This window comes from Mycolicibacterium austroafricanum (assembly GCF_902705885.1).
Classification (GTDB): Bacteria; Actinomycetota; Actinomycetes; order Mycobacteriales; family Mycobacteriaceae; genus Mycobacterium; species Mycobacterium vanbaalenii_A.
This window is the reverse complement of sequence record NZ_CACSIP010000033.1, coordinates 1-57,671: the sequence shown is the minus strand read 5'-3', so window position 1 is coordinate 57,671 and position 57,671 is coordinate 1. Positions and strand designations below refer to the sequence as shown.

The following is a 57,671-nucleotide window of genomic DNA, read 5'->3' as shown; positions in this document are numbered from 1 at the left end:
TGGAGATCGCGATCAGCGGCGCGCTGAAGTTCGCGACCCGGCCGTTGAAACTGGCCAGCGTGGTGCCGATGACGGTCTCGACGGTGATCGATACGGCCAAGCGGGCACGCAACGGCAGCTCGATGGCCTCACCCTTCGCGGCGCCGAAGACCGCGTTCAACGCCAACGTCACTGCACATCGCAACATCGCATTCGCCCAACTGGATCTCGACGACATCAAGAAGGTGAAGAGCCACTTCGGGGTCAAGGTCAACGATGTGGTGATGGCGTTGGTCGCCGGGGTGCTCCGCAAGTTCCTGCTCGGCCGCGGCGAGCTGCCGGAGAACTCTCTGGTCGCCATGGTCCCGGTGTCGGTGCACGACAAATCCGACCGGCCCGGGCGCAACCAGGTGTCGGGGATGTTTTCCCGGCTGGAGACGAGCATCGAGGACCCCGCTGAGCGAATCAAGGCGATCGCGGATGCGAATTCGGTTTCCAAACAACACAGTTCGGCGATCGGCGCCACCCTGCTGCAGGACTGGACCCAGTTCGCCGCACCCGCGGTGTTCGGTGTCGCGATGCGGGTCTACGCCAGCAGCAGGCTCAGCGGTGCGAGGCCGGTGCACAACCTGGTGCTGTCCAACGTCCCCGGCCCGCAGATGCCGCTGTACATGCTCGGGTGTGAGGTCAAGGCGATGTATCCGCTCGGGCCGGTCTTCCATGGTTCCGGCCTGAACATCACCGTGATGTCGCTGAACGGCAAGCTCGATGTGGGGATCGTGTCGTGCCCGGAACTACTGCCCGACCTGTGGGACATGGCCGATGATTTCCAGGCCGCACTCGACGAACTCCTCAGCGCCGTGAGGTGACCGCGCGAGCCGAATGATAGCTGCCTCGCCAGCGACGATGCCGCTCCATGGCAGCATGTGGTCCCATGAAGCTCAAGACGGGCGCGGTGCGGTCCGCCCTACTGCTCACCTGCGCGCTGTCTCTGGTCGCCGGGTGCAGCAAGGTGGTCGAGGGAAACGCACTGATCGCGGTGCCGGGGCCCGGCGCCCCCATCGAGTGGGCCCCCTGCGAGGCCGGTGGTTCTGAGCTGCCCCGGGCGCTGGTCGGTGCCGAATGCGGAATGCTGTCGGTTCCGGTCAACTGGGACAACGCCGACAGCCCTGCGGGTGGGGTCGCCCAGATTGCGATGATCCGGTTCAAGGCCACCGGCGACAAGATCGGCTCGCTGATCATCAACCCGGGCGGGCCCGGTGAGTCGGGTGTCCAGGCGGCGGCGTCCATGGCGACGACGCTGCCCGAGGAGGTGCGGCAACGATTCGACCTCGTCGGCTTCGACCCTCGCGGCGTGGCGAACTCCTCCCCGGCGCTGTGGTGCAACAGCGACGCCGACAACGACCGGCTACGCGCCGACAACGTCGTGGAGTACACCCCCGAAGGGGTGGCCCACATCGAGAAGGAGACCAAGGAGTTCGTCCAGCGCTGCGTCGACAAGATGGGCAAGGAGTTCCTCGCCAACGTCGGAACCGCCAGTGTGGTCCGGGATCTCGACGCGATGCGCGAGGCTCTCGGCGACGAGAAGCTGACCTACCTGGGGTACTCGTACGGCACCCGGATCGGCGCAGGTTATGCCGAGGCCTATCCCGAGCGGGTACGGGCGATGATCCTCGACGGAGCCATCGACCCCAACGCGGATCCGGTCGAGGCCGACGTGCGGCAGGCGGCTGCCTTCCAGCAGGCGTTCGACGACTATGCCGCCGACTGCGCCAAGGACGATGAATGCCCGCTGGGCACCGACCCGGCCAAGGCGGTCGACGTGTACCAATCTCTGGTGAATCCGCTGGTGGACGACCCCGCCGAGACCAACGACCCGCGGGGACTGAGCTACAACGACGCGATCGTCGGAACCATCCTGCCGCTGTATTCGCCCAACCTGTGGCGCCACCTGACCGAGGCGCTCAGTGAGCTCGAGGAGGGCAGGGGAGACACCATGCTCATGCTGTCCGACCTGTACATGGGCCGCAACTCGGAAGGTGAGTACACCAACGCGACCGACGCGCGGGTCGCCGTGAACTGTGTCGACAAGCCGGCGATCACCGACCGCGAGACTCTCGTCGAGCAGGATCGTCGCATCCGTGAGGCCGCGCCGTTCATGAGCTACGGCGAGTTCACCGGGTACGCGCCGATGCCGACGTGCGGCTTCTGGCCGGTCCCGCCCACCAGCACGCCGCACGAACTCGACGTCGCCGGACTCCCGCCGACCCTGGTGGTGTCGACCACCAACGACCCGGCCACCCCGTACCAGGCCGGCGTCGATCTCGCCGAGCAGCTCGGCGGCACGCTGGTCACCTACGAAGGAACCCAGCACACCGTCGTGTTCAGCGGTGACGCCTGCGTCGACGACATCGCGGCCCGTTACCTGATCGATGTCACCGTCCCGCCCGAAGGCACGCGGTGCTGACCATCTCGACGGTCGGGGAGGCCGACCTGGCCGAGTTGCTTCCGATGCTGCGCAGTTACTGCGATTTCTACCGGGTCGATCCCTCTGATGAGAAGCTCGAGACGCTGTCGCGGGCGCTGATCGTCAACGACGACGAGGGTGTCCAACTCATCGCCCGCGATTCGAACCGCACCCCAGTGGGTTTCGCGACGATCTACTGGACATGGCAGACCCTGCACGCCGCGCGTGTCGGTGTCCTCAACGATCTGTACGTCACGCCCGAGGGGCGTAACAGTGGCACAGGGCGAGCGCTGATCGCGCACAGCCTTGCGCTGTGCCATGACCGGGGCGCCGAGAAGCTGGTCTGGGAGACCGCCCCGGACAACGAGGCGGCGCAACGTCTCTACGACGGCATCGGCGCGGAGAAGTCGACCTGGCTGACCTACGAGCTCGACGCCTGATAACGGCCTGATCACCTTTGGGTTCCCGGGGCGCCCGGTGGCCCGCCCGCGTGCAACCATGACTGCCATGCGGCGGCTGGGACGAGTGCTTGCGGTGCTGACCGCCGCGGTGGTGGTGTCGTGCCCGGCGGCGGCCGCGTCGCCCGAGACCCCGCAGGACCCACAGGGCCCGACGTACTCCGCTGCGCCCGTGTGGAGTTCGTGCGCGAACTTCCTCGACGACGTCTCGCGGCTGCCGACCGCGCAGTGCGGCACCGTCGCGGTGCCGGTCGATTACACGAAACCGCAAGGCGCGGCGGCGCAACTGGCGGTCATCAGGGTGCCCGCCAGCGGTCCGCGCATCGGAATGCTCGTCGTCAACCCGGGCGGGCCGGGTGCGTCGGCAGTCGACGTCGTCGCCGGCATGGGCGCCGCGCTGGCGGGAACCGAGATCCTGGACCAATTCGACCTTGTCGGCATCGACCCACGCGGCGTGGGGCACTCGACGCCGGAACTGCGGTGCCGCACCGACGCCGAATTCGACGCCTACCGGGCAGAGCCGATGGCCGACCAGAGCCCCGCGGGGGTGGCCCACATCGAAGAACTGCGCCGCGAGTTCGCCGCGCAGTGCTTGCAACGGATGGGCGCCGAGTTCCTGGCGAACATCGGGACGGCGTCGGCGGCACGCGACATGGATGTGGTGCGGGCGGCACTGGGTGAAGAACAGATCAACTATCTCGGCTTCTCTTACGGCACCCAACTCGGCGCGGCCTACGCCGAGCGTTACCCCGACCGGGTACGGGCCATGGTCCTCGACGGTGCGGTGGACCCCAGCCTGGATCCGATCACCGAGAGCATCAATCAGCTGGGGAGCTTCCAGCGGGCGTTTGACAGGTACGCCACCGATTGCGCGAAGTCGGCCGGATGCCCGCTGGGCACCGACCCCGCACAATTCGTCAGCCGCTACCACGAACTGATCGATCCGCTGGTCACCCAACCGGCCGCGGCGTCGGACCCGCGCGGCCTGGGTTATCAAGACGCCATCACCGGGACCGTCAGTGCGCTCTACTCGCCCCGCTACTGGACCTACCTGACCAGCGGCCTGCTCGGGTTGCAGCGCGGCACCGACCCGATCGACTTGCTGCTGCTCGCCGACGACTACCAGCAGCGCGACCGCGACGGGCACTACAAGAACCGCCGGGACGCGTTCACCGCCATCCGGTGCCTCGACGCGGTGTACCCGACCGACCCCGCGGCGTGGGCCGACGCCGACCGGCGGGCGCGGGAGGCGGCGCCGTTCCTGTCCTACGGCGCGTTCACCGGTTTCGCCCCGCGCGACGTCTGCGCGTTGTGGCCGGTGCCGGCCACCTCGACGGCGCAGCCCGCGACCTCACCGGGCCCGGGCAAGGTCGTCGTCGTGTCCACGACCGGTGACCCGGCGACGCCCTATCAGGCCGGCGTCGACCTGGCCGCGCAGATGGACGCGTCGCTGATCACCTTTGACGGCGGCCAGCACACGGTGGTGTTCAACGGCGACGCCTGCGTGGACACCGCCGTCGTCGAATTCCTCGTGGACCGGGTTCAGCCCCCGGCCGGATTGCGCTGCTAGCAGCGCCGTAACACAGAATTAACAGCCGGAACCTAGGCTTCGGGCATGGATCGGCAGAAGGAATTCGTGCTTCGCACGCTGGAAGAACGCGATATCCGCTTCGTCCGGCTGTGGTTCACCGACGTCCTCGGTTACCTCAAGTCGGTGGCCATCGCCCCCGCCGAGCTGGAGGGCGCGTTCGAGGAGGGCATCGGCTTCGACGGATCCTCCATCGAGGGATTCGCGCGCGTGTCGGAAGCCGACATGGTCGCTCGTCCGGACCCGTCGACGTTCCAGGTGCTGCCATGGACCACCAGCGGCGGCGATCACCACTCGGCGAGGATGTTCTGCGACATCACGATGCCCGACGGCTCGCCGTCGTGGGCCGACTCACGCCACGTGCTGCGCCGCCAGCTGTCGAAGGCCAGCGATCTGGGCTTCTCCTGCTACGTCCATCCCGAGATCGAGTTCTTCCTGCTCAAACCGGGGCCCTACGACGGGAGTGAGCCCGTCCCTGCTGACAACGGTGGCTACTTCGACCAGGCCGTGCACGACTCGGCTCCGAACTTCCGCCGCCACGCCATCGACGCGCTCGAGCAGATGGGTATCTCGGTGGAGTTCAGTCACCACGAGGGCGCACCCGGTCAGCAGGAGATCGACCTGCGCTACGCCGACGCCCTGTCGATGGCCGACAACGTGATGACGTTCCGCTATGTCGTCAAGGAGGTCGCCCTGGGTGAGGGTGTGCGTGCGTCGTTCATGCCCAAGCCGTTCTCCGAACATCCCGGCTCGGCGATGCACACCCATATGAGCCTGTTCGAGGGCGACAACAACGCCTTCCACAGTGCCGACGATCCGCAGCAGCTCTCCGATGTCGGAAAGTCCTTCATCGCGGGCATTCTGGAGCACGCCACCGAGATCAGCGCCGTCACCAATCAGTGGGTGAACTCGTACAAAAGGCTGGTGCACGGCGGTGAGGCCCCGACGGCGGCGTCCTGGGGTGCGGCCAACCGTTCGGCGCTGGTGCGGGTGCCGATGTACACCCCGCACAAGTCGTCGTCGCGGCGGGTCGAGGTGCGCAGCCCTGACTCGGCGTGCAACCCGTACCTGACGTTCGCGGTGCTGCTCGCGGCGGGCCTGCGCGGCATCGAGAAGGGCTATGTCCTCGGTCCGCAGGCCGAGGACGACGTGTGGAGCCTGACGCCGGAGGAACGCCGCGCCATGGGCTACAAGGAGCTGCCCGGCAGCCTCGGTGTCGCGCTGGGCGAAATGGAGGGCTCGGAACTGGTCGCCGAGGCCCTCGGGGAACACGTCTTCGACTTCTTCCTCCGCAACAAACACACGGAGTGGGAGAACTACCGCAGTCACGTCACGCCGTTCGAGCTGAAGACCTACCTGTCGTTGTAGCGGTTTCGGACTGGGCTGCAGGCAGCCCCCGCCGTCCGCACCAGATGCCTCCGTTAGATTTCACGTGTGGCCAAACCCGCGACGCAGCGTCCGAAGCTGCCTGGCGTCGGTCGGCTGGGGCTGGTCGAACCGCAGGCGCAAGCCGATCTGAACGGCCTCGGGTGGAACACCGACGCCCATGTGGAATTGCTGTGGTCGCTGTCGCGCGCGCCCGACGCCGATACCGCGCTGCGCGCCGTGGTCCGGCTGTCCGAGGCGCTGGGTGACGACTGGCACGAACTGGACAGTGCGCTTCTCAAGGACCGCAGTCTGCGCGGTCGGTTGTTCGCGGTGCTCGGGTCGTCGCTGGCGCTGGGGGACCACCTGATCGCCAACCCGGACTCCTGGCACCTGCTGGCCGGCAACATCTCCCTGCCGTCGCCGCGGGAGCTGGCGGAGATTTTCACCGAGGAGGCCGAAAAGGCAACGGGCGCAGCGCTGGCCGTCCCGCCGCTGCGCACCCTGTACCGCAACCGGGTGATGGTGCTGGCCGCTCTTGACCTCGCCTCCACGGTGGAGAACGAACCGGTGCTGCCGTTCACGATCGTCGGGGAACACCTGTCCGACCTCGCCGACGCCGCTCTGGGTGCGGCGCTGAACGTGGTGTCGCGGTCGGTGTGCGGCGACGGGCCGGTGCCCGCGCTGAGCGTCATCGCGATGGGCAAGTGCGGTGCGCGCGAACTCAACTACGTCAGCGACGTCGACGTCATCTTCGTTGCCGACGACGGCTCGCACGCCGGCCTGGGCACCGCGACCAGGATCGCCGGCGAGATGATGAGGCTGGCCGCCGACGCGTTCTTCGAGGTGGACGCCGCGCTGCGGCCGGAGGGCAAGCAAGGTCAGCTGGTGCGCACCCTGGACTCGCACATCGCCTACTACGAGCGCTGGGCGAAAACCTGGGAGTTCCAGGCGCTGATGAAGGCGCGGCCCGCCGCCGGGGACGAGGAACTGGGCGCGCGCTACATCGAGGCGCTGATGCCGATGGTGTGGACCGCCTGCGAGCGTGACGACTTCGTTCCCGAAGTGCAGGCGATGCGCAGGCGCGTGGAGGAACTGGTGCCGGCTGGCGTCCGGACCCGGGAGCTCAAACTCGGCAGCGGCGGGCTGCGCGACGTGGAGTTCGCTGTGCAGCTCCTGCAGTTGGTGCACGGCCGCAACGATGACGAGTTGCACGTCGCATCGACCGTCAACGCGCTGGCGGCGCTGGGAACCGGTGGCTACATCGGCCGCGATGACGCGGCCAACCTGACGGCGTCCTACGAATTCCTCCGGTTGCTCGAACACCGGCTGCAGCTGCAACGCCTCAAACGCACCCACATGCTGCCCGAGGCCGACGACGAGGAGGCGATGCGCTGGCTCGCGCGGGCGGCGCACATGCGTCCCGACGGCCGCCACGACGCGCTCGGCGTGCTGCGGGAGGAACTCAAACGGCAGAGCCGCCGGGTGTCGCGGCTGCACGCCAAGCTGTTCTACCAACCCCTTCTGGAGTCGGTCGGCCAAGCGACGCTGGGGCTTTCGGACGGAATGAGCACCGCGTCGGCCGAGCGTCAGCTCGCCGCCCTCGGGTACGAAGGGCCGCAGAGCGCACTGACCCACCTGGCCGCGCTGACCGGCGGCACCGCCCGCCGCGGCCGCGTGCAGCAGGTACTGCTGCCGACCCTGCTGGATTGGCTGTCCGACACCCCCGACCCGGACGCCGGGCTACTGGCCTACCGCAGGCTCAGCGACGAGCTGGCCGACCAGCGGTGGTTCCTGGCGGCGCTGCGTGACGAGGGTGCGGTGGCCAAACGGCTGATGCACGTCCTGGGCACCTCGGCGTATGTGCCGGACCTGCTGATGCACGCCCCCGAGGTGATCCAGCTCTACGCCGACGGCCCCAACGGGCCCAAACTGTGTGATGTCGACACCGAGGGGGTGGCCCGGTCGCTGGTGGCCTCGGCTGCCCGGCACGGCGACCCACTGCGCGCCATTGCCGCGGCCCGGTCGCTGCGCCGCAGGGAGCTGGCGAGGATCGCGTCGGCCGACCTGCTCGGGATGCTCGACGTGACCGCGGTGTGCAAGCAGCTGACCTCGATGTGGGTGGCGGTGCTGCAGGCGGCCCTGGACGCGGTGATCCGCGCCAACACCCCGCAAGCCGGTCCGCCCGCGCGGATTGCCGTCATCGGGATGGGCCGCCTCGGCGGCGGGGAGCTCGGGTACGGCTCGGACGCCGACGTGCTGTTCGTCTGCGAACCCCACGCGGGCGTCGAGGAGTCGGCGGCGGTGAAATGGTCGCAGACGGTGGCCGAGCAGGTCCGGTCTCGACTGGGCACTCCGGGCGCCGACCCCCCGCTGGACGTCGACGCCAACCTGCGTCCGGAGGGCCGCTCCGGTCCGCTGGTACGCACCCTGGCGTCGTATGCGGCCTACTACGAACAGTGGGCGCAGCCATGGGAGGTCCAGGCGCTGCTGCGGGCACACCGGGTGGCGGGTGATCTCGAACTCGGTGAGCGGTTCCTGCTGATGGCGGACAAGACGCGCTATCCGGAAGGTGGCGTGTCGGCGGAGACCGTACAGGAGATCCGGCGCATCAAGGCACGGGTCGATGCCGAGAGGCTGCCCCGCGGCGCCGATCCGAACACCCACACCAAGCTGGGCCGCGGCGGCCTCACCGACATCGAGTGGACCGTGCAGTTGCTGCAACTTCGCTACGCGCACAAGATGCCTGCGCTGCACACCACGTCGACGTTGGACACTCTCGACGCCATCGGTGCCGCCGAGCTGATCGCCGAAGGTGACATCGAACTGCTGCGCGACGCCTGGTTGACGGCGACGCGGGCGCGTAACGCGCTGGTGCTGGTGCGCGGAAAACCCACCGATCAACTGCCCGGACCGGGCCGGCTACTCAACGCGGTCGCGGTGGCTGCCGGTTGGCGTGATGGCGACGGCGGTGAGTTCCTCGACAACTATCTGAGGATCACGCGGAGGGCAAAAGCGGTGGTACTCAGAATTTTCGGAGGCTGAGCCGACCTATGGATGTAGAGGCTGAGCCGACCTATGGATGTAGAGGCTGAGCCGACCTATGGATGTAGAGGCTGAGCCGACTGATGGATGTGGAGGGTAGGCGTGGAGTTCGCGTTCGACGTGATCAGTTCCGAGGACTACGACCGGCAGCGAGCGAGCTATGACCCGCTGACCGATGCGTTGCGCAGGCTCATCGACGTCGGGATCCATACCGCTGTCGAGGATGCCACGGTGCAGGAAGCCCTGCGACATCTCGAGGCCGCCACCGAGTTGCTCGAACGTGAACAGCTAAGCGTGACCTCGACGCTGCGGCACGCCGACACCGGCAAGCCGGTCGCCTGGGCGAATCCCGCTGTCGGACTTCGCAATGCCATCGCCCCACCGATGATCATCCAGCACGAGCCCGACGGGAGTTGTTGGAGTGAGTTCACGTTGGGGCGCGCCTATGAGGGACCGCCGGGTTGGGTGCACGGCGGCATCTGCGCACTGCTGCTCGACCACATCCTCGGAGAGGTGGCCAGCGAAGGGCTGAGCCTGCCCAAGTTCACCGGCACGATCAGTGTGAAATATCTGCGCGGCACACATCTGGGGCCGGTGCGCGCCGAGGCGTTCGTCGAACGTTCGGAGGGGTTCAAGACCTACGCGCGGGGATACCTCAAGGACGCCGAAGGAGTCACCGTGGAAGCCGAGGGCGTGTTCATCATGCCTGCCTGGGCGCGTGACGCCGGATGAAGTTCTACGTCAGCACAGCGTTCCTCGACACCCGCGAGGCCATCGAGATCGCCAAAGCCGCAGATGATCTCGGCTATCACGGGATGGCGATTCCCGATCATGTGATCAACCTGGAGACGCTGCAGACGCCCTACCCCTACACCAAGGACGGCGCCAGGCGCTGGGAGGCGTTCACCGACTGGCCCGACCCCTGGGTGATGATCGGCGCGATCGCGCTGGCCACCACCCGGCTGCGGTTCGTGACGACGGTGTACCTGCCGGCGATGCGCGATCCGTACTCGGCGGCGAAATCGATCGGTACGGCCGCGGTTCTGGCCGACGGACGGTTGGAATTGGGCATCGGTGTGGGGTGGTGCCGCGAGGAGTTCGAGTTGCTGGGACAGCAGTTCGAGCGTCGCGGCAAGCGCACCGACGAGGTGCTGGAGTTGATGAAGGCTCTGTGGTCGCCGGGGTGGACCGAGTTCAGCGGTGATTTTTACACGGCGCCGCGGATGGAAATGGAGCCGACGCCGCCACCGATCCCGGTTTACGTCGGCGGGCTGTCGGATATCGCGCTGCGCCGCGCGGCACGCCACGACGGGTGGATCGGTGACCTGATCACCACCGAGAAGGCGCTGGAGCGGATCTCGGTGCTGCGCGAGCTGCGTGCCGAAAAGGGGCTGTCGATGGACGGTTTCGAGGTGATCACACCGTTGACCGATGCCTTCACCCCCGAGCACTATGCGGCCGCGGAGGCCAGCGGGATCACTGGCATCATCACGATGCCGTGGATGTTCTACAGCGCTCCCGATGCATCCGTGGCCGACAAGATCGACGGGATGCGGCGGTTCCGAAAGGATCTGGGGTTGGACTGACACGGATCCAAAATCCAGTAGTGCCGTTCGCCGGGTATGATCTCGGTCTCATGGGGGCAAACCACAACGGGGTCGGCGTCGACTTCCCTGCACCTGCCGAGCCGCCGAATGCTGTCGGCGACGATTTGCGGCGTCTGGCGGGGCAGCGTGCTCAAGGCTATCAATCCCTCGGTTCGAGGGTTTACGAGATCCTGCGCGAAGCGATACTCGACGGGACCCTGAAGCCGGGCCAGAAGTTGCGGCAGGAGGTGCTCGCCGAGAGCATCGGCGTGTCGCGGGTGCCCGTCCGCTCGGCGCTCATCCAGCTCGAGGCTGACGGCCTGGTCGAATTGCGGGATCGCCGGGGAGCCGTGGTCCGCGCCCTGACCGGCGCCCAGGTGCGCGAGATCTACAGCATCCGTGCGGTGCTCGAGACACACGCGCTGCGGTTGTCGATGGCTTCGATGACCGGCGAACGCATTGCACGGCTGCGGCGGCTGGCACAGGTTGTCGACTCGCAACAGGAGGGCGGGGGCTTCCTCGATGCGCGCTCACAGTTCTATGCCGAACTGTATGGCGCCGAGGATCAGCCCATGTTGTGGGGCCTCATCGAGCAGCTACGGCTCAAGGTCGGGCGATACGTGCTGGGCTGGCGACTGGTCGGGGGCACCAGCCATTCCCATGAAGAGCTGCTGGACGCGGTGACCCGCGGCGATGTCGAGGGTGCGGTGGAGGGAATCTGCGGGCACCTCGAGCAGGTGCGTGACGGCGTACTGGCCAAGCTCGAAGTCGAGGTCGGCTAAGCCCTTCGCTCCGGCGGAGGGCGGAACCGGCCGGAGTCATGTTAAATTCTTGATTCTGTATCCAGAATCTTGGACACAAAGCCGTGTCAGTCGATAGCATCCTCCGCATGGCCACTTCTACCGCGGCGCCATTGCTCTCCGTCCGCAATCTGTCGAAGACATTCACCGTCCGCCGCGGACGCTCCGAGGTGTCCACCCACGCTCTGGCCGACATCAGCCTCGAGGTCGAGGAGGGTGAGTTCGTCGCCGTGATCGGGGCCAGCGGTTCGGGAAAGTCGACGTTGCTGCGGCTCGTCGACGGCCTGGACACGCCCACCGGCGGCGAGATCCTGCTTCGCGGAGAACCGGTCATCGGACCCGGCCCTGATCGCGGAGTGGTCTTCCAGCACCCGCGCTTGCTGCCTTGGCGCACCGTCCGGCGCAACGTCGAGTTCGGGCTGGAGTGCATCGGAGTGGGACGGAAAGAGCGCGCCGCGCAAGCGGCCGAAGTGCTCGATTTGGTCGGTCTGACAGGGTTCGAGAACCACTACCCGGCCCAACTGTCCGGGGGCATGCAGCAGCGGGTGGGAATCGCGCGGGCCTATGCGGTCAGCCCGAGCATGTTGTTGCTCGACGAACCCTTCGGGGCGCTGGACGCGCAGACGCGCGTTGTCCTGCAGCAGGACCTCGAGCAACTATGGCAGTCGCAGCGCAAGACCACCATCCTGATCACCCACGACATGGAAGAAGCTGTATATCTGGCCGGCCGGGTGGTGGTGATGGGCAACAGGCCCGGCCGGGTGGTCGACGTCATCGATGTCCCCTTCGCCCGGCCCCGCAACTATGACCTGCGGGGCACTTCCGAATTCGGGGCGATCAAGACGCGGCTGTGGCATGCGCTGCAACAGGGGATGACCAGTGACGTTACGTGAGCACGCGGGCGGCCCCTTGCCGGTCGTCGAAGCGGCGCAACCCGCCCCGAAACTGCCGTTGCGGCATCGCGCCTGGTTCCAGCGCACGCTGGTGTGGGGTGGGCTCATCGTCGCCTCGCAGATCTTCGCGATGCAGGTTGGGCCGTTCTTCTGGCCGTCGGTCCCCGACATCGTCTCCGGCGCGGTCGCTTCCTTTGTCGACGGCACCTACGTCATGGTGTTGGGCAGTTTCGCGCAAATGCTTGTCGGGTTCGGGCTGGCTGTGCTGGTGGGGGTCCCGCTCGGACTCTTGATGGGGCAGTTCAGGATCGTCGATTTTGTCGTCGGCCCGTTCGTCAACGCGTTGTTCGTGACCTCGCTGGTGGCGCTGCTGCCGTTCATCATCCTGGTGTTCGGCACCGACTTCGAGTTCCGCGTCGCGGTGGTGTTCCTGTTCGCGGTGTTCTACCTGATCATCACGCCGGCCGCCGGCGTCCGGGCCATCGACCGCGAAATCAACGAGATGGGCACGGCGTTCGGCGTCAGCCCGGCACGACGCCTGCTGTCCATCACACTGCCCGGCACGCTGCCCTACATCATCACCGGACTGCGGTTGGGCATCGGCCAAGCGGTGCAGGGGATGGTGGTGGCCGAGCTGTGGGTCACCCTGGGCACCGGGCGCAGGTTGCTCAACCTCGGCTACGCGCGTGAGCTCGGCCAGTTCTTCGCCACCGCCGCCGCGGTGGTGATCGTCGGCGCCGCGCTGACCGGTCTGCTGCTTGTCGCCCAGAGGCGATTCACACCGTGGGCTGAAGACGTCGAATCCGCAGTTTCGGGGGCACGATGAGCGAGCTAGAGAGCGCGCCAGGCGCGGTCACCACCGACGTCCGGCGCCTGGGCGCGCCGCAGCCGTGGAAGGTCTGGGGCTGGGCGGCCCGTGTCACCTTGATCCTCGCGCTCATCGGCGCATGGCAGCTGTACGGAAGCGCCGGAAGCAACTTCGCCATCCCGGCGTTCACCGAGGTCCTGGAAGCCTTCTGGGAGGGCATCTCCAGCGGGGACTTCCTGGTCGCAGCCATGGGCACGCTCGTGACGATGGCGCTCGGTTACGGGATCGCCGTGTCGATCGCCGTGCCGATGGGTGTGTGGATCGGCAGTTCCCGATTTGCCAGAAATGTGTTCGAACCGCTGGTGCATGCGGCGTACGCCACCCCCGTCTCGCTGTTCATCCCCATCATCGGCATCTACACCGGGCTCGAACTCAGTGGCCGCGTCGCGCTGACCGCGCTGTGGTGCGTCTTCGAGATCATGGTCAGCACGGTCTCCGGTGTTCGCTCGACCCCGGTCACGTTGATCGAGATGAGCCGCGCCTATGGGGCTAAACGGTCGAAGATCTACTCCAGCATCGTCATTCCCGCGGCGCTGCCGCTGGTGGTGGTCGGGCTGCGCATCGGCGTCGGCCGGGCGATGCGTGGCGCGGTGACCGCGGAACTGCTGCTGTCGGCGGCCAACCTCGGACAGGTTGTGCTGTTCGCCGGGTCGGTTCTGGATATCCCACGGCTGCTTGCGGCGATCGTCTTCGTGATGCTGCTCGGCCTGGTGCTGATGCGTATCGCGGGCGTGATTGAACGCCGCGCGACCAGTCATCTGCATCTGTGAACTGAGGATTCAACGAATGTTCGGCCAACCAACCAGGAGAAAGAAGGAGAACGATGTCTTACCAAAGTTGTCGTGGCCGCCGTGTCACGACGTTCATCGCTGCCGGTGCGGTCGGCGCACTCACCCTCGCGGCGTGCGGGTCGGATTCCAGCGAGACGCCCGAGGCTGCCACAGCTGAGTCCTTGCAAATCGCGCTGTCCGCTCAACCCCAGGCCTCGCTGGTGCCGCTGGTCTACGGCGTCGACAACTTCGGCGGCGCTTTCGATTTGGATGTCAGCGTCGCCGACAACGTCACGATATTCGATTCGCATGCGACGGCGGCCCAGACCGTGCTCGGTGGTCGGGCCCAGGTCATGGGCTCGTCGATCTCCTCCATCCTGGCCGCTCGGGAACAGGGGGAGGACTTCAAGATCTTCTGCCCCTACGTCAGCATGGACGACTTCGTGCTGACGGGCGCCAACGGCGTCAACACGGTGGGCCAGCTCTTCGATCCATCAACCCGGGTTGCCATCGACAGCCCCGGCGGCGCGGGAGCAATCATCCTCAACGCATTGCTGACGGGCACCGGCGAAAGCCGCAGCATCCAGGACATCCCCAACCAGCAGATCATCGAGAGTTCGAGCCTGCGCACCGCGGCCTGGGCCGCCGGTGACGTCGATGCCACGGTGATCCACGAGGACCAGTACGAGTCAGCGGAGGCCAATGTCAACGAGCCGGTGCGCATCGCCACGCTCTACGAGAACGTCGACACTTTCATCAAGGAAGCCCAGGCCGCCGATGGCGAATGGCTGGAACAGAACCGGGAACTCGCGGCCAAGTACTGCGCCACCACACTGAGAGCGATGAAGACGCTGAAGTCCGACTTCGCGCTGTTCCAGACCGCGGTCAACGAGTATGTCGAAGAACCGCCCGCGGAGGAGGAACTGCGAGTGCTGTTCGATCTGATCGAGCAGTACCCATTCTGGACCGACGATGGTGGGCTCAGCGAGGACAGCATGGCGTTCATGATCGAGGTGGCGACCGAATCAGGTGTCCTCACCGAGCCGATGAACGCCGCCGATGTTGTCGATCGCGAAACCCTGAACCGGGCAGTCGAACTCGCCAACCAGCCAGAGGCGCAGTAACTGACCTCGATTAGTCCGAAGGGCCGGCCCGGTGCGCCGGGCTGACACCGCCGCCACCCTGGCCTCGGTGGTCGTGCTCACCGGGGTGCAGGGCATCGCGCCGGCTCTTCCGCAGATCCGCGATCAGTTCGGTCTCGACGATGCCGAGACATCGCTGCTGACGCTTGGCTATTTGATCGCCGCGGCGTGTGTAGCCGCACCGATCGCGGCGCTGGCCGACCGGTTGGGGGAGCGGCGCGTCCTGGTGACGTCGTTGGTGGTGTTCGGGTTGTCCGGCGCGGTGGTGGCGGTCACGGCTGATTTCGCTGTGTTGGTCATCGTGCGCACCGTCCAGGGCGCGGCTTTCGGTGTGGTGCTGGCGTTGACCGTCGGCCTCACCGGCAAAGGTCTGGACACGGCCCTGCTGGCACGTGCACAGAGTGTGCGAGTGATGGCGATGGCGCTGGCCGAGGTGGTGTTGCCGATCGCGGCCGGAGCGCTGCTGGGCGTCGCGAGCTGGCGCCTCGCCGCGGCCCTGCAGTTGGCCGCCATACCGGTCGCCGTGGTCTGTGCCGTCGCTCTACCTGGTCGCCCGCCGCGAACTGCGGGCGCATCGGCCGGCGAACATGGTCTGCGCCCGGCAGTGGCGGCTCTGCGGACACCGTTCGGCGCCGCAGTGCAGGTGCCCGGCTACGCCCGCTTCCTGATCAAATTCACCTTGCTCACGTATGTGCCGCTGTTGGCGGCCGACGCCTTCGGGATGTCGCCGTGGTCGATCGGCGTGGTGCTCAGCGTCACCGCGGTCGCCAGCATCCTTGCCGCCTGGCTGGCCGCAGCTGCCCTCGCCCGACACAGCACGGCGCGGGTCACCTTGATCGGCTTGCTCTTGGCCGCAATGCCTTTCGTGGTGTTGCCGGCGGCCCCCGCTGCCGGCTACCTGGCGGTGCTGGTGGTGATCACCGGGCTCGGCGACGGGATCCTCGGTGTCGCGAACAACGTTTCGGCGAGCATGGCGGCGCCGGATGTCGGCCGTTCGGCGTTCTTCGGATTGACCGGATCGATCCGCAATCTCGGAAAGTTCTCCGCATTGGCGGTGGTCGGCGGGACCACCTTGGTGGCCCCGCTCGGCGGTGCGCTGGTCCTCGTGGGCGTGCTCGGTGTCGCGTCGACGGCGGCAGTGCCGGCAATCGCCCGGGGGCAGAGTAGGCCGCCGCCGGAACCCACGCCAGAGCGCAGCATCGAGTGACAAAGACGCACACATTGGACCCGGATATTCGCAGAGGAGCGAGGATGACAGTGGAACTCAACGGCGTCGACGCCGAGTACCAGCGGTGGACGCGGGTGGTCGCAGACGCGACCTGGCGTCTGCGGCTCGGCGCGGAGCTGCGGAAGGGCAGCGGCGCTGCGGCGCCGGTGCTCAACCCCGCCAACGGTGAGCTGCTGTGCGACATCGAGCAAGCCAGCGGCGCCGATGTGGATCTCGCGGTGGAACGCGGCCTGGCCGCAGCCCAGGCCTGGGGGAACCTGACTCCCCGTGACCGTGGAGGTGCGGTGCGCGAGTTCGCCGACATCCTCGAGCAGCACCAAGACGAGCTGGCCTGGCTCGACACCCTCGACGCCGGCCTGCCGCTGTGGATGATGCGCAAGGACGCGGCGACCGGCATCGAACGGATGCGGATGTTCGCCGATCTGGGTTTGACGTTGTCCGGCCTGACCATCCCGGCCAGCGCGGGCAACCTGCACCTGACCTTCCTCGAGCCCTTCGGGGTGGTCGCGCGGATCATCCCCTTCAATCATCCGTTCATGTTCGCCGCGTCGAAGGTGGCCGCGCCGTTGGTGGCCGGCAACGCGGTGGTGCTCAAACCTTCGGAACTGACCCCGTTGTCGGCGTTGCGGATGGCCGAGCTCGCCCAGGACGTGCTGCCCGACGGCGTGCTCTCCGTCGTGCACGGCGATGCGGACATCGGCGATGCGCTGGTGCGGCACCGCGGCATCCGACGGATCGCGTTCACCGGCAGCCATCATGTCGGCCGCGCGATCCAGCGCTCGGCGGCCGAGGTCGGCGTCAAGCACGTGTCCCTGGAACTCGGCGGCAAGAACGCGATGATCGTCTTTCCGGACGCCGACGTCGATTCCGCGCTGCAAGCCGCGGTGAAGGGAATGAACTTCGCCTTCGCTGGACAATCCTGCGGTTCGACGTCGCGAATCTTGTTGCCCGAGTCCCTGTTCGCATCGTTCACCGAGCGCTATGTCAGTGCCGTGACCGCGGTCAACCAAGGTCTGCCGTGGACGCCCGGCGTGCAGATGGGGCCGATGGTGTCGGCGGCGCAGCGCGACCGGGCGATCGGGTTCATCGACCGGGCCCGCGACGCGGGGGCGCGGGTGCTCGCCGGTGGCGGCGTGCCCGCCGACGCCGGCGCCGGATTCTTCGTCGCGCCCACCGTGCTCGACGGCGTGTCCACGGATATGGAGATCGCCAGGGAGGAGGTGTTCGGCCCGGTGGTCAGCCTGGTGCCATTCTCCGACGAGGATCATGCGGTGCGGATCGCCAATGACGTCGACTACGGCCTCACCGCAAGCGTCTGGACCCGCGAACTAGCACGCGCACATCGGGTCTCGCGCCGTCTACAGGCCGGATACATCTGGGTCAACGACACGTCGACGCACTTTCCCGGGGTGCCGTTCGGTGGGGTCAAGTTGTCCGGAATCGGCCGCGAGGAGTCGGTGGACGAACTGGTCAGCTACACCGAGACCAAGGCCGTCAACGTGGTGCTGTCATGACGGTGTACGGATCCGACGCGATCGTCGATCTGCTGGTCGATCTGGGTGTCGACATCATCCCGTTCGCTCCGGGGGCGACATTCCGCGGTTTGCACGACTCTCTGGTACATCACCGCACGGACGCGCCGGAGATCATCGAATGCCTGCACGAGGAGATCTCGGTCGCGGTGGCGCACGGCTACGCCAAGGCCACCGGAAAGCTGGCAGCCGCCGCCCTGCACGACATCGTCGGTTTGCAGCATGCGGCCATGGCGATCTACAACGCATGGTGCGACCGGGCGCCAGTGCTGTTGCTGGGCGGATCGGGCCCGGCCGACGCTCAGCTGAGGCGGCCCTGGATCGACTGGATCCACACCGCCAACGTGCAGGCGACTCAGATCCGGGACTACACCAAGTGGGACGACCAACCGGCGTCGCTGCCCGCGGCGATGGAGTCGCTGGTGCGGGCGCGTCAACTGGCGTTGAGCGCCCCCTGCGGCCCGGTGTACATCGCACTGGACTCCGAGATCCAGGAGCAGCCGGTGCCCACCGATTGGGCGCCGCCCGCCGCGAACCGGTTTCCGGTCACCGAACCGCTGGCCCCGAGCGCCGATGCGATTCGCCGCATCGCCGCCCGACTGGCCGCCGCCCGGGCGCCGGTGATCGCCGTGGAATCCGTCGACCGCGACCAGGGCGCCCTGCTGCGGCTCGTCGAGCTGGCCGAACTCATCGGCGCACCCGTGGTGGAGGTGCAGCGCGACTACAACCGCACCGAGCTGTGTATGCCGACCCGGCATCCGCTCAACCACACCGGGATGCCGCTGTCCGCGCCGCCCGATGTGGTGCTGGCACTGGAAGTGCGCGACACCGACGTCATTCCGGGATGCGCCGGAGTTCCGGTGATCCAGGTGTCCACAGCGGGTCTGGCGGTCAAGGCGTGGGCCGCTGATCTGCAGCGGGTGCAGGCCGCCGAGATGGTGGTCGCCGCGCAGGTCCGGCCCACCCTCGACGCGCTGGTCATCGAGCTCAAGGGGCTGATAGACCCAAGCGACACCTCAGCGCGGGTGGCCCGGCTGGCCACCCACTCCGAGCAGTATCGCGCGGTGTGGGCGGCCACCGCGGCTGGGGCGCAGGGGATCACCCCGGCGCTTCTCGCCGATCGGCTAGGGGTCGCGACCGGGAACGCCGAACGCGTGCTCGCCAACGGCAGTCTGCACAACTGGGTGCACCGGCTGTGGTCTATCGATCACGTCGGTGCGTATCTGGGTTCCAGTGGTGGCGCGGGTCTGGGTTACGGTCTTGGCGCCTCCATCGGCGCGGCCCTGGCTCACCGTGGCTCCGGGCGGTTGGTCGTTGACATCCAATCCGACGGCGACGCCCTGATGACGCCCGGGGCGTTGTGGACCGCCGCCCGGCACCGCGTTCCGCTGCTCATCGTGATGGAGAACAACCGCATGTGGGGCAACTCCTTTGTGCACGCACAGAAAATGGCACGGGCCCGCGGTCGGAGCAATCCTCGGCCGGAGGTCGGCACGGTGATCGACGATCCAGCCGTGGATTTCGCGGGACTTGCACGAGCACAAGGCGTTTCGGCGACCTGGACGGTCGCCGAGGCGGCGGGTCTGGACGGGGCATTGGCCGCGGCTGTCGACCATGTGCTGAGCAGGCGCGCGCCCGCGCTGGTCGACGTCGTGACCACTGCCGACTGACCCGCTATCGGAGTTTGCGAAGCCGCGGTTCGAGGTCTCGGCCGAAGAGTTCCAGGAAGCGGCGCTGGTCGTGACCGGGGGCGTGGAAGACAAGGTGGTTGAACCCGTAGCCGACGTAGTCGGCGACCTTTTCGACGGCTTCGTCAGGGTCCGAGGCCACGATCCAGCGCTTGGCCACCTGCTCGATGGGCAACGCGTCGGCGGCCTTCTCCATCTCGATGGGGTCGTCGATGCTGTGCTTCTGTTCGGCGGTCAGCGACAGCGGTGCCCAGAACCGGGTGTTCTCCAGCGCCAGTTCAGGATCGGTGTCGTAGGAGATCTTGATCTCGATCATCCGGTCGACGTCGTCGGGGTTCATTCCGGCGGCCTCGGCGCCCTCTCGCACGGCCGGGATGAGCTTGTCCTTGTACAGCTCTTCGCCCTTGCCCGAGGTGCAGATGAACCCGTCGCCGGCCCGCCCGGCGTACTTGGCCACCTGCGGCCCGCCCGCGGCGATGTAGATGGGCACGCCACCGTCGGGCACGTCGTAGATGGAGGCGCCCTTGAGGTAGTAGTAGTCGCCATCGAAATCGACGCGGTCGCCCAGCCACAGCTCGCGCATCAACCGCACCGACTCGCGCAGCCGCGCGTAGCGTTCCTTGAACTCGGGCCAGTCGCCCGTGAACCCGGTGGCGATCTCGTTGAGCGCCTCACCGGTGCCCACACCCAGGAAGATCCGGTCCGGATACAGGCACGCCATCGTGGCGAAGGCCTGCGCGATGACGGCCGGGTTGTAGCGGAACGTCGGGGTCAGCACCGAGGTGCCCAGGAGCAGACGTTGGGTGCGCTCGCCGACCGCGGTCATCCAGGCCAGCGAGAACGGCGCGTGCCCGCCCTGGTGCCGCCAGGGCTGGAAGTGATCACTGACCGTCGCGCTGTTCATGCCGTGGGACTCGGCCAGCACCGCCAACTCGACGAGCTCGCGGGGGGCGAACTGCTCCGCAGACGCCTTGTATCCCAACTTCAGTTCTGCCACTGGGTTCTCCTCACTGGTTGCTGGTGGTGGCGTAGGTGGTGGTGCGTTGGCGGGCGGGTCGGCCGATGCCCTCGGCGATCGCCACGAGCTCATCGACGGTCTTGGCCGAGCCGTGCTCAGAGCCAGCCATTCTGGAGATGGTCTCCTCCATCAGGGTGCCGCCGAGGTCGTCGGCGCCACCGCCGAGCATCACCTGGGCGCGAGCGACACCCAACTTGACCCAGCTGGTTTGGACGTGGGAGATCCTGCCGTGCAGCATGATCCGAGCCAGTGCGTGGACGGCGCGGTTGTCTCGGTGGGTGGGCCCGGGGCGTGCGGCGCCGGCCAGGTAGAGCGGCGAGTTCTGGTGTATGAACGGCAGCGGCACGAACTCGGTGAAACCGCCGGTCTGGTCCTGGATCTTGCGCAGCACGTTCAGATGCCCCACCCAATGCCGAGGGGTGTCGACATGGCCGTACATCATCGTCGAGCTCGAACGCAGGCCGACCTGATGCGCGGTGGTCACTACCTCGATCCACATCGAGGTCGGCAGTTTGCCTTTGGTGAGGACCCAGCGGACCTCGTCGTCGAGGATCTCGGCGGCGGTGCCGGGTATGGAGTCCAAGCCGGCCTCGCGCAGGCTGGTCAGCCATTCGCGGATCGACAACCCGCTGCGGCTCACGCCGTGAGCGATCTCCATGGGGGAGAACGCGTGCACGTGCATCGACGGCACGCGCTTCTTGATCGCACGGATCAGGTCGGCGTAACCGGTGACGGGCAGTTCGGGATCGATGCCACCCTGCATGCACACCTCGGTGGCCCCGGCCAGGCGCGCCTCGGCAGCACGGGCAGCCACTTCGGCGGTCGACAGAGAGAACGCGTCCGCGTCGCCTTTGCGTTGTGCGAACGCGCAGAACCGGCAGCCGGTATAGCAGATGTTGGTGAAGTTGATGTTGCGATTCACCACGAAGGTGACGTCGTCACCGACGGCATCGGCACGCAGGGCGTCGGCCAGCGCGGTGACCGCGTCCAGCGCCGCGCCGTCGGCCGCGGCCAGTGCCAGATACTCGTCATCTGTGCAGCCTGCGGGATCTCGGTCGGCGGACCGCAGCGCGGCCAGCACATCGGTGGCGATGCGTTCGGGGGCGCGAGCGGCCAGTTCCCCGACCTTGCCGCGAATGGAATCCCAGTCACCGAAGGCGTTGTCGAGGTCTGAGCGGGTCTGGGTGCGGCGCCCATCGCCATCGATGGCGGTGTGCAGATCGGTGCGGCCCAGCGACTCGGCCGCCTCGTCGGGCTCCTGCCACGGCAGCCCCGCGGGGTTGATGTCGAGTGCCCAGCCGGTGTCCGGATCGGTCAGCGCGGCCACATGGGCACGCACGCGGGGGTCGATCCAGGCGGCATCGGCCAGCACATAGCGTGGCTGCGCGGTTAGCCGCTCAACCAGGTCGTAACCAGCCTCGGCGGTCACCGACGCCAGTTCGTCGAGGGCAGGCCACGGCCGCTCGGGATTCACGTGATCGTGGGTGAGCGGTGAGAGCCCGCCCCAGTCGTCGGCACCGGCGCCGACCAGCGCCAGGCACTCGGCCCGCGAGACCAGGTTCGGCGGCGTCTGTACCCGCATCGTGGGTCCCAGCACCAGCCGGGTGACCGCGACGGTGGCAAGGAAGTCGTCGATGGCGGCATCCGGCGTTGCGGCCATCGCGGTGTGGTCTTTGGCCAGGAAATTCTGCACGATGACTTCCTGAATGTGCCCGAACTCCTTGTGCGAGCGCCGTACCGCGTGAATCGTGTCCGCCCGCTCGGTCAGCGTCTCCCCGATCCCGACGAGCAGACCCGTGGTGAAGGGTATGGACAGCCGGCCGGCGTCGGCCAGGGTGCGCAGCCGGACCTCGGGGTCCTTGTCCACGCTGCCGTAGTGCGCCTCACCCCTGGTCTGGAACAATCGCCGCGACGTGGTCTCCAGCATCATGCCCATCGAAGGCGCCACCGGCTTGAGCTGCGACAGCTCCGCCCAGCTCAGCACGCCGGGGTTCAGGTGGGGGAGCAGGCCCGTCTCCTCCAGCACCCGGATCGCCATGGCGCGCACATACTCCAGGGTGGAGTCGTAGCCGCGCTCATTGAGCCATTGCTGTGCCTGCGGCCACCGGGTCTCCGGTCGATCCCCGAGTGTGAAAAGCGCTTCCTTGCAGCCCAGCTCGCCGCCGCGCCGCGCGAGCGCGACGATCTCGTCGGGCTCGAGGTACAGGCTTTTGCCCTGGGCCTGGAGCCGGCCGGGCGCGGTCACGAAAGTGCAGTAGTGGCATTTGTCCCGGCACAGCCGGGTGATCGGGATGAAGACCTTGCGCGAATAGCTGATCGGTAGCCGGCCAGTCGCGCCGCGGCGGTCATTCGAGGTCAGCCCAGCGTCACGCACCCGTGCCGCAGAGGAGCACAGATCGGCCAGATCGCCGCCGCGCGCCGTCATCGCGGTCGCGGCCTCCTGGACGTTGAGCGCCACCCCGTCCCGGGCGCGCCGCAACACCCGGCGCAAAGCCGCCGAAGTCGGTTGACGGGCGAGTGGTGGAACGGACCTCACTGGCAGTGCCGCGCCTTCCCACGTCGCAGTCGAGTGCAGGCATCGTTGCGCCCAGCCTATTTGGCATCAGCCGGTGGCGGAGCCCTCGGACACTCGCACTTTGGATATTAAATCATAACCGTGCCACCAAGGCTTCAGGTCGGTTGGGGCAAGTGTGGTTGACTCGCATATGGGCCGGTTGCGCTCCCTGGCCTGCCGTCCTAAGTTGTATCAAAAATTCATGCTTGTCAGCGTAATTGTAGGCCGCCCCATGCCGCGGACGGAATTTCATCGTGACTTGTCAGTCAAGGCCGCCCCTGTCGATGCCTGGACTGCGCTTGTCGACGTCCTCCGCCTGGTCGGCTGGGTCTCGGTGGTGGAGGACGCCGTCGAGTTGGAGCCGCTGAGCAAGTACACCGCGGTGTTGATGGACCGGCTCGGACCGTTCAAACTGCGCGCCAACCTCGACGTGACCGTCAGCGACGTAGTCTCGGGGCAGTCGCTGAAGGTCAAAGCGATCGGTGAGGACCGCCAGGTCGGATCGCGGCTGCTGGTCGTGGCCACCATGCAGGAGCGCCCCGAGCAGGACGGTTCGACGATCGTCGTCGACGGCGTGTGGGCGTGGCCGTCGAAATCGACCCGAAACCGGATACGTCACGGTGGACCAGTTGGTCACCTGTGCCGACCTCGGCTTTTGCCATCAACCCCCAAGCGGTGGAGGGGCAGGACCTCGGCGCGGCGACTTAGGGTCTGGGGGCGGCGCTGTTCGAGGAGCTGGTGTACGACGGTCCCCAGCTCGCCAACGCCAACGTGGTCGACTGCCGGGTGCCGCGGACCGGCGACGTGGCCAGGCGAATCGACCTGATGATCGCCGAACGCCGAGACGGTGTCGGGCCCTACGGCGCCAAAGGGCGCGGGCGAAGGACAGCTCAACCCCATCGGCGGCGCGGTGGCGTCGGCGGTGGCGCAGGCCACCGGGCGGTGGCCGACTCGGTTGCCGCTGACCCCGGAGCGGGTGTGGCGGCTGATGAACGACCTTCCCGAGTCGGATTGAACCCGTCCTGCGCAGACTTCCGAGGTACTTGATCTAAAATGCAATATTGAAGTCTCGCCCGGGTTCCAGCTCTTGGTGCGACACAGGCGAGCAACGGTGCGAGGGAGGAAAGATGGCGCGCAGCGCCGATAGTGCGCTTTCTGAGGCGGAGACTCAGAATCTCAGTCGGATCGCGGAGTCGGTCCGGGGGACGTTCCAGTCTGTCGAGGACATGACGCAGGCATTCATCCGTGAGGCCATCCTCCAGGGCATCTTCCCGCCGGGGCAGCGGCTCAACCTCGACACCATCGCCGAGTCGCTCGGCGTCAGCCGCATGCCGGTGCGGGCCAGCCTGCGGCAGTTGGAAAACGAAGGGCTGGTGCGAATTAACCATCACAGGGGCGCGTCGGTCTCGGTTTTGCTGCCGGAAGAGATCAACGAGATCTACGAATTGCGCATCTTGCTGGAGTCCTACCTGCTGAAACTTGCGATGGCCGATCTCGATGACGCCCTGGTCGACCGGCTGGAGTCGATCGCCCATGAACTGGAGGAGACTTCAGAGCTCGGCAAGCGGCTGGAGCTGCGGTTTCGGCTCTACGAGGAGCTCTACCGTCGCGCCAATCGGCCGCGGGCGCTGGCGCAAGTGAATATGTTGCGCGGTTCGGTGGGGCGGTACCTGCTGCTGCAGCGCGTCGATGAGCACCACAGCCACGAAGAGCTGATCGCCCAGTTGCGCGCGCACGACGTCGAATCGGCGACTGCGTGGCTGGTGATCCACCTTCGGAAGGTGTCGCAGAAGCTGCAGGGGATCGTCGCCGCCGAGGAGAAGGCCCCGGCCTAGTCGTCGCCTGACCTCTCACGATGCGCCTTCGGATTTTCCGGGGGCGCTTCGTCGTTGGCGCTAGGTCGGCAGCCCGGGATTTCTTTTACCTGAGTGATACCGAGTCGGTCCCGTTGATCTTAAATTTTGGATACTATCTGGTTGGCGCCTGGCAAATCAGATCAAGGAGTTTTAATGTCGAACGTCGCTTTCGGGGTGCGAGTGCCCAACTCGGGCCCGCTCTCATCCGTCGCGAACATCACCCGTGCGGCGGTCGAAGCCGAAGGGATGGGGTTCGATTCGATATTCCTCCACGACCACGTCGTGTGGAGCAACGAGATGCACCGCCACCACATCTCCTCAGGTGGGCACGAGGCGCTCGACGACAGCCAATCCGCGGATTTCTACGAAGCGCTCACTACCATCGGCTACCTTGCGGCCAAAACCGAGCGGGTAAGAATCGGTGTGGCCTGTTTGGTGATGCCGACCCGCAACCTGATCTACGCCGCCAAACAGTTGGCGACTCTCGACCATCTGTCGGGCGGGCGATTGATCGCCGGCGTCGGCCTCGGCTCCAAGGCCTCCAAGGAGTCGAGCGAGTTCGACGTATTCGGTGTGCCCTTCTCGGCACGCGCCCAGATGACCGATGAGTTCGTCGAGGCGATGCGCGCCATCTGGACTTCGGGATACCGAGTAGTTCGGACTGGGCGTCATCATGGGCGCCATGGTGATCCATGGGTTGACACCTGGACCGAACTTGATCCGGGAATTCGGGCGCCCCCGCTGCCATGGCGGCTGTCGACAGCGGGCCCCTGCCACTCGCCGAAGCAGCCCCTCAACTGGTCGAGGGACCGGTCGATGACCGTGCTGCTAGGAATCGAGTTCGCGGTCCCACTCGCCCTTCTCGCGCTTCTGCGACTGGTCACCGCAGAGAGTTGGAGGACGACGCTGATAACGACCGTATTAGCTTCGGCCACCGTGTGTTTGGTGTTTCACACTCTCCGCGGCGTGCCACTCCAGGGCGCGATGCTGCTGTCGTACTGAGGGAGTTGCAGAAGGTTTGGCGATGAGAATAGGTGGGAGAGGGATTGATGACACAGTCGACGACGCGTGCGCAGCGGCCGTGGGCGGTCATCTGGGTCGCTAGTCTGACCGCCGGCTTCCTCACGTCGGGGATGCAGGGCATCGTCCCGGCGATCCCGGCCATTCGTGATCACTTCGGCTTGGACAATTTCGAGATCGGCCTCATCGCCGGGGTCTATCTGCTGCCGGGTGTGTTCTCGGCATTCGCCGCCGGAGTCCTGACCCAACGGATCGGCGCGCGCAAAGTCGTGGTGGCCGGTCTGGTGATATTCGGCCTGGGTGGCGGCCTGCTCCTGTTCGCCCATGACCTGCCGACGCTGCTGGCGGTGCGGTTTGTCCAGGGCATCGTGTTCGGGGCGTTGTTGTCGGTGACCGTCGGCATCATCGGTTCGGTGGTGCCGTCGGGACCGGCCGCCCATCGGGGGCAGAGTCGGCGGATAGTGGCGATGGCGGCCTCGGAGGCGCTGTTCCCGGTCGCCGGCGGATTTCTGCTGGCCCTCGCCTGGTACGCGCCTTTCGGTCTGCAGCTGTTCACGCTGCCATTGGCCGTTGTCGCGTGGTTCGTGCTGCCTGATATACGGAATAGCAAGAGCGCCAAAGGCGCCGACGTTCCTGCGGAGTCGGTGTGGAAGGCTCCGGCGATCGTCGGAGTCCAGATTCTGGCTGCGGCGAGGTTCATCTTCAAGTTCTCGGTGTTGACCTACACACCCGTGCTCGCGGTGGACCAGGTCGGGATGTCGGCGGCACTGCTCGGACAGCTCATCGGGGTGTCCAGCGCGCTTGCGGCCATCACGGCGTTGTTGTCGGAACGGCTGGCGTCGCGGCTGCGCTCCTCGGAGATGATCCTGGCCTGCATGCTACTGATCGCGATCAGCCTGGTCCTGTTCGGTTTGGCTGACTCGGTGTGGATGGTGGCGATCGGGCTGCTGATCTACGGTATCCAGGACGGCGTCTACGGAGTGGCGCACAACGTGCTGGTCAACGAAATGGCGCCCGCGGGATCGCGAATGGCCTACGTCGGCCTGACCGGAACGGTGCGAAACATCGGAAAGTTTGTCTCGCCGTTGGTGTTCGGCGCCGCGACGCTGGCACTGCCGATCTCGACGACCTTCTTGGTGTTCGCCGGCGCCGGCCTGCTGGGTGCGGGTGTGGCCCAAAACGTCGCGCGGAGTCAACGCAGGCTGGAGAGTGGGCCCGCTGATGGTGCGGGCAATAGCCGAATCGGAATGCCCTAGCCGTTCCTCAATTTGGATCTTGTATATAAGATGTATTCCAGAGTCGTCAGAGATCCCTCGAACGCAAGGAGAAGCCCGCGCGATGCGCACTACACCGGTCACCTTCTACAGCGAAGGGCAGCGGCTCGCCGCGTTGTGGCGTACCCCAGATGAGATGTCAGGGCCGGTCCGCGCGATCGTGCAGGGTCCGGGTTGGCTGGGGTTGAAGGACGCCAACCTGTATGTCCGCTACCATGAGGCACTCACCGCTGCGGGGTTCGGAGTGTTCGTCTTCGACTACCGCGGCTTCGGGGAGTCCGAGGGTGACCGCGGCTACCTTTCACCGTCGTGGCAATTGACCGACCTCGTCAACGCGGTCACCTACCTGACCACTCGCGAGGACGTCATCGCCGATGCGATCGGCGTGTTCGGGACGGGCGGCACCGGCGGCGGTAACGCCGTGCTGCTGGCGGCCAAGGACAAGCGAATCAAGGCCGCAGTCAGTCAGGTTCCGGTCGCCGACGGCGACGATTGGCTGCACCGGATGCGCTCGGAGTCCGATTGGTTGGCATTTCTGGCAGACCTAGAGGCCGACCGCCGCATCAGGGTCGTGGAAGGCAGTGGGCGCATGGTTCACCCCCGCGAGGAGATCATGGTGCCCACCGCCGAACGTCGGACCACCAAGGTCAAGGCCGATGTCGATGACCGCATTCCCTCCAGCGTCCCGCTTTCGTGCGCCGAGGAGATCCGCGCCTACCGACCACTCGAAGCCGCAGCCGGCATGACTACCCCCTTGCTGGTGATCGGTGTGGACAAGGATGCCACCACACCCACCGATCACGCTGTGGCGCTCTACGACGCCGCTGCAGGACCCAAAGAACTGATCCTGCAGCGCAACACCACCCACTACGCCGCCTACGACAAGTACTGGGAGCAGACCACTCCCCGAATCGTGGGGTGGTTCGACACCTTTGTCACACCAATCGATCTCGACGTGCAGAGCACCATCACCCAGAGCACCACGATCGCCGTCACGACAGGAGACCAACGATGACCATTGATTTGAAACTGACCGGCGGAACGGTCCTGACACCCGCGGGCAGCATCAACGCCGATGTGCTGGTCGACGGCGGGAAGATCGTCGGCCTGGTCGACGGCTCCCTGCCGGTGGACGCCGGCCGTGTTGTCGACGCCGCGGGGAAGGTGGTGCTGCCGGGGATGGTCGATGTCCACGTGCACACCCGGGAGCCGGGTTTCGAGCACAAGGAGGACATCGAGACCACCAGCCGCCAGGCTGCGGTCGGCGGCGTGACGACGATCTTCGGCATGCCCAACCTGAGTCCGCCCACCAATGACGTCGAGACTCTGACCGATGTATTCGAGCGTTACTCGCGGACATCGATCGTTGACTACAACCACAACCCGGCGCCGACGAAATACGGCGAGATCCAGGCGATGTCGGACATGGGTGTGCAGGCCTACAAGATCTACATGGTGGTCGACACCGGCCGCACCTATCCGCATCCCGCAGGCACCGGTATGCACGACCACGGCGAACTGTTGCGGATGATGGACCTGATCGCGAAGACGGGTAAGCGCTTCATCATCCATCCGCACGACCAAGCCCTGATGGACTACATCGAGGGCGAGTATCTGGCTCGTGGCGACAACACCCCCAAAGGCTATGCCTCGGCATATGCCGCCCGTTCTGGCGTCATCTGGGACACCGCGATCGATGTGGTGTTGCGGTTGGCGGAGGCTTCCGGGTGTCCCGTGCACATTGCGCACATGCAGACCAAGCGTTCGATCGAGGCCGTGCGACGCGCCAAGGCCGCGGGAATCGATGTCACGTGTGAGGTGAACCACTGGGCGCCGTTCCTGTCGACCTGGGAAGACGTCGAGCGCCTCGGCCCTTACGCACTGTCTTACTGGGTGCCAGATGAGGGCCGAAACGCAGTGTGGGAAGGCATGGTCGACGGCACGATCGACATCTGCTCCTCCGACCACGCGCCGCACACGCGTCAGGAGAAGGAGGTGGGATGGACAGAGATGTGGAGCTGCCATACGGGCACCCCAGGGATTCAGTACTACTATCCCTTGCTGCTCGACGCGGTGAACCAGGGCAAAATCTCCCTGGATCGGGTGGTGTCGCTGGTGGCGACCCGGCCGGCTGAAGAATTCGGGCTCTGGGGCACCAAGGGCGCCATTCAGGTCGGCGCAGACGCTGATCTTGTGGTCGCAGACATGAAGTCGAAGTGGACCATCGCCGACGAGGGTGTGTTGTCCCGCTGCGGGTGGACGCCCTACGACGGGCGGTCCATCACGGCGAATATCGATCGGACGTTTGTTCGCGGCGAAGAAGTCTTCGGCGACGGGCAGGTAATCGGAAAGCCCGGGCACGGTCGTCTCGCCACGGCGAACGCCTGACACGAAAGGACCACACATGAAGTTCGGACTGCTGCTGCCGCATTTCGGTGAGCACGCTGACAAAGAGAAGCTGCTGGAAGGGTCGAAGCTCGCCGAGGACGTCGGCTTCGATTCGGTCTGGGTTCGTGATCACCTGGTCTTCGAGCCGCACGGCGAGATGGAGAAGCCCAACCGCACCTTCTACGACGCGCTCACGACCCTGACTGCCATCGGAGCGGTGACAAATCGGATCGAACTCGGCACCGGCTCGCTGATCCCGTTCCGGCATCCGCTGGTGACGGCGCTGATGGCAGGCACCATGACCCAGCTCGTCGGGCCGCGGCTGATCCTCGGTTTCGGCGCCGGAACGTTCGATCACGAGTTCGAGGCGATCGAATGGGGTGATCGCGACCGGGTGGAGCTGGTTCGGTCGAACGCGGAGATCCTGCGACGCGTGTTCACCGAGAACGATGTCGACTACTCCGATGACAACTTCACGTTCAACAACGTCACCATCGAACCGAAACCGGTGGGCGGGCGGATCCCGTTCTGGTACTGCGGCGGCACGCCGCGGTCGGCAAGGCTGGCAGTAGAGTTCTGCGACGGCTGGATGCCAGGCCGAATTGCGCTGGGCACCATGGCCAAACGGATCGACACCATGCGCAAGCTGGCCGATGAGCAGGACAAGAAGATGCCCACCATCGCCGTGATCCCGCCGACCAGTATCGAGGAGACCCGCGAGGAGGCGCTCAAGCACGTCAACATCCCCGGCCTGCTCGCGTGGGCGAATAAGGCCAAGTTCGCCGTCAAACCGCCGTCCGGCACATTCGAGACCGTCGAGGATCTCGAGGGACAGCTGATCGTAGGCAACCCGCAGGAAGCGGTGGCCGAGGTCAAGAAGTTCGAGGATCTGGGAACCGAACACCTCGTGTTCGACTTCCGGTTCAAGTTCGACCGGTTCTTCGAGCAGATCGAACTGCTCGGCCGAGAGGTCCTTCCGCATCTGAGGAGTTGAACTTGGTGAATGAGGCGGTGGCCGGAGTCGTCGTCGACGACCTGGGGTGCGGGCGTCTCGAGTCGGATGCGCTGGGGTCGTTGGAGGTGCCTGCCGGAGCCTATTACGGTATTCACACCGTCCGAGCCGGGCAGAATTTCGCAATCACCGGTGTCGCATTGTCGGACTGGCCGGAGTTCGTCATCGCGTTGGCGTCGGTGAAACAGGCTGCGGCATCCGCGAACAGGGAGCTCGGCCTGCTCGACGACCGGCGCGCTTCGGCGATAGTGCAGGCCTGCGAGGAGATTCGGCGCGGCGCCCTGCATTCCAGTTTTGTCGTCGATGTTGTACAGGGTGGGGCGGGCACGTCGTCCAACATGAACGCCAACGAGGTGATCGCCAACCGCGCGCTGGAGTTGCTCGGCCGGCCGAAGGGGGACTACGCGCACTTGAGTCCGCTCGAGCACGTCAACCTCAGTCAGAGCACCAACGATTGTTATCCGACGGCGATCAAGGTGGCCCTGCAGGTGCAACTTGCCGGGTTGGGCATGACGTTGCTCGACGTCGCCGCCGCCTTCGGCGCTAAAGCCAGCCAGTTCCGAGACATCGTCAAAATGGGACGAACTCAGCTGCAGGATGCAGTCCCCATGACGCTCGGTCAGGAGTTCGGCACGTATGCGGTCATGGTTTCCGAAGACGCGCAGCGGCTCGCCGAGGCCCGACGCCTGGTGTCGGAGATCAATCTCGGGGGCACGGCGATCGGGACCGGCCTCAATGCGCCGCGCCGATACCCGGAGTTGGCCTGCCGCACGCTGTGTGAGATCACCGGCCTCTCACTGCTGACCGCCGAAGATCTGGTCGAGGCAACCCAGGATGTCGGCGCTTTCGTCCAGGTTTCCGGGGTGTTGAAACGGACGGCGCTGAAACTGTCCAAGATCTGCAACGATCTGCGGCTGCTGTCCTCCGGCCCGCGAGCGGGGCTGAACGAAATAGATCTTCCCGCCGTACAGGCGGGCTCCAGCATCATGCCGGGGAAGGTCAACCCCGTCATACCGGAAGTCGTCAATCAGGTGGCGTTCGAAGTGGTCGGCAACGACGTGACCGTTTCGATGGCCGCCGAGGCGGGCCAACTGCAGTTGAACGCGTTCGAACCGATCATCGCCTACAGCCTGTTCAAGTCGGTGCGCCACCTGAACGCGGCCTGCAGTACGCTGGTCGAAAGGTGCATTCCCGGTGTCACGGCCAACGCCGAGCGGATGTATGACTCGGTCGTCAACTCGATCGGAGTCGTCACCGCACTCACTCCGGCGATCGGCTACGCCGCAGCGGTCCGGGTGGCTCAGCTGGCACTGGTGTCGGGCAGGCCGGTCCCCGAAATCGTGATCGAGGAGAAGCTAGCGGCGCCGGGCGTGGTGAGCGCCCTGTTGCGGCCCGAATCCTTCGTGACCGCAACCCCATTCCCGACCAGCGAAGAATCGCCATGACCACCACCGAAGCCGTCGACCAGCTGCGCGAGGCCCTCGTCACCTGCACTCGCCTGCTCGTGTTCGCCGGAGTGCTGGACTACAGCGGTCACGTCAGCGCGCGAATCCCGGGCACCGACCTCATCCTGATCCAGCCCAGAGACCTCAGCCGAGCATCGCTGACGCAGGAGGACATCTTGGTGGTCGATCTCGACGGCGGAGTCGTCGAAGGTGACGTGCCGCCACCGGCCGAAACAGCGATTCACACCGGGGTTTACCGCGCGCGTCCCGACATCGGTATGGTCTGCCACGGGCATCCCACGCTGTCTACGTCTTTCTCGATGGTCGACACGCCGTTGATGCCCATGCGGCACTTCGCCTACAAGCATCCCGCCGGATTGGCGGTGCATCCCGATCCCACCCACATCCGCACTCGTGAGCAGGGTGATGCGGTGGCCGGCACGCTCGCCGACGCCGACGCCTGCCTGCTGCGGTCACACGGGACGGTGCTGGTGGCCGACCGGTTCGACGTGTTGTTCATGGACTGCCTGGATCTCGAGGAGAACGCCAGGACGCTGCTAATCGCGCTGCAGACCGGCGGAAAGCTACTCCCGCTCAACGAAGAAGAGATCAGCGCTGTCTGCGAGAGCTACGACCGGGGTGGTCACCGGCGGCCCGAGCCAGCACGAATTTTGCACCAGTGCCGGGATCAGGGCGCTGAGTGCGGGTTTGGCCAGCGCGTAGGTGACCCCGAACATCGCCGCGGTGCAGATCAGCGTCGCCGGACCGGCATGTCCGGTCAGCGACAGCGCCGTCAGTGCCATGCCGACGGCGAAAGCTGCTGCGTGCGTGACGATCACGACTGCGCGCGGCCCGTACCGGTCGGATAGGTAGCCACCGAACGATCGCCAGCGCGAAGATCGGCACGAAGTTGCCCCAGGACGAGCAGCTGGTGATGTCGATACGCAGCCACGGCCTCGAGGCTCACGAGGATCGGGAGTTGCGGAGGTTGGTCGATTCGACGATGGGGGAGTCATCGTGATCGGCCTGACCTACGACCTGGAGAACCGCGTGCGCGTGTACAACCAGGTGTGTCCGGAGTGCGGTTGCACCGAAGCCGAGCTTTTGGGGCCCGCGGATCAACACGTGGCGCCCGGTCTGCGCGCCGAGGGCCTGTACCAGTGTCCCGATTGCGGCACCGATTGGGACGCCTGACACCCAGACTGACCCCCGGGAGCTCGGTGTTGTCGGCCGACCTCTCAGCGCGCCGTGGCCACCGCCCCGCGCCGCTGACCGTCCACCGACCATGCGCCGGCTCCGGTGGTCGCCAAGAGCAGGAATCCGAAGCAGAACAGCAGCGCGGTCTCGCCGCCGTTCTCTGCCGGCCAAAAGCTGCCCAGCTCGCCGCCGAAAAGGCCCCAGTGCTGCCAGAAGTACGCCACCGCCATCTGGCCGGCCGCGACCAGCGCCGCGATCCGAGTGAAGAAGCCGACGGTGATCAGCAGGCCGGTGACCAACTCGATCAGCCCGGCCCACCAATACGGCCAGGTGGCCACGGGAACCGCCTCGCCGACAGGAAAGCCGAACAGCTTCATGGTGCCGTGCAACGTGAACAGCAAGCCGAACACGATGCGGAAGATGCTCAACATGGGCGACGAGAAGCGGGACAACCGGGCATCCACATTCTGGGTCATGGGGGGCAGAATACCGTCACGGACCAGGGTCCGAATGATCTGCGCGCGAACAAGGTGATAACAAAAAAACCGGGTGGCGCCCCTTGCGGAGCAGCCACCCGGTTTCTTATACGTCGCGTCGGCGGTGCCGACTTATGCGTCGCGTCGGCGGTGCTGACTTATACGTCGTAGTACAGCGAGAACTCATAGGGATGCGGACGGATCTGGATCGGCATGATCTCGTTCTCCCGCTTGTAGGAGATCCACGTCTCGATCAGGTCGGTGGTGAACACCCCGCCCTCGGTCAGGTACTCGTGGTCGTCTTCGAGCTTGTCGATGACCGCGGCGAGCGATGTCGGTGCCTGCGGGATGTTGGCGGCCTCCTCGGGCGGCAGCTCGTAGAGATCCTTGTCGACCGGAGCCAGCGGCTCGATCTTCTTCTTGATGCCGTCGATGCCTGCCATCAGCATGGCGGCGAACGCCAGGTACGGGTTGCCAGAACTGTCCGGGCAACGGAACTCGAGGCGCTTGGCCTTCGGATTGTTGCCGGTGATCGGGATACGCACACACGCCGAGCGGTTGCGCTGGCTGTACACCAGGTTGATCGGCGCCTCGTAACCCGGAACCAGACGCTTGTAGGAGTTCACCGTCGGGTTGGTGAACGCCAGCAGCGACGGCGCGTGGTGCAGGATGCCGCCGATGTAGTGCCGCGCCATATCCGACAGGCCGGCATAACCCGACTCGTCGTGGAACAGCGGCTTGCCGTCTTTCCACAGAGACTGGTGGGCGTGCATGCCCGAACCGTTGTCGCCGAACAGCGGCTTGGGCATGAACGTGACGGTCTTGCCGTTCTTCCACGCGGTGTTCTTGATGATGTATTTGAACAGCAGCACATCGTCGGCCGCGTGCAGCAGCGTGTTGAACTTGTAGTTGATCTCGGCCTGGCCCGCGGTGCCGACCTCGTGGTGGCCACGTTCCAGCACGAAGCCGGCGTTCTGCAGATTGGTGGCCATCTCGTCGCGCAGGTCGACGTAGTGGTCGTACGGCGCGACGGGGAAGTAGCCGCCCTTCGGACGCACCTTGTAGCCGAGGTTGGGGCTGCCGTCGGACTCGAACGGCTCACCGGTGTTCCACCAGCCCGACTCGGAGTCGACCTCGTAGAAAGTGCCGTTGATCTTCGAGTCGAAGCTGACCGAGTCGAAGATGTAGAACTCGGCCTCGGCGCCGAAGAAGCAGGTGTCTGCGATGCCGGTGCTGGCCAGGTAGTTCTCCGCCTTGCGGGCGACGTTGCGCGGATCGCGCGAGTACGCCTCCCGCGTGAACGGGTCGTGCACGAAGAAGTTGAGGTTGAGCGTCTTGGCGGCACGGAACGGATCGATCTGTGCGGTTGCCGGGTCGGGCAGCAACATCATGTCCGATTCGTGGATGGACTGGAACCCACGCACCGACGAACCGTCGAATGCGAGGCCGTCCTCGAACACGCTCTCGTCGAACGCCGAAGCCGGGATCGAGAAGTGCTGGACGACGCCGGGCAGATCGCAGAACCGAATGTCGACGTACTCGACCTTCTCGTCCTTGATCTGCTTGATGATGTCGTCGGCGGTCTTTTCAGCCACTGATTGGTCTCCTTATTTCTGGTAGGCCCGCGTTGACGCTATGGACACGATGTTGCACCGTGGTCAACCATATGTTTCGCGGACGTTACGCATGGCGATCCCGACACCCATCGCGACACCCATCGTGACACCCATCCCGACACCCGAGGTAGCGCGCCGGCCGCCCACGCATATCCTGGCGGGATGGCCGGCGCAATCGGGTCCTGGCTCTCCGGACCGGACCCTTCTCAACCCGGCGTCGGCGTCGGCGCCTACCCGGGCGAACGGCTCGGTCTGCCCCAGACCGGGCCCGGGTCGATCGCCCGATTCGGCCGTCGCATCGCCGCTCTGTGCGTCGACTGGCTGGTGTCTTACGGGCTTGCGGGGCTGGCCATCGCGTTGGGCCTGTTGAGCCAGCCGATGCTGTCGACGGCTGTGCTGGTCATCTGGCTGGTGATGGGCGTCGTCTCGGTGCGCCTGTTCGGCTTCACGCCGGGTCAGCTGGCCCTGGGACTGCGGGTGGCGGCCGTCGACAACCGAACCCACGTGGGGTCGGGACGTGCGCTGGCGCGGGGACTGCTGATCACGCTCGTCATCCCGGCACTGTTCACCGACTCCGACCTGCGCGGCCTGCACGACCTCGCGACCAAGACGGCCGTCGTTCGCCGGTAGCCGTCTCACTGCTCGTGGAAGAGCTTCCCGTTCATCATCGTCAACATCACCGTCGCGCTGTGGATGTCGTGGGGATCGATGTCGAAGATGTTCTTGTCAAGCACGATCAGAGCGGCACGTCCGCAACAGCTTCCGGCGGGTCAGGCGTCCGCGGCCACCGCGCCCGAAAGAGGCGAAGTGCGGGGCCCATTCGCACGCAGTGCACATCTGTTCCCGGGCGACTGCGGTCAGCTACATGCCGAGCTAGGTCACTTGCGCCGGACGGTGCGCTGCACGCCGCGCATCTTCGCGCCGGCGGGCATCGGGCCCTTGGGCATCGCCGCCGGGCCGACCTTGGTGCCCAGCGCCGCAAGCCGGGACTCCAGCGAGTCCATCTGCTTGACCGTGATGTTGGCCGGGAGCTTGCCCAGGTGCCGTTCCAGCTTGGACAGCGGCACCTCGCCGTCACCGTTGCCGATCACGATGTCGTAGATCGGGACATCGCCCACCAGCCGGGCGGTGCGCTTCTTCTCTTGCGCCAGAAGCGGCTTGACGCGAGCGGCCGAACCCTCCCCGACAAAGATCACACCCGGTCGGCCGATCACCCGGTGCACGGCGTCGAAGTGACCGGTGGCCGACACCCCGGGGGTGACCCGCCACTTACCGCGCAGGTTCTCCAGCGCCCAGGCGGCTGCACCGGTCTGGCCCTCGGCCTTGCGATACACCGACTTCTGGGCGCGGCGGCCGAAGATGATGAAGGCCACCAGCCCGCCCAGCAGCACGCCGAGCGGGATCATCATGTACATCGTGAACCCGCCGGCGTACAGCCCCGAGGCCACCGAGGCGCCCACGATCAGCACGAACACACCGATCATGTACGGCAGGAGCCGCTTGTCCTCTTTGCGCTGGATCTGGAATGCCTGCCACAGCTGACTGCGGCGTTGCTTGGAAGCTGCCTTGCGGGCGGCCTTGGCCTCAGCCTTCGCCGCCTTCACTTCCGCCGGGTTACGCGATTTCGCCATCAGCTCAGGATACGGAGTCCGATGCCGCCGCCGCGGCCGCTCCGGCGGGACGGGACGCGATCGTCTGCGCATAGAGCCTGCCCGCCCGGTACGACGAGCGCACCAGGGGTCCGGCCAGCACGCCCGGGAAGCCCAGCCCGACCGCGTACTGCTCGTGTTGGACGAACTCGTCGGGATGCACCCACCGCTCGACGGGATGGTGGCGGGCCGACGGCCGCAGGTACTGGGTGATGGTGACGATGTCGCAGCCCGCCTCGTACAGGTCACGCAGCGCGGCACGCACCTCCTCGGGCGTCTCTCCCATACCGAGGATGAGGTTGCTCTTGGTCACCAAGCCGTAATCGCGGGCGCTGGTGAGCACCGACAGGCTGCGCTCGTACCGGAACCCGGGCCGGATCCGCTTGAAGATGCGCGGCACCGTCTCGACGTTGTGCGCCAGCACCTCCGGCCGGGAGGCGAAGACCTGTTCGAGCAGGTCGGGCTCGGCGTTGAAGTCGGGGATCAGCAACTCCACGCCGGTGTTGGGGTTGAGTGCCTTGATCTGGCGAACCGTCTCGGCGTACAGCCAGGCGCCGCCGTCGGGCTGGTCGTCACGGGCCACCCCGGTGATCGTCGAGTAGCGCAGCCCCATCGCCTGCACACTCTCAGCCACCCTGCGCGGCTCGTCGCGGTCCAGTTCGGCTGGCTTGCCGGTGTCGATCTGGCAGAAGTCGCAGCGCCGGGTGCACTGCTCACCGCCGATCAGGAAGGTGGCTTCGCGGTCTTCCCAGCACTCGTAGATGTTGGGGCAGCCTGCTTCCTCACACACCGTGTGCAGGCCCTCGCGGCGCACCAGTGCCTTCAGTTCGGTGTACTCCGGGCCCATCTTGGCCCTGGTCTTGATCCACGACGGCTTACGCTCGATCGGCGTCTGCGCGTTGCGCACCTCGAGCCTGAGCAGTTTGCGGTTTCCGGGATCGACAGTCACTGTGTCGATGGTACTGCGTGGCCGCTGATACGGCCGGTGTCGAGCCGTCCGTCGAGTACGTCGCACACCGCCTCGGCGACCCGGTCGATGACGTCGTCGACCCTGACCGTGCGGCCCAGTTCCGCGGTCAGCGACGTGACCCCGGCGTCGGCGATGCCGCACGGCACGATGGAGCTGAAGGCACTGAGGTCACAATCGCAGTTCAGCGCGAAGCCGTGCAGTGTCGTCGCCCGGGCCACCCTGATCCCGATCGCTGCCACCTTGCGCGCCGGACGGGTGTCGGCCGGGACCCAAACGCCGGACCGGCCCTCGACCCGGCCTGTCCGCAGGCCCAGGTCGGCGCACACCGCGATCAACGAATCCTCAAGTCGCCGAACGAATTTGACCACATCCAGCGGCTCGGCCAGGCCGATGATCGGGTACCCGACGAGCTGCCCGGGGCCGTGCCAGGTGATCTTGCCGCCGCGGTCGGTCTCGACGACCGGCGTGTCTGCGGGGCCGGCAGCGTCCGGCCGTTCGTGAGCCAGGGTGCGCCGGCCCGCGGTGTACACCGGGGGATGCTGCAGCAGCAGCAGGGTGTCAGGGCCGCCGGCGGCGCGGGCCTCGGCCAGCTCACGCTGCCGGTCCCAGGCGGACCGGTAGTCGAGGGTGCCCAGGCGCAGCACCTGCACCGGCGAGGTGCCCGAGCGGATCGATGCCACCATCAGGTCGACGGTACTCCTCAGTGCCCTTTGGGCGCGGTGGCGAACGCCAGGGCCTCGCCGATGGTGTTGTGGCGGAACCGGAAACCGGCGCGCTCCAGTGCCGCGGGGATCGCGCGCTGGCCGCCCAACAGTCCCTCCTCGGCGAATTCTCCCAGCACCGCGCGCAGTGCGAAACCGGGAACCATCAACGGGGTCGGCCGGTTCACGGTCCGGCCGAGCGCGGTGGTGAACTCGGCGTTGGTGACCGGCGCGGGCCCGGTGAAATTGACCGGTCCGGACAGCTCGTCGTGGGTGATCGCGAACAGCAACGCACGCACCTGGTCCTCGAGGCTGATCCACGGCAGATACTGGCGACCATTGCCCAACCTCGCGCCGAGGCCCAGCAGGAACAGCGGCTTGAGCCGGCTCAGCATGCCCCCGGACGGAGCCATCACCAGCCCGGTGCGGGTCAGCACCACCCGCACACCCGCCTCTGCGGCTGGTGCGGTCGCGGCCTCCCAGTCCACTGTGAGCCTAGCCAGGAAATTGCTCCCCGGAGCGGCGGTCTCGTCCACCGAGTGGTTGCCGGTGTCGCCGTAGTAACCGACTGCGCTCGCGTTGATCAGCACGGGCACGCCGGCGTCGACGACGGCGTGGGACAACACCTCGGTCGGTCCGATCCGGCTGTCCCGCAGACTCTGCTTGAACGCTCCTGACCAGCGCTTCTCGCCGACGTTGACGCCGCACAGATTGACCACGGCGTCGACTCCGCCGAGCAGGCCGGGATCGAACTCGCCGGAAGCGGGATTCCAGTACAGCTCGTCGGCCGTCGCCGGGGTGCGCCGCACGATGCGCAGCACCCGGTGATCTGTGGCGCGCAGCGCATAAACCAGCGCGGTACCGATCAGACCGGAGGATCCGGCGATGGCGATGACCGAATCTGAGGGCATCGACACTGCTGCTACAGGCCCAGATCTGCCTCGAACGCGCCCTCTTCGAGACGACGTTTGATCGTGGTGACGAAGCGACCGGCGTCCGCGCCGTCGACCAGGCGGTGGTCATAGGTCAGCGGTAGGTAGCACACCGACCGCACACCGATCGACTCGTTGCCGAACTCGTCGACGATGACCCGTGGCCGCTTGACGATCGCCCCGGTGCCCAGCATCGCCGCTTGCGGCGGAACCAGGATCGGGGTGTCGAACAGGGCTCCCTGGCTGCCGATGTTGGTGATGGTGAACGTGCCGCCGGACAGTTCGTCGGGCTTGAGATCACCCGAACGTGCCCGCGCCGCGATGTCGGCGATCGCCCGGGCCAGCCCGCCCAGCGACAGGTCGCCGGCGTTCTTGATCACCGGCGACAGCAGACCCTGCTCGGTGTCCACCGCGAAGCCGAGGTGTTCGGCGTCGTAGTAGGTGATCTCCTTGGCGTCCTCGTTGTAGCTCGCGTTGACGTTGGGGTGGATCTTCAGCGCATCGATGACCGCCCTGGCGATGAACGGCAGGTAGGTGAGGTTGACACCTTCGCGCTCGGCGAACTTCGCCTTCGCCTTCGACCGCAGCGACACGATCTTGGTCATGTCGACTTCGTGCGTCTGGGTCAACTGGGCGGTCGCCTGCAGCGACTCGCGTGTCTTCTTCGCGGTGATCTGGCGGATCCGGTTGGCCTTCTGCGTGGTTCCGCGAAGGTGGGCCAGCGCGGCCTCGGGCGCAGGAGCCGTCGTCGACGACTTCGCGGGCGCTTCGGCGGCGGGTGCCGGCTTGTCCGTGTCGGTCGGGGCGTCTTTCGCAGCTTTCTTCTCGTCGGCTGCTGCGAGCACATCCTGCTTGCGGATGCGGCCACCCACCCCGGTGCCCTTGACCGCGGCGAGATCGACGTCGTTCTCGTTGGCCAGCTTGCGCACCAGCGGGGTGACGTACGGGCCGCTGTCGCTGCTCGACTCTTCCGCCGCAGCCGGTTTGGGCTCTGGCTTGGTTTCGGGCTCGGGCTTCGGTTCCGGCTTGGATTCCTTGGCCGGCTCGGGCTTGGACTCCTTCTCGGGCTCGGGCTCGGGCTCGGGCTCGGGCTCGGGCTCGGGTTCCGGTTCGGGTTCGGGCTCCGGCTCGTCGGAGCCGGCGGCATCCTCGTCGCCGATCTTGGCGAGCTCACCGCCGACCTCGACGGTGTCGTCCTCCTCGGCGGTGATCGACACCAGCGTGCCGGCCACCGGCGACGGGATCTCTGTGTCCACCTTGTCGGTGGACACCTCGACCAGCGGCTCGTCCACCTCGACGCTGTCGCCGACCTTCTTCAACCACCGGGTCACCGTTCCCTCGGTGACGGACTCGCCCAACTCGGGCATCAGCACCGGCGTCGCGGAACCTCCCGAACCCGACTTGCCCGACGACTTGGCCGCGGGCTTCGACTCGGGTTCGGGTTCCGGCTCGGGTTCCGGCTCGGGTTCCGGCTCGGGTTCCGGTTCGTCCTGGGCTTGGGCTTCGGCTTCGTCACCACCGCTGCCGTCGTCACCGCTGTCGCTGTCGTCGTCGGCATCGCCGATGACCGCCAGTTCGCCGCCGACCTCGACGGTGTCGTCCTCCTGGGCGACGATCTTCTTCAACACGCCCGCGGCCGGTGACGGAATCTCGGTGTCGACCTTGTCGGTCGACACCTCCAGCAAGGGCTCATCCGTCTCGACAGTGTCGCCCTCTTGCTTGAGCCAGCGGGTGACTGTCCCCTCGGTAACGCTCTCGCCGAGTGCGGGCATCTGAACGGAGATGGCCATATGTCGTGGCTCCCTTGCACGGTCAGTCGCAGGTCTTGAAGTGTCGCTTCCTATCCTGTCACGTCCACTGTCACGTTTCGCCGCGGACGGGGGTACTTCACTCTCTGGCACTATCGAAACGAGGCACGAAATCCAGCGAGCGCCCGGAAGCCGGGAAAGGAGCAACCCCAAGTGGGACTGTTCGACAAGCTTCGCCGTCGGCGTGGCGCAGGTCGCGCAGCGGCAAGCGATCCGGCGGCGGATCTTCGTTACCTGCAGCAATGGGTCGCCGAGCACATCGGCGTGGAGGCCTTCGTCGAACCGAAGACCACTGTCACCGAGGTGACCGTCGTGCTGGTGGCCGCTGATGGCGAATGGACCCGGCGCAAGGCCGGGGGAGACGCCGGGGCGCGCCGCCTGTCCGACCGGTTGAAGATCCCGGTGTACGACGTCCAGAAGGTGGGCTACCCGCAGCGGATGCGCGACTACGACGCGCGCCGGCGGATCCAGCGCAAGCGCGCCCAACGCGAGGAGCTGGAAGGCCGCTAGTAGTGTCCGCTCGCGGAGGTGTCATGACGCGGCGGTTTGTCGAGACCAGCGATGGTGTGCGTATCGCGGTCCACGAAGAAGGCAGTGCGAATGGGCCGACCCTGGTGCTGGCGCACGGGCATCCCGACACCCACCGCGTGTGGGATTCGGTGGTGCCACTGCTCGAGGCCAGGTACCGGATCATCCGCTACGACAACCGCGGCGCCGGCGATTCCACTGCCCCCAAAGCGACCTCGGCCTACACGATGCAACGTTTCGCCGATGACTTCGCCGCCGTCATCGACGACGTGTCCCCGGGCAGTGCCGTGCATGTCCTGGCCCACGACTGGGGCTCGACCGGGGTCTGGGAGTTCCTCACCCGACCCGGTTCCGCCGACCGGGTCGCGTCGCTGACCTCCGTCTCGGGGCCGAGCCACCATCACGTGAACCGCTACATCGTCGACACGCTGAGCCGGCCGTATCGCCCGCGGCGGTTCCTGCGGGGGCTGGGCCAGCTCGCCACGCTGGCGGCGGCGCTGCCCCGGTCGGTGCCGGTGAAGATGTACCGCGCCAACTTCGTGGGCACCGTCGCCGGCGCCCGGACAGCGCCTCGCGAGCTCAGCGTCGAGGTGCCGGTGCAGCTCATCGTCAACACCCTCGACCCCTACATCCGGCCGCACTTCTACGACGACGTCGCGGGCTGGGTGCCGCAGTTGTGGCGTCGCGACATCAAGGCCGGACACGGGTCACCCACCTCCCATCCGCAGGTGCTCGCACGATCGGTCGCTCAACTCGTCGACCATCTCGAAGGTGCTCCGGCCGCGCGGGAGCTGTTGCGGGCACAGGTCGGCCGCCTCCGTAAGCCATTCGGCGACATGCTGGTCTCGGTCACCGGCGCGGGTAGCGGCATCGGCCGTGAGACCGCGCTGGCGTTCGCCCGCGACGGCGCCGACGTGGTGATCAGTGATGTCGACCAACCCGCGCTCGACGAAACCGCCCGGCTGCTCGCCGCGGTCGGTGCGCAGGCGCCCAGCTACACCGTCGACGTCGCCGACGCGGCGGCGGTCGAGAACTTCGCCGAACGGGTGTGCACCGAGCACGGGGTGCCCGACATCGTGGTCAACAACGCGGGTGTGGGACACGCCGGATTCTTCCTCGACACCCCGGCCGAGGAGTTCGACCGGGTGCTCGACATCAACTTCGGCGGTGTGGTCAACGGCTGTAGGTCATTCGCCACACGCCTCGCCGAGCGCGGGACCGGAGGCCACATCGTCAACGTCGCGTCGATGGCGTCCTACACCCCGGTCAACGTGATGAACGCCTACTGCACATCCAAGGCGGCGGTCTACATGTTCTCCGATTGTCTACGTGCCGAACTGGATTCGGCCGGCATCGGGCTGACCACCATCTGTCCCGGCGTCATCGGGACCAACATCGTCGAGACCACCCGCTTCTCGCTACCGGAGGCCCGCAGCCACGACGCCGAGAAGGTCCGCGGCCGGGCACGGAGAGGATTCGGGGTGCGCCGGTACGGTCCGGAGAAGGTCGCCAAGGCCATCGTCGCCGCGGTGAAGTCGAACAAGGCGATCCGGCCGGTCACCCCGGAGGCGTACGTCCTCTACGGCCTCGCCCATGCGGCGCCGCCGGCGATGCGCAGCGGGGCGCGCGGCGGAAACGTCCTGTAGCGCCCTCAACCGTTCTCGCAGATGTCCTCGAGCACCGCGAACATGGTGCGCGTCGGCACCCCCGTTCCGCCTTTGGGGGTGTAGCCCCACGGCCCGCTGGAGTTGTACGCGGGGGCCGCGACGTCGATGTGCGCCCACTGGACGCCGTCAGCGACGAACTCCCGCAGATAGGTGCCCGCCACCAACATGCCGGCGTAGCGGGAGCCGCTGACATTGGCCAGATCGGCGACCGTCGACTTCAGGTCGTCCTTGAGCTCCTCGGGCAGCGGCATTGCCCAGCCGTTCTCGCCGACCCCCTGGGAGATCTCGGCGACGCGGTCACGGAACTCCTCGCTGCCCATCACCCCGGGGGTGCGGGTGCCCAACGCCACCGTCTGCGCGCCCGTCAGCGTCGAGGTCTCGATCAGGTAGTCGGGTCCGTCCTCACACGCCCGCACGATCGCGTCCGCCAGCACCAACCGGCCCTCCGCGTCGGTGTTGAGCACCTCGACGGTGATGCCGCCGTACTGGGTCAACACGTCCCCGGGGCGCTGGGCAGTGGACGAGGGCATGTTCTCGGCCATCGGCACGGTGGCGATCACGTCGACCGGCAGTTGCTGCCGTGCCGCCAGCACCACCGTCGCGATGACGGCCGCTGCGCCGCCCATGTCCGAGGTCATGTGGTGCATGTTCGCGGCCGGCTTGATCGAGATGCCGCCGGTGTCGAAGGTGATGCCCTTGCCGACCAGCGCGACCTTCTTCGGCTTCTTGCCCTTCCCGCCCTTGTGGGTCAGCCGCACCAGACGCGGTGGCCGTGACGAGCCCTTGCCGACTCCGACGACCCCGCCGTAGCCCTCCTTGGCGAGAGTCTTCTCGTCGAGCACTTCGACCTCCAGGCCGGACGCCTCACCCAAAGCCTTTGCCCGGTTGGCGAATTCGGCCGGGAAGAGGTGGCTGGGCGGGGTGTTCACAAAATCCCGCGCGATCGCGACAGCCGACGCGATCGCCTCCGCCCGGGCGGCGGTCTCCTTGGTCGGCGACTTCGTGTCCGGGGTCAGCGCCGTGATCTTGCGCAACCCCCGGTCTTTCGGAGCGGACTTGGCGCTGCGGAAGTCGGTGAACCGGTAGGCGCCCAGGATCAGCCCCTCGACCGCCGCCTCGAGATCGAGATCCGACAGCGTGGTGAAAACAGTCTCCACACCGGTCAGTGAGCGTGCAGCCACACCGGCAGCCCGCCGGATCGTCTCCGCCGACCAGCTGTCGCGGTTCTTGCCCAACCCGACCGCCAGCACACTGCTCACCGGCAGCGACGGCGCCACCACCCGGGTGACCTGTTCGGAGCCGCCCTTGGCGCCCAGCGCCTTGAGCGCCACCTCGATCGCGCCGACGGCCTCGGCGTCGAGGTACGGGCTGGCGACCACCTGAGCCTTCGCCTCCTCGTCGTCACCGGCGGTGACGACCGGCACGATCAGGACCGAAGAATCGACGTTGCGCTTGGGCAGGGCGGTCGCGACGGCGACGGAGGGGGGCTGGTAACCCGCTGGAGTGCTCACGGGGATTCACCCTAACCACTGGGCTACTAGTGTGGTTCGGCGTGAGTGACAACCTGCTGGCCGGCCCCCTGGAGAACCGTCACCGCGAACTCGGCGCGAGCTTCGCCGAGTTCGGCGGCTGGCTGATGCCCGTGTCCTACGCCGGCACCGTCGCCGAACACAACGCCACTCGCAGCGCGGTGGGTCTGTTCGACGTCAGCCACCTCGGAAAAGCGCTGGTGAAAGGTCCGGGGGCGGCGGAGTTCGTCAACTCCGCGTTCACCAACGACCTGCGCCGTATCGGGCCGGGCAAGGCGCAGTACACGCTGTGCTGCACCGACTCGGGCGGCGTGATCGACGATCTGATCGCCTACTACGTCTCCGACGACGAGATCTTCCTGGTCCCCAACGCCGCCAACACCGCCGCCGTGGTCGCCGCGCTGGCCGAGCGCGCGCCCGACGGCGTCACCGTCACCGACGAGCACCGCTCACGCGCCGTTCTGGCCGTGCAGGGGCCCAGGTCGGCCGAGGTTGTCGGCGGGCTCGGGCTGCCCACCGACATGGACTACATGGGCTATGCCGACGCGGTGTTCGGCGGGGTCGACGTCCGGGTGTGCCGCACCGGTTACACCGGCGAGCACGGCTACGAGTTGCTGCCGGACTGGGATCAGGCGGCGGTGGTGTTCGACGCGCTGGTCGAGGCCGTCACCGCGGCCGGCGGCCAGCCTGCCGGGCTGGGAGCGCGCGACACGCTGCGCACCGAGATGGGCTATCCGCTGCACGGCCACGAGCTGTCACTGGACATCTCCCCGCTGCAGGCGCGCTGCGGTTGGGCAGTCGGGTGGAAGAAGGATGCGTTCTGGGGCCGCGACGCGCTGCTGGCGGAGAAGGAAGCCGGTCCACGACGGACACTGCGGGGTCTGCGGGCACTCGGGCGGGGCGTGCTGCGCGGCGACCAGACGGTTCTCGACGGGCAGACGCCGATCGGCATCACCACGTCGGGAACCTTTTCTCCGACACTGAAAGTCGGCATCGCGCTCGCTCTGATCGACACCGCAGCCGGGATCGCCGACGGTCAACGGGTCGCCGTCGACGTGCGCGGACGGATGATCGAATGCGAAGTCGTCAAGCCGCCGTTCGTCGACACCCGGACCCGCTAAATCCGCTGGCCCCCGGTTATACAATCGCTTTCATGACTGAAGGCCTCGAGTTCACCGTCGATCGCAATGCGACTCCGGCGAGCGATGAGGTACGTGCCGAGATCCTGGCCAGCCCGGGTTTCGGGAAGTTCCACACCGACCACATGGTGTCGGTCGCCTACAGCGCCGACCGTGGGTGGCACGACCGGCAGGTGCTTCCGTACGGACCCATCGAATTGGATCCGTCGGCCATCGTCCTGCACTACGCGCAGGAGGTTTTCGAGGGGCTGAAGGCCTACCGCTGGGGCGATGGATCCATCGTCTCGTTCCGTCCCGAAGCCAATGCCGCCCGGTTGCGGAGATCGGCGCGCCGGCTTGCCATCCCCGAGCTGCCGGAGGAGTTGTTCATCGAGTCGCTGCGGCAGCTGATCGCGGTCGACGCCGCCTGGGTGCCGCCCGCGGGCGGTGAGGAATCGCTCTATCTGCGGCCGTTCATCTTCGCCACCGAACCCGGGCTGGGGGTCCGGCCGGCCAACGAATACCGCTACCTGGTTCTCGGCTCACCCGCGGGTGCCTACTTCCCGCGGGGTATCAAGCCCGTCAGCGTGTGGTTGTCCACCGAGTACGTGCGGGCCAGCCCCGGCGGCACCGGCGCGGCGAAGTTCGGCGGCAACTACGCCGCCTCGCTGCTGGCGCAGGCCGAAGCAGCCGAGCAGGGGTGTGACCAGGTGGTGTGGCTGGACGCGACCGAACGCCGCTACGTCGAGGAAATGGGTGGGATGAACCTGTTCTTCGTGTTCGGCAGCGGCGGCACCGCCCGGCTGGTCACCCCGGAGCTGTCCGGTTCGCTGTTGCCCGGTATCACCCGGGACTCGCTGCTGCAGTTGGCAACTGACGCGGGCTTCGCGGTCGAGGAACGCAAGATCGACGTCGACGAATGGCAGAAGAAGGCCGCCGCCGGTGAGATCACCGAGGTGTTCGCGTGCGGCACCGCCGCCGTCATCACCCCGGTGTCGCACGTCAAGCACACCGAAGGCGAGTTCACCGTCGCCGATGGTGAGCCCGGGGAGATCACCATGGCGCTGCGCGACACGTTGACCGGTATCCAGCGGGGCACCTTCGCCGACACGCACGGGTGGATGGCCACGCTCTCCTAGGCGAGGTCCCAGAGAGGTCCTAGCCGCCGATCGCCAATCCGACGGCGGCGACCGTCGTCGTCACCTCCACAGCGGCCCCCAGCACGTCACCGGTGACACCGCCGAACCGCCGCACGCAGTGCGCCACCAGCGCGGCGCTGCACCCGAGCGCGATCAGCACCACCAGCGGTCCCTGCCACAGCTGCGCACCCACCGGGACCGCCAGGCCGGCGACCGCGCACACCCACGCGGCCACCACCCACGCCGGCTGGGTACCGGCCACCTGCCCGCCCAGGGCGCTGCCCTGCGCCGCCGGGACCGAGCGGCGGCACGCGGCGACCGCTGCGACCCGACCCGCCAGGACAGCGACGAACACCGCCGGCCAGTGGGTCTGGGCGAAGGCCAGGGACTGCACGACGATCGTCACCGTCACCGCCGCAACGCCGAACGGCCCCGCCGAACCGTCGCGCATCACCGCCAGCGCGCGTTCCGGCGGGCCGTAACAACCCAGCGCGTCGGCGGTGTCGGACAGGCCGTCGATATGCAGTCCGCGGGTGGCCACCAGCAGCACCGCCACCGCCAGTGCACCGGCCAGCGCGCTGCCCGCACCGAAGGCCTGCGTGCCCGTCCACAGCACGGCAGCGGCCAGTGCCCCCAGAGCGGCCCCGGCGATCGGCAGCGCGGTCATCACGCCGCGGCCGATGTGCACCCGGCGGGCGGCCGGCGTCGGTAGAACCGTCGCGAACGCGAAAGCGCCTGCGACAGAACCGATCATGCGTCTATTCCGGCTTCCTCGAAGGTCGCCATCGATGCCAGCGTGCCGACGGCGGCGCGCAGCACGGGCAGCGCGACCAGCGCGCCGGTGCCCTCGCCCAGCCGCATCCCGAGCTCGACGATGGGCTCTAGGTCCAGATCGCGCAGGGCCAGCGAATGCGCCGGCTCGGTGGATCGGTGCCCGGCCTGCCACCACTGCCTGGCCCCGGGCGCCAGGCGTTCGGCCGCCAGTGCGGCAGCGGTCACCACGACGCCGTCGAGCAGCACCGGGGTGCGCCGGACCGCGGCCTGAGCGCAGAATCCGGTCATCGCCGCCAGGTCGGCGCCGGCGCAGATCCGCAGCAACGCAATCGGATCCGCAGTGATCCGACGTGTCCGGTACAGCGCGTCGCGAACAGCGGACGTCTTGCGCGCCCAGCCGGCGTCGTCGATGCCGGTGCCCCTGCCCACCGCTGCGACCGGTTCGGTGTCGGTCAGCGCGGCCACCAAGGTGGTCGCCGGGGTGGTGTTGCCGATGCCCATATCGCCGGCGATCAGCAGATCCGCACCGGCGTCGACCTCCTCGTCGGCGATCCGGCGGCCCGCCTCGATGGCCTCGACCACCTCGGTCGGCGACAAGGCGTCCTCGACGGCGATGTTGCCGCTGCCGCGGCGGACCCGGTGAACGCCGATCGCCGGCGACAACGGGTCTGCGGTGTCCACGGCGATGTCGACGACCCGGACGCCGGCGCCGGCCAACGTCGCGAGCACATTCACCGCGGCACCACCGGCATCGATGTTCGCCACCATCGCCGCGGTCACCTCGGCCGGGTATGCGGACACGCCCGCGGCCGTCACGCCGTGATCGCCGGCGAACACCACGACCCGGGCGCGCTGGAACTGTCGCGGGGGGCATTCGCCCTGGCAGGCGGCCACCCACGCAGCCAGCTCTTCCAGCCGGCCCAGCGAGCCCCGCGGTTTGGTCAACCGGGTCTGCCGCTGCCGCGCGGCAGCCGCGGTGTCGGCGTCGGGCGCGGGTACGGCGGGGAAGTACGTCACACGACGCGGTCGCCGCGCTCGACCTGAGGTCGCGGCGCGCGCATCCGACGCAGCTGCGAGGCCCGGCTGGAGGCGTAGAATCCCAGCTTCCACCCCGTCTCGGTGTTGTCCGGGAACTTCTCGTCCGCCAGACGGTTGACCTTGCGGCCCAGCACGAAGCCGTCGATCACCATCACCAGTACCAGCACCAGCATCGCGGGCGACAGCATCTGCTGCACCTGCACCGACGGCACCGCCAGCATCACGAAGATCAGACCGAGCGCCGCCGGCATGAACAAACCGAGCAGATTGCGCCGGGAGTCGACCACATCGCGCACATAACGCCGGACCTCGCCGCGGTCGCGCGGCAACAGGTAGGCGTCCTCGCCCGCCATCATCTTCTCGCGGCGCCGAGACATCTCCGACCGCCGCTCGGCGCGCTGCGTCTTCTTCTCCTCGCGAGACAACTTCGGCCCACCCAGTTCCTTGCGGCGCCGCCGGGCTTCGGCCGCGGTCAACGGCGCGGGCGCGACCGGGCCGCGCTTGCGGCTCGCGTCGCTGCGCTTGGGTGTCGGCTTGCCCTTGGGGGGCGTCGTGACGCGCTGGCCGGACGTGCCGGCCGGCGTGCCGTCGGCACGGTCTCCGGAGACGCCCTTGTGAGCGTCTCCCGACCCCTCGGAGTCGTCTTTTTTGCGGCCCAGCAGTTTCACACTGCCAGGTTACTTCTCGGGCCGCGGACGCAAGCACCCCGTCCGGGCTGCGGCTCGTCCGCCGACGTCATAGTCTGCGGTCATGGCGGGCTTGAACGTGCTGATCGCGCCGGACTGCTTCGGCGACAGCCTGACCGCCGTGGAAGCGGCTCGATTCATCGCCCAGGGCTGGGGTGCATCGCGCCCCGAAGACCGGCTCACCCTGGCCCCGCAGTCCGACGGCGGACCGGGCTTCGTGGAGGTGCTTGCCAGTCGCCTCGGCCAGGTGCACACCCAACGGGTGAGCGGGCCACTGGACGAGGAGGTCGAGGCCCAGTGGGTGCTCGATGCCGCACCGTCGGTGCATCCGGTGACCGCATACATCGAGTGTGCGCAGGCGTGCGGCCTCGCGCTGCTGGGCGGCCCGCCGACAGTGCAGACGGCGCTGGCCGCGCACAGCAGGGGAGTGGGTCAGCTCATCGCCGCCGCGCGGGCGGCCGGCGCCGAGCGCATCGTCGTCGGCCTCGGTGGCAGCGGCTGCACCGACGGCGGTCGCTGCATGGTCGAGGCGCTGGGCGGGCTGACCGCAGCGCAGACGCTGCTCGACGGCGTCGAACTGATCGCGGCCAGCGACGTCGAACACCCCCTCCTCGGCCCGATGGGCGCCGCGGCCGTGTTCGGGCCGCAGAAGGGTGCCGACCCGGACACCGTCGCGGTGCTCGAGGAACGTCTCAGCCGGTGGGCCGAGGAACTCAACGCCGCCGCGGGCCGAAACGTCAGCGACGAGGCCGGCGCCGGTGCCGCTGGGGGCATCGGCGCGGCACTGATCGCCCTGGGCGGTCGACGCGAGTCCGGAGCGGCGATCATCGCCGAACACACCGCCCTGCACGACGATGTCGCCACCGCCGACCTGGTCATCACCGGTGAGGGACGCTTCGACGACCAGTCGCTGCACGGCAAGGTCGTCAGCGCGCTGGCCGGCGGCGCCGCAGCCAGACGGACCCCGGTGCTGGTGCTGGCAGGCCAGGTCACGCTGGATCCGGCCGCGCTGCAGGCCGCCGGGATCACGGCCGCGTACTCCATCACCGACCACGCCGGGTCCGTGCAACGCGCGATCGAGGATGCGGCCAACCAGCTCACCGGGCTGACCACCGCGGTCGCGGCGGCGTATCCGTGACGTCCCCGCAGGTGGGGCGCGGACCTGGTGACAGATGGGGAATACCCGCGGAACAAGGTACCGTTGACACAGTGGAGCTATCCCCCTTGCATGGGTAGGAGGGCCTTCACCCACAAACATCCACACAGGAGATTCCATGACTGTTCAGGACGAGTCGGCAGTGCAGACAGACCCACAGGCCGAGTCAGCCACCGACGCCCACGGCGTGATCCTGACGGATGCCGCAGCGGCGAAAGCCAAGGCACTGTTGGACCAGGAGGGTCGCGACGACCTGGCGCTGCGTATCGCCGTACAGCCGGGCGGGTGCGCTGGGCTGCGCTACAACCTGTTCTTCGACGACCGCACCCTCGACGGGGATCTGACGGTCGAGTTCGGCGGTATCGCCCTCACCGTGGACCGGATGAGTGCCCCCTACGTGCAGGGCGCCAGCATCGATTTTGTCGACACCATCGAGAAGCAGGGCTTCACGATCGACAACCCGAACGCCAGCGGGTCCTGCGCCTGCGGCGATTCGTTCAACTGATCCCAGCGCCGCCGCGGTAGCCGGTCAGTACTGACCGGCTGTCCGCGGCAGGTAGGAACACACCAGGATCTCGTTGTCCAGTGACAACAACTGGGCGATGGCCTGTTCCTCGCCGTCCTCGGGCTGTGAGCCCCTGGCGTTGCGCGCCGGCTCCACCTCCATCGTGAAGAGCACCTGGGCCTGCATCGGCGACCACCGCACCATCTTGTCGATCGAGATCACTTCGGCGACGCTGTACTGCTTGCGGAAGGCTTCACTGGACAGGCTGGCGAGCGCGAGGTCGGCGCGGCGCTCCTTGGCGGCGTCGAACAGCCCGCACAGCGTGTGGCGGGCCACCGTCTCGTCGTCGCCGTCGGACAGCGCGTCCAGGTACTCCTGGATCGCGGCCTGTGCTGAGGCCTCGGTCAGCTGCCCACCCGAGGTTTCCTCGGCGCGCCCGCCGGTCAGCGTCACCACCGCGACCACACCGACGACGACGGCGACCAGCAGCACCGCCACGGCGGCGATGATCCATTTGCGGCGCCTGCGGGGCGGATACTGCACCGGCGGCGGCAGCATCCCCGGATAGGTGGCGTTGATGCCGCCGTCGGGATAGGGCTGCGTCTGGCCCGGAGGGGGATGGCCGGCCATGGGCGGGTACTGCTGCACAAACGAGTCCGGGTACCCGGGTTGTGACTGCCGCCCGACCGGTCCAGCGCCGTATTGGGGCGGATACGGACCAGTCATGTACTTGCTCCCAGGAATGTCGGATTCGGATGTCGAACGGAGTCTGTGCCGTCTCATTGCCCTCGGGGGGCGCGGCAGGCACCTGTAGGCAGGTTAGCGCAACGGATCGAGGTACCCCGGTGCCGTGACAGCCGACCACGGGGCCGACGGAGCGTGCCTGCCATGGTCGACACTAGGGTGAACGACGTTCGTCTGTGCGGCTCGTCCAGCCCGCGCAGGGTGATGACCATGAAGGGTGGAATTGCGTGACCATTGCGGTGACCGGATCGATCGCGACCGATCATTTGATGCGATTCCCGGGGCGGTTCTCCGAGCAGCTCCTCGCCGACCACCTGCAGAAGGTGTCGCTGAGCTTCCTCGTCGACGACCTGGTGGTGCACCGCGGCGGCGTCGCGGGGAACATGGCGTTCGCGATGGGCGTGCTCGGCGGTGACCCCGTTTTGGTGGGGGCCGTCGGCAGAGACTTCGACGACTACCGCGGATGGCTCACCTCGCACGGCGTGAACTGCGAGGAGGTGCGGGTCTCCGAGTCGGCATACACGGCGAGGTTCGTGTGCACCACTGACGACGACATGGCCCAGATCGCCTCGTTCTATCCGGGAGCGATGTCGGAGGCCCGCAACATCAAGCTCGCCGACATGCTCGAGCGGACCGGATCGCCGAGCCTGACCATCATCGGCGCCAACGATCCGGACGCGATGTTCCTCCACACCGAGGAATGCCGGTCGCTCGGACTGCCGTTCGCCGCGGACCCGAGCCAGCAGTTGGCCCGGCTGTCGGGTGAGGAGATCCGCCGGTTGATCGACGGCGCCACCTACCTGTTCACCAACGACTACGAATGGGATCTGCTGCTGCAGAAATCCGGGTGGTCGGAGGCCGAGGTGATGAAGCAGATCCAGATGCGGATCACCACGCTGGGTGAGAAGGGCGTCGATCTGGTCGGCCGCGACGGCACGTTCATCCACGTCGACGTGGTGCCCGAGACCCACAAGCAGGATCCCACCGGCATCGGTGATGCATTCCGCGCCGGGTTCCTCACCGGTCGCGACGCCGGGTTGTCACTGGAGCGGTCGGCTCAGCTGGCGTGCCTGGTGGCGACCCTCGTACTCGAAGCGCCGGGCCCCCAGGAGTGGTCCTGGGACCGCGACGCCGCGGTGGCGCGGCTGAGCGACGCCTACGGCGCCGACGCGGGCCGGGAGATCGCCGAGGCGCTCGGCTGACCGGTCAGAGCTGCACCGGGTAGACCGGTTCGCTGATCTGCGGGGTGAGGCTCTTCTCCACGAAGACGGCGTGCCACAGCAGGAAGATCAGCACGGTCCACAGTCTGCGACTGTGATCGGTTGTCCCGCGGCGGTGTTCGTCGAGCATCAACCGGACCGCGGTCAGGTCGATCAGGTCGCCGGCGGCGGACCCGCCGATCATCTCGTGCGCCCAGTCCAGCAGTTCGCCTGCGCGCAGCCAATGCCGGATCGGTACCGGGAAGCCGAGCTTCGGACGATTGAGGACATGTGCGGGCACGACGGGCTCCAGCGCCCGCCGCAGTGCGTACTTGGTGGTGGTCCGGGTGATCTTCTGGTCGTACGGCAGCCGCGACGCCACCGCGAAGACCTCGGGGTCCAAAAATGGCACCCGCAGTTCCAGGGAATTGGCCATCGTCATCTTGTCGGCCTTGACCAGGATGTCGCCGCGTAACCAGGTGAACAGGTCGATGTGTTGCATGCGGGCCACCGGATCCCAACCCTGTGACTGGGTGTAGAGCGGCGCGGTGACGTCGGTGTGGGTCCAGTCTTCGCGGAACCGGGGCAACACCGCCCGCAGTTGTTCGTCGGAGAAGCTGCGCGCATTGCCGTAGTAGCGCTCCTCGAGGGTCAGCGACCCCCGGTGCAGCAGGCTCTTGCCGCGCATGCCCTCCGGCAGCGGCGCAGCCATCTTCCCGACGGACTTGCGCAGGCCCGGCGGCAGGTAGTCGAACGGCTTGAGCGACAGCGGCTCCCGGTAGATCGTGTAGCCGCCGAACAGCTCGTCGGCGCCTTCGCCGGAGAGCACGACCTTGACGTGTTTGCGCGCCTCCCGGGCGATGAAGAACAGCGGCACCAGCGCCGGGTCGGCGACGGGTTCATCCAGGTACCAGACGATCTCGGGCAGCGCGGCGACGAACTCGGCCTGACTGACGACCTTGGTGACATGGCGGGCGCCGATCGCCTCTGCGGAGGCGACGGCCACATCGATTTCCGAGAATCCTTCGCGTTCGAAGCCCGTGGTGAACGTGATCAACCTCGGGTTGTGCCGCATCGCCAGCGCGGCGATGGCCGTCGAATCGATCCCGCCGGACAGGAACGCTCCGACTGTCACGTCGGCGCGCATGTGCTTGGCGACCGAGTCCTCGAGCGCCGCGGTGATCTCGTCGTAGCGGCGTTGCGCTGCGTCGGGAGAGGACGAGGGGAACGGCACGGCATCGAAGCGGGGGGTGAAGTACCGGGTGACTTCGGGTTGGCCGCCGGGACGGATCCGCGCATAGCTGCCCGACTCCAGCCGCTGAACGCCCCGGTGCAGTGTCTCGGGCTCGGGTACGTACTGCAGCACCGTGTAGTGCTGCACCGCGCGGTCGTCGATGCCGAGGTCGAGTCCCAGCTGGCCGGCCACATCGAGAAGGCACTTCTTCTCACTGCCCACGGCGGTGCCGCCGGGTCCGGTGGCCATGAACAGGGGTTTGATGCCGAACGGATCACGTGCGCAGAACAACTCCTGCTCGACGTCGTCCCACAGCGCGAACGCGAACATGCCCCGCAGTCGCGTCAGCGCCTCGGTGCCCCAGTAGTGGTAGGCGGCCAGGATCGCCTCACCGTCGCCGTCGGTGCGGAAGACCGCCCCGTGCTCGGACCGCAGGGCGTCACGCAGCTCCAGATAGTTGTAGATCTCGCCGTTGAAGACCAGGACGTAGCGGTCGGGCTGGCCGTCGGGGCCCCACCGCAGCGGCTGGTGGCTGTGGGCGATGTCGATGATCGACAGCCGGTTGAAACCGAGCACCACCCGGCCGTCGTGCCAGGTTCCCGGCTCGTCCGGTCCCCGGTGGCGCATCAGGGAGGCGGCGCCGGACACCGCGTCGACGAGGGTGGGGGAGACCTCATCGGAGGAATCGGTTACCAGCGCCAGCAGTCCGCACACCGCGCCAGTATGCCTAATCGAGCAGGCTCCCCGGGACCGGCACCGGACACATTCCCCGGTCGCTTCGCTCGACCCAAGTGGGGTGGTCTACGCTGCGTAGTATTCAGTGCAGTCGTCTGACCGCCGGGCGGTCGACCGACTGCCCCGATGACTTTCAAGGAGGCGCCAACGTGTCCGCTCGCGGCCTGAAGTTGGTGGCATTGTCCGTGCTCCTGGGAGGGACGACCGTCCTGCTCAGCGGGTGCAGCTGGTCCGAGGTTCTCGGTCTCGGCTGGCCCCGGGGTATCACCCCGGAGGCGCACCTGAACCGGGAACTGTGGATCGGATCACTGATCGCCGCGCTGGTCGTGGGTGCGATCGTCTACGTCCTGTTGTTCTGGACGGTGGTGTTCCACCGGAAGAAGAAGGACGACACGGAGCTGCCTCGGCAATTCGGCTACAACATGCCGCTGGAACTGGCGCTGACCGTGACCCCGTTCCTGATCATCTCGGTGCTGTTCTACTTCACCGTCGTGGTGCAGGAGCGGATGCTGCACAAGGAGCCCAACCCCGAGGTCGTCATCGACGTCACCGCCTTCCAGTGGAACTGGAAGTTCGGTTACCAGAAGGTCGAGTTCCTCGACGGCACCTACAGCTACGAGGGCGCTCAGGACGAGCGCAAACAAGCCATGGCGGCCGCCCCCGAAGGCGGCGACGACGGCCATGGCGGGGGCCAGGTCGGCGCGATCGGCGGGGTCAGCCCGGAGGATCGCAGCTACCTCAACTTCAACGAGGTCGAGACGCTGGGCTCGTCCAACGAGATCCCGGTGCTGGTGGTGCCCGCGGGCAAGAGGATCGAGTTCCAGATCGCCTCGTCCGACGTGATCCACGGCTTCTGGGTACCGGAGTTCCTGTTCAAGCGCGACGTGTTGCCGAACCCGGCGGAGAACAACTCCGACAACGTCTTCCAGGTCAGCGAGATCGACCAGACCGGTGCGTTCGTCGGCCGGTGCACCGAGATGTGCGGCACCTACCACTCGATGATGAACTTCGAGCTGCGCGTGGTGGAACCCAATGACTTCAAGGCCTATCTCGGGCAGCGCCTGGCCGGTATGACCAACGCCGAGGCGCTCCAGTCGATCGGACAGCCGCCGCTGGCCGTCACCACCGAACCGTTCGACACCCGCCGCGGAGAACAGGCGCCGCAGATCCCCCAGGCGAGCAGGTAGGACAGCACATGCATATCGAAGCCCGGTTGTTCGAGTTCCTCACCGCGTTCTTCGCCCTGTCGTCGGTCCTCTACGCCGTTCTGACAGCGATGTTCGCCCCCGGCGGTGTCGAGTGGGCGGGGACCACCGCGCTCGTGTTGACCACCGGTCTGACGTTGATCATCGGTACGTTCTTCCGGTTCGTCGCACGTCGCCTCGACACCCGGCCGGAGGACTACGAAGACGCCGAGATCGCCGACGGTGCGGGTGAACTGGGCTTTTACCCGCCGCACAGCTGGTGGCCGATCTTCATCGCCCTCTCGGCGTCGATCACCGCGGTCGGCATGGCGATGTGGCTTCCGTGGCTGATCGTCGCGGGCGTCTGTTTTGTCCTGGCCACGGTGTGCGGCCTGGTCTTCGAGTACCACACGGGGCCCGAGAAGCACTGAGTCGCGCTCCTCGGCGTTGTACTCGGTGTCTCGGGCGGAAGGTCACAATCCGGGCATGAGTTGGCCCGCTGACCCCGTTGGGCGTCCGATCCGGGTGTCTCCGTTGGGTAGTGTTGCCCAGGCGCCGTGGGCCGTTGACGGCACCATCGGCGGTGGAGCAGCAGTCGAGAAGGATAGGCGTAGATGAGCGGGCCGAATCCCCCGGGACGGGACTCTGGCGGTCCGGAACTCCCAGGTGAGGAGCCGGGCGGCCGGCACTCCGCGGATGAATCCAGCCGGGAGGCACCCGATGCCTCTTCGGACGGTGGACCCGTTTCCGGTCCCACCGACACCGGTCAGACCGATCACTACTCCCAGGCGTATTCGGCGCCGGAGTCCGAACAGTTCGTCAGCGCGCCGTACCTGCCTGCGGACGCGGCGCTCTACGACTATGACAGCTACGACCCTGATGTCGATCCCGGTGAGCCGCAAGCGCCGCCGCGCTGGCCATGGGTGGTCGGTGTCGTCGCGATCATCGCAGCGGTCGCGCTGGTCGTCTCGGTGTCGGTACTGGTGACCCGGACCGGCACCGACAATCTGGCGACGCCCGAGACGACGACCCGGTCGGCACCGCCGGTGCAGGATGAATTCACCACGACCACCGCGCCCCCACCGCCGCCGCCGGAAGAGCCGCCGCCAC

The 57,671-nt window shown here is 67.1% G+C and carries 52 protein-coding genes and 1 pseudogene (1 of these 53 running past the window's edge); 38 read left to right on the top strand and 15 right to left on the bottom strand.

All coding sequences use genetic code 11. The features are described from left to right. The 16 genes from BEMPMBAN_RS20730 to BEMPMBAN_RS20655 form a co-directional block, all read left to right on the top strand. Window positions 1-848, top strand: partial view of a WS/DGAT/MGAT family O-acyltransferase gene (locus BEMPMBAN_RS20730; protein ID WP_159233136.1) — the 3' portion only. It extends 553 nt beyond the left edge of the window; 848 of the gene's 1,401 nt are visible here — the last part of the coding sequence; its start codon lies off the left edge, out of view; its stop codon occupies window positions 846-848. Window positions 849-913: 65 nt separating this feature from the next. Continuing rightward, a complete protein-coding gene (locus BEMPMBAN_RS20725) occupies window positions 914-2,446 on the top strand; it encodes an alpha/beta hydrolase (protein ID WP_200846064.1) in 1,533 nt (510 codons plus the stop codon). Beyond that, the gene (locus BEMPMBAN_RS20720; protein ID WP_234897610.1) at window positions 2,440-2,886 is read left to right on the top strand and encodes a GNAT family N-acetyltransferase; all 447 of its coding nucleotides are present in this window, start codon (window positions 2,440-2,442) and stop codon (window positions 2,884-2,886) included. The genes BEMPMBAN_RS20725 and BEMPMBAN_RS20720 overlap by 7 nt, the downstream gene beginning before the upstream one ends. 58 nt (window positions 2,887-2,944) lie before the next feature. Beyond that, window positions 2,945-4,474: an alpha/beta hydrolase gene (locus tag BEMPMBAN_RS20715; RefSeq protein ID WP_159233134.1), complete on the top strand. Its 1,530-nt coding sequence runs from the start codon at window positions 2,945-2,947 to the stop codon at window positions 4,472-4,474. Between the two features lie 45 nt (window positions 4,475-4,519). Then, window positions 4,520-5,860 (top strand): type I glutamate--ammonia ligase, encoded by a 1,341-nt coding sequence (glnA, locus tag BEMPMBAN_RS20710; RefSeq protein ID WP_159233133.1) that lies wholly within the window; start codon window positions 4,520-4,522, stop codon window positions 5,858-5,860. 66 nt (window positions 5,861-5,926) lie between these two features. Then, window positions 5,927-8,902 (top strand): bifunctional [glutamine synthetase] adenylyltransferase/[glutamine synthetase]-adenylyl-L-tyrosine phosphorylase, encoded by a 2,976-nt coding sequence (locus tag BEMPMBAN_RS20705; RefSeq protein WP_159233132.1) that lies wholly within the window; start codon window positions 5,927-5,929, stop codon window positions 8,900-8,902. 87 nt (window positions 8,903-8,989) lie between these two features. Beyond that, a complete protein-coding gene (locus BEMPMBAN_RS20700) occupies window positions 8,990-9,634 on the top strand; it encodes a PaaI family thioesterase (RefSeq protein ID WP_425294998.1) in 645 nt (214 codons plus the stop codon). Then, entirely contained in the window at window positions 9,631-10,488 is an 858-nt protein-coding gene (locus BEMPMBAN_RS20695) for a TIGR03619 family F420-dependent LLM class oxidoreductase (RefSeq protein ID WP_159233130.1), read from the top strand. Before BEMPMBAN_RS20700 ends, BEMPMBAN_RS20695 begins: the two co-directional genes overlap by 4 nt. Before the next feature lie 50 nt (window positions 10,489-10,538). Next, entirely contained in the window at window positions 10,539-11,270 is a 732-nt protein-coding gene (locus tag BEMPMBAN_RS20690; protein ID WP_159233129.1) for a GntR family transcriptional regulator, read from the top strand. Window positions 11,271-11,377: 107 nt separating this feature from the next. Next, window positions 11,378-12,181, top strand: coding sequence for an ABC transporter ATP-binding protein (locus tag BEMPMBAN_RS20685; RefSeq protein ID WP_159233128.1), 804 nt, complete (start codon window positions 11,378-11,380; stop codon window positions 12,179-12,181). Then, the gene (locus tag BEMPMBAN_RS20680) at window positions 12,168-13,007 is read left to right on the top strand and encodes an ABC transporter permease (protein WP_159233127.1); all 840 of its coding nucleotides are present in this window, start codon (window positions 12,168-12,170) and stop codon (window positions 13,005-13,007) included. Before BEMPMBAN_RS20685 ends, BEMPMBAN_RS20680 begins: the two co-directional genes overlap by 14 nt. Further along, window positions 13,004-13,819, top strand: coding sequence for an ABC transporter permease (locus tag BEMPMBAN_RS20675; protein WP_159233126.1), 816 nt, complete (start codon window positions 13,004-13,006; stop codon window positions 13,817-13,819). The genes BEMPMBAN_RS20680 and BEMPMBAN_RS20675 overlap by 4 nt, the downstream gene beginning before the upstream one ends. 53 nt (window positions 13,820-13,872) lie before the next feature. Continuing rightward, a complete protein-coding gene (locus BEMPMBAN_RS32785; protein ID WP_234897609.1) occupies window positions 13,873-14,943 on the top strand; it encodes an ABC transporter substrate-binding protein in 1,071 nt (356 codons plus the stop codon). 31 nt (window positions 14,944-14,974) lie between these two features. Continuing rightward, window positions 14,975-16,168, top strand: a complete 1,194-nt coding sequence (locus tag BEMPMBAN_RS20665; RefSeq protein ID WP_159233125.1) for an MFS transporter — start codon at window positions 14,975-14,977, stop codon at window positions 16,166-16,168. Between the two features lie 44 nt (window positions 16,169-16,212). After that, window positions 16,213-17,703, top strand: coding sequence for an aldehyde dehydrogenase family protein (locus BEMPMBAN_RS20660; protein WP_159233124.1), 1,491 nt, complete (start codon window positions 16,213-16,215; stop codon window positions 17,701-17,703). Continuing rightward, window positions 17,700-19,391: a thiamine pyrophosphate-dependent enzyme gene (locus BEMPMBAN_RS20655; protein ID WP_159233123.1), complete on the top strand. Its 1,692-nt coding sequence runs from the start codon at window positions 17,700-17,702 to the stop codon at window positions 19,389-19,391. Before BEMPMBAN_RS20660 ends, BEMPMBAN_RS20655 begins: the two co-directional genes overlap by 4 nt. A gap of 4 nt (window positions 19,392-19,395) precedes the next feature. On the opposite strand, the gene fgd is transcribed toward BEMPMBAN_RS20655, so the two are convergent. Next, the gene (gene fgd, locus BEMPMBAN_RS20650; RefSeq protein WP_159233122.1) at window positions 19,396-20,406 is read right to left on the bottom strand and encodes a glucose-6-phosphate dehydrogenase (coenzyme-F420); all 1,011 of its coding nucleotides are present in this window, start codon (window positions 20,404-20,406) and stop codon (window positions 19,396-19,398) included. 10 nt (window positions 20,407-20,416) lie between these two features. Then, window positions 20,417-22,969, bottom strand: a complete 2,553-nt coding sequence (locus tag BEMPMBAN_RS20645) for a bifunctional FO biosynthesis protein CofGH (protein ID WP_200846065.1) — start codon at window positions 22,967-22,969, stop codon at window positions 20,417-20,419. A gap of 271 nt (window positions 22,970-23,240) precedes the next feature. Between BEMPMBAN_RS20645 and BEMPMBAN_RS20640 the strand changes: the two genes are divergently transcribed. The 11 genes from BEMPMBAN_RS20640 (at window position 23,241) to BEMPMBAN_RS20590 (ending at window position 33,170) form a co-directional block, all read left to right on the top strand. Then, entirely contained in the window at window positions 23,241-23,807 is a 567-nt protein-coding gene (locus BEMPMBAN_RS20640; protein ID WP_159233121.1) for an SRPBCC family protein, read from the top strand. A gap of 21 nt (window positions 23,808-23,828) precedes the next feature. Continuing rightward, window positions 23,829-23,996, top strand: a complete 168-nt coding sequence (locus BEMPMBAN_RS20635) for a hypothetical protein (protein WP_159233120.1) — start codon at window positions 23,829-23,831, stop codon at window positions 23,994-23,996. A 112-nt stretch (window positions 23,997-24,108) separates the two neighbouring features. Next, window positions 24,109-24,816: a GntR family transcriptional regulator gene (locus BEMPMBAN_RS20630; protein WP_159233119.1), complete on the top strand. Its 708-nt coding sequence runs from the start codon at window positions 24,109-24,111 to the stop codon at window positions 24,814-24,816. 174 nt (window positions 24,817-24,990) lie between these two features. Beyond that, a complete protein-coding gene (locus BEMPMBAN_RS20625; RefSeq protein WP_159233118.1) occupies window positions 24,991-25,839 on the top strand; it encodes an LLM class flavin-dependent oxidoreductase in 849 nt (282 codons plus the stop codon). A 47-nt stretch (window positions 25,840-25,886) separates the two neighbouring features. Continuing rightward, window positions 25,887-27,113 carry an MFS transporter gene (locus tag BEMPMBAN_RS20620; protein ID WP_159233117.1) on the top strand — a complete coding sequence of 409 codons (1,227 nt, stop codon included), beginning with the start codon at window positions 25,887-25,889 and terminating at the stop codon, window positions 27,111-27,113. 82 nt (window positions 27,114-27,195) lie between these two features. Next, window positions 27,196-28,146 carry an alpha/beta hydrolase gene (locus BEMPMBAN_RS20615; RefSeq protein WP_159233116.1) on the top strand — a complete coding sequence of 317 codons (951 nt, stop codon included), beginning with the start codon at window positions 27,196-27,198 and terminating at the stop codon, window positions 28,144-28,146. Then, entirely contained in the window at window positions 28,143-29,519 is a 1,377-nt protein-coding gene (locus BEMPMBAN_RS20610; RefSeq protein ID WP_159233115.1) for a dihydroorotase, read from the top strand. Before BEMPMBAN_RS20615 ends, BEMPMBAN_RS20610 begins: the two co-directional genes overlap by 4 nt. Before the next feature lie 16 nt (window positions 29,520-29,535). Next, entirely contained in the window at window positions 29,536-30,513 is a 978-nt protein-coding gene (locus BEMPMBAN_RS20605) for an LLM class flavin-dependent oxidoreductase (protein ID WP_159233114.1), read from the top strand. Window positions 30,514-30,518: 5 nt separating this feature from the next. After that, window positions 30,519-31,976: an aspartate ammonia-lyase gene (locus tag BEMPMBAN_RS20600; protein WP_425294997.1), complete on the top strand. Its 1,458-nt coding sequence runs from the start codon at window positions 30,519-30,521 to the stop codon at window positions 31,974-31,976. Beyond that, window positions 31,973-32,845, top strand: coding sequence for a class II aldolase/adducin family protein (locus tag BEMPMBAN_RS20595; RefSeq protein WP_159233113.1), 873 nt, complete (start codon window positions 31,973-31,975; stop codon window positions 32,843-32,845). The genes BEMPMBAN_RS20600 and BEMPMBAN_RS20595 overlap by 4 nt, the downstream gene beginning before the upstream one ends. A gap of 148 nt (window positions 32,846-32,993) precedes the next feature. After that, entirely contained in the window at window positions 32,994-33,170 is a 177-nt protein-coding gene (locus tag BEMPMBAN_RS20590) for a rubredoxin (RefSeq protein WP_159233112.1), read from the top strand. 44 nt (window positions 33,171-33,214) lie between these two features. Here the strand turns inward: BEMPMBAN_RS20590 and BEMPMBAN_RS20585 are convergent, their stop codons facing one another. Both BEMPMBAN_RS20585 and glnA (BEMPMBAN_RS20580) read right to left on the bottom strand, forming a co-directional pair. Next, complete coding sequence (locus tag BEMPMBAN_RS20585; RefSeq protein WP_159233111.1) at window positions 33,215-33,649, bottom strand: DoxX family protein; 435 nt, start codon at window positions 33,647-33,649, stop codon at window positions 33,215-33,217. A gap of 158 nt (window positions 33,650-33,807) precedes the next feature. Then, the gene (gene glnA / locus BEMPMBAN_RS20580; RefSeq protein ID WP_159233110.1) at window positions 33,808-35,244 is read right to left on the bottom strand and encodes a type I glutamate--ammonia ligase; all 1,437 of its coding nucleotides are present in this window, start codon (window positions 35,242-35,244) and stop codon (window positions 33,808-33,810) included. Window positions 35,245-35,427: 183 nt separating this feature from the next. Between glnA (BEMPMBAN_RS20580) and BEMPMBAN_RS20575 the strand changes: the two genes are divergently transcribed. Further along, window positions 35,428-35,895 carry an RDD family protein gene (locus tag BEMPMBAN_RS20575; protein ID WP_159233109.1) on the top strand — a complete coding sequence of 156 codons (468 nt, stop codon included), beginning with the start codon at window positions 35,428-35,430 and terminating at the stop codon, window positions 35,893-35,895. Window positions 35,896-36,143: 248 nt separating this feature from the next. On the opposite strand, the gene BEMPMBAN_RS20570 is transcribed toward BEMPMBAN_RS20575, so the two are convergent. From BEMPMBAN_RS20570 to sucB, 5 genes are read right to left on the bottom strand one after another with little or no spacing between them, the layout of a single operon-like run. Further along, entirely contained in the window at window positions 36,144-36,896 is a 753-nt protein-coding gene (locus BEMPMBAN_RS20570; RefSeq protein WP_159233108.1) for a DUF4191 domain-containing protein, read from the bottom strand. 4 nt (window positions 36,897-36,900) lie between these two features. Further along, entirely contained in the window at window positions 36,901-37,863 is a 963-nt protein-coding gene (gene lipA / locus BEMPMBAN_RS20565; protein WP_159233107.1) for a lipoyl synthase, read from the bottom strand. Then, the gene (lipB, locus tag BEMPMBAN_RS20560) at window positions 37,860-38,564 is read right to left on the bottom strand and encodes a lipoyl(octanoyl) transferase LipB (RefSeq protein WP_159233142.1); all 705 of its coding nucleotides are present in this window, start codon (window positions 38,562-38,564) and stop codon (window positions 37,860-37,862) included. The genes lipA and lipB overlap by 4 nt, the downstream gene beginning before the upstream one ends. Before the next feature lie 20 nt (window positions 38,565-38,584). Further along, window positions 38,585-39,496 carry a TIGR01777 family oxidoreductase gene (locus BEMPMBAN_RS20555; RefSeq protein WP_159233106.1) on the bottom strand — a complete coding sequence of 304 codons (912 nt, stop codon included), beginning with the start codon at window positions 39,494-39,496 and terminating at the stop codon, window positions 38,585-38,587. A gap of 11 nt (window positions 39,497-39,507) precedes the next feature. After that, the gene (gene sucB / locus BEMPMBAN_RS20550; RefSeq protein WP_159233105.1) at window positions 39,508-41,307 is read right to left on the bottom strand and encodes a 2-oxoglutarate dehydrogenase, E2 component, dihydrolipoamide succinyltransferase; all 1,800 of its coding nucleotides are present in this window, start codon (window positions 41,305-41,307) and stop codon (window positions 39,508-39,510) included. A gap of 171 nt (window positions 41,308-41,478) precedes the next feature. Here sucB and BEMPMBAN_RS20545 point away from each other — a divergent pair, with 171 nt between their 5' ends. Both BEMPMBAN_RS20545 and BEMPMBAN_RS20540 read left to right on the top strand, forming a co-directional pair. Continuing rightward, complete coding sequence (locus BEMPMBAN_RS20545) at window positions 41,479-41,835, top strand: oxidoreductase (protein ID WP_159233104.1); 357 nt, start codon at window positions 41,479-41,481, stop codon at window positions 41,833-41,835. A 23-nt stretch (window positions 41,836-41,858) separates the two neighbouring features. Further along, window positions 41,859-43,499 carry an SDR family oxidoreductase gene (locus tag BEMPMBAN_RS20540; protein ID WP_159233103.1) on the top strand — a complete coding sequence of 547 codons (1,641 nt, stop codon included), beginning with the start codon at window positions 41,859-41,861 and terminating at the stop codon, window positions 43,497-43,499. Window positions 43,500-43,504: 5 nt separating this feature from the next. On the opposite strand, the gene BEMPMBAN_RS20535 is transcribed toward BEMPMBAN_RS20540, so the two are convergent. Continuing rightward, window positions 43,505-45,031, bottom strand: coding sequence for a leucyl aminopeptidase (locus tag BEMPMBAN_RS20535; RefSeq protein ID WP_159233102.1), 1,527 nt, complete (start codon window positions 45,029-45,031; stop codon window positions 43,505-43,507). A gap of 41 nt (window positions 45,032-45,072) precedes the next feature. Between BEMPMBAN_RS20535 and gcvT the strand changes: the two genes are divergently transcribed. Both gcvT and BEMPMBAN_RS20525 read left to right on the top strand, forming a co-directional pair. Next, window positions 45,073-46,170, top strand: a complete 1,098-nt coding sequence (gcvT, locus tag BEMPMBAN_RS20530; RefSeq protein ID WP_159233101.1) for a glycine cleavage system aminomethyltransferase GcvT — start codon at window positions 45,073-45,075, stop codon at window positions 46,168-46,170. 32 nt (window positions 46,171-46,202) lie between these two features. Beyond that, window positions 46,203-47,306, top strand: a complete 1,104-nt coding sequence (locus BEMPMBAN_RS20525; RefSeq protein WP_159233100.1) for a branched-chain amino acid aminotransferase — start codon at window positions 46,203-46,205, stop codon at window positions 47,304-47,306. Between the two features lie 19 nt (window positions 47,307-47,325). Here BEMPMBAN_RS20525 and BEMPMBAN_RS20520 read toward each other — a convergent pair whose 3' ends face one another. From BEMPMBAN_RS20520 to BEMPMBAN_RS20510, 3 genes are read right to left on the bottom strand one after another with little or no spacing between them, the layout of a single operon-like run. Beyond that, on the bottom strand, window positions 47,326-48,060 hold the full coding sequence (locus BEMPMBAN_RS20520) for an adenosylcobinamide-GDP ribazoletransferase (RefSeq protein ID WP_159233099.1): 735 nt from the start codon (window positions 48,058-48,060) through the stop codon (window positions 47,326-47,328). Next, window positions 48,057-49,097, bottom strand: coding sequence for a nicotinate-nucleotide--dimethylbenzimidazole phosphoribosyltransferase (gene cobT, locus BEMPMBAN_RS20515; protein ID WP_159233098.1), 1,041 nt, complete (start codon window positions 49,095-49,097; stop codon window positions 48,057-48,059). The genes BEMPMBAN_RS20520 and cobT overlap by 4 nt, the downstream gene beginning before the upstream one ends. Then, window positions 49,094-49,786: a DUF3043 domain-containing protein gene (locus BEMPMBAN_RS20510; RefSeq protein WP_159233097.1), complete on the bottom strand. Its 693-nt coding sequence runs from the start codon at window positions 49,784-49,786 to the stop codon at window positions 49,094-49,096. Before BEMPMBAN_RS20510 ends, cobT begins: the two co-directional genes overlap by 4 nt. Before the next feature lie 82 nt (window positions 49,787-49,868). On the opposite strand from BEMPMBAN_RS20510, the gene BEMPMBAN_RS20505 reads away from it, so the two are divergent. Both BEMPMBAN_RS20505 and BEMPMBAN_RS20500 read left to right on the top strand, forming a co-directional pair. After that, on the top strand, window positions 49,869-50,942 hold the full coding sequence (locus BEMPMBAN_RS20505) for a glycerate kinase family protein (protein ID WP_159233096.1): 1,074 nt from the start codon (window positions 49,869-49,871) through the stop codon (window positions 50,940-50,942). Between the two features lie 136 nt (window positions 50,943-51,078). After that, complete coding sequence (locus BEMPMBAN_RS20500) at window positions 51,079-51,465, top strand: HesB/IscA family protein (protein ID WP_159233095.1); 387 nt, start codon at window positions 51,079-51,081, stop codon at window positions 51,463-51,465. Between the two features lie 24 nt (window positions 51,466-51,489). Here the strand turns inward: BEMPMBAN_RS20500 and BEMPMBAN_RS20495 are convergent, their stop codons facing one another. Beyond that, a complete protein-coding gene (locus BEMPMBAN_RS20495) occupies window positions 51,490-52,191 on the bottom strand; it encodes an Rv0361 family membrane protein (protein WP_159233094.1) in 702 nt (233 codons plus the stop codon). A 245-nt stretch (window positions 52,192-52,436) separates the two neighbouring features. Here BEMPMBAN_RS20495 and BEMPMBAN_RS20490 point away from each other — a divergent pair, with 245 nt between their 5' ends. Beyond that, a complete protein-coding gene (locus BEMPMBAN_RS20490) occupies window positions 52,437-53,411 on the top strand; it encodes a carbohydrate kinase family protein (protein WP_159233093.1) in 975 nt (324 codons plus the stop codon). A 4-nt stretch (window positions 53,412-53,415) separates the two neighbouring features. On the opposite strand, the gene asnB is transcribed toward BEMPMBAN_RS20490, so the two are convergent. Further along, entirely contained in the window at window positions 53,416-55,356 is a 1,941-nt protein-coding gene (gene asnB, locus BEMPMBAN_RS20485) for an asparagine synthase (glutamine-hydrolyzing) (protein ID WP_159233092.1), read from the bottom strand. A 170-nt stretch (window positions 55,357-55,526) separates the two neighbouring features. Here asnB and ctaC point away from each other — a divergent pair, with 170 nt between their 5' ends. From ctaC to BEMPMBAN_RS20470, 3 genes and pseudogenes are all read left to right on the top strand, one after another. Further along, window positions 55,527-56,564 (top strand): aa3-type cytochrome oxidase subunit II, encoded by a 1,038-nt coding sequence (gene ctaC, locus BEMPMBAN_RS20480; protein ID WP_159233091.1) that lies wholly within the window; start codon window positions 55,527-55,529, stop codon window positions 56,562-56,564. Between the two features lie 8 nt (window positions 56,565-56,572). After that, window positions 56,573-56,992: a cytochrome c oxidase subunit 4 gene (locus BEMPMBAN_RS20475; protein WP_159233090.1), complete on the top strand. Its 420-nt coding sequence runs from the start codon at window positions 56,573-56,575 to the stop codon at window positions 56,990-56,992. 183 nt (window positions 56,993-57,175) lie between these two features. Then, window positions 57,176-57,671: pseudogene (locus BEMPMBAN_RS20470) on the top strand (hypothetical protein); the annotation flags it as partial.

Excerpts from the sequence above, each read along its gene's own strand:
- BEMPMBAN_RS20725 (WP_200846064.1), top strand. The coding sequence starts at position 914 with ATGAAGCTCAAGACGGGCGCGGTGCGGTCCGCCCTACTGCTCACCTGC.
- BEMPMBAN_RS20715 (WP_159233134.1), top strand. The coding sequence starts at position 2,945 with ATGACTGCCATGCGGCGGCTGGGACGAGTGCTTGCGGTGCTGACCGCC.
- glnA (WP_159233133.1), top strand. The coding sequence starts at position 4,520 with ATGGATCGGCAGAAGGAATTCGTGCTTCGCACGCTGGAAGAACGCGAT.
- BEMPMBAN_RS20700 (WP_425294998.1), top strand. The coding sequence starts at position 8,990 with ATGTGGAGGGTAGGCGTGGAGTTCGCGTTCGACGTGATCAGTTCCGAG.
- BEMPMBAN_RS20695 (WP_159233130.1), top strand. The coding sequence starts at position 9,631 with ATGAAGTTCTACGTCAGCACAGCGTTCCTCGACACCCGCGAGGCCATC.
- BEMPMBAN_RS20690 (WP_159233129.1), top strand. The coding sequence starts at position 10,539 with ATGGGGGCAAACCACAACGGGGTCGGCGTCGACTTCCCTGCACCTGCC.
- BEMPMBAN_RS20685 (WP_159233128.1), top strand. The coding sequence starts at position 11,378 with ATGGCCACTTCTACCGCGGCGCCATTGCTCTCCGTCCGCAATCTGTCG.
- BEMPMBAN_RS20675 (WP_159233126.1), top strand. The coding sequence starts at position 13,004 with ATGAGCGAGCTAGAGAGCGCGCCAGGCGCGGTCACCACCGACGTCCGG.
- BEMPMBAN_RS32785 (WP_234897609.1), top strand. The coding sequence starts at position 13,873 with ATGTCTTACCAAAGTTGTCGTGGCCGCCGTGTCACGACGTTCATCGCT.
- BEMPMBAN_RS20660 (WP_159233124.1), top strand. The coding sequence starts at position 16,213 with ATGACAGTGGAACTCAACGGCGTCGACGCCGAGTACCAGCGGTGGACG.
- BEMPMBAN_RS20655 (WP_159233123.1), top strand. The coding sequence starts at position 17,700 with ATGACGGTGTACGGATCCGACGCGATCGTCGATCTGCTGGTCGATCTG.
- BEMPMBAN_RS20630 (WP_159233119.1), top strand. The coding sequence starts at position 24,109 with ATGGCGCGCAGCGCCGATAGTGCGCTTTCTGAGGCGGAGACTCAGAAT.
- BEMPMBAN_RS20625 (WP_159233118.1), top strand. The coding sequence starts at position 24,991 with ATGTCGAACGTCGCTTTCGGGGTGCGAGTGCCCAACTCGGGCCCGCTC.
- BEMPMBAN_RS20620 (WP_159233117.1), top strand. The coding sequence starts at position 25,887 with ATGACACAGTCGACGACGCGTGCGCAGCGGCCGTGGGCGGTCATCTGG.
- BEMPMBAN_RS20615 (WP_159233116.1), top strand. The coding sequence starts at position 27,196 with ATGCGCACTACACCGGTCACCTTCTACAGCGAAGGGCAGCGGCTCGCC.
- BEMPMBAN_RS20610 (WP_159233115.1), top strand. The coding sequence starts at position 28,143 with ATGACCATTGATTTGAAACTGACCGGCGGAACGGTCCTGACACCCGCG.
- BEMPMBAN_RS20605 (WP_159233114.1), top strand. The coding sequence starts at position 29,536 with ATGAAGTTCGGACTGCTGCTGCCGCATTTCGGTGAGCACGCTGACAAA.
- BEMPMBAN_RS20595 (WP_159233113.1), top strand. The coding sequence starts at position 31,973 with ATGACCACCACCGAAGCCGTCGACCAGCTGCGCGAGGCCCTCGTCACC.
- BEMPMBAN_RS20585 (WP_159233111.1), bottom strand. The coding sequence starts at position 33,649 with ATGACCCAGAATGTGGATGCCCGGTTGTCCCGCTTCTCGTCGCCCATG.
- BEMPMBAN_RS20575 (WP_159233109.1), top strand. The coding sequence starts at position 35,428 with ATGGCCGGCGCAATCGGGTCCTGGCTCTCCGGACCGGACCCTTCTCAA.
- BEMPMBAN_RS20570 (WP_159233108.1), bottom strand. The coding sequence starts at position 36,896 with ATGGCGAAATCGCGTAACCCGGCGGAAGTGAAGGCGGCGAAGGCTGAG.
- BEMPMBAN_RS20555 (WP_159233106.1), bottom strand. The coding sequence starts at position 39,496 with ATGCCCTCAGATTCGGTCATCGCCATCGCCGGATCCTCCGGTCTGATC.
- sucB (WP_159233105.1), bottom strand. The coding sequence starts at position 41,307 with ATGGCCATCTCCGTTCAGATGCCCGCACTCGGCGAGAGCGTTACCGAG.
- BEMPMBAN_RS20540 (WP_159233103.1), top strand. The coding sequence starts at position 41,859 with ATGACGCGGCGGTTTGTCGAGACCAGCGATGGTGTGCGTATCGCGGTC.
- BEMPMBAN_RS20525 (WP_159233100.1), top strand. The coding sequence starts at position 46,203 with ATGACTGAAGGCCTCGAGTTCACCGTCGATCGCAATGCGACTCCGGCG.
- BEMPMBAN_RS20520 (WP_159233099.1), bottom strand. The coding sequence starts at position 48,060 with ATGATCGGTTCTGTCGCAGGCGCTTTCGCGTTCGCGACGGTTCTACCG.
- BEMPMBAN_RS20505 (WP_159233096.1), top strand. The coding sequence starts at position 49,869 with ATGGCGGGCTTGAACGTGCTGATCGCGCCGGACTGCTTCGGCGACAGC.
- BEMPMBAN_RS20500 (WP_159233095.1), top strand. The coding sequence starts at position 51,079 with ATGACTGTTCAGGACGAGTCGGCAGTGCAGACAGACCCACAGGCCGAG.
- BEMPMBAN_RS20495 (WP_159233094.1), bottom strand. The coding sequence starts at position 52,191 with ATGACTGGTCCGTATCCGCCCCAATACGGCGCTGGACCGGTCGGGCGG.
- BEMPMBAN_RS20475 (WP_159233090.1), top strand. The coding sequence starts at position 56,573 with ATGCATATCGAAGCCCGGTTGTTCGAGTTCCTCACCGCGTTCTTCGCC.